A 57451-nucleotide genomic window follows, 5' to 3' on the forward strand; every position below is an offset into this window, starting at 1 on the left:
TCGTCGGCGGGCATCTCGATGCGCACGTCCAGCTCCGTGACCGCCACCTCCAGGCCGAGGTCGGCGAACCGCTGGAGGTTCTCCCGCATGTCGCCCGGCACCTGGCCGACGATCAGGTGCGACTGGAAGCCCACGCCGTCGATCGGCACGCCCTGGTCGAGCAGCGACGACACCAGGTCGTACAGGCCGTCGCTCTTCGCGCCCAGGCCGTCCGTGTTGTAGTCGTTGATGTACAGCTTGGCGTCCGGGTCGGCCGCGTCGGCGGCGCGGAACGCCTCGGCGATGTAGGACTCGCCGATCTCCTGGAGGAAGACCGAGTTCCGCAGCGTGCCGTCCTCGTTCATCGGCTCGTTCACCACGTCCCAGCGCGCCACCTGCCCGGCGTACCGCGACGCCTCGGTGGTGACGTGCTCGGTCATGACGTCGAGCAGTTCGCCCTCGTACTGGCCGTTCTCCACCCAGCCGGGCAGCTGGCTGTGCCAGACCAGGGTGTGGCCGTGCACCTCCTGGTCGTGGGCCTGGGCGAACTCCACCACCTCGTCCGCGCCCGACCAGTCGAACTGGCCCTGCACCGGTTCGACCGTGCCCCACTTCATCTCGTTCCCCGGGGTGAGGCTGCTGAACTCGGTCGCGGTGATGTCCGTGTACGTGGGGTCGTCGTTGAGCGGCGAGCCGACGCCGAGGCCGGCGAAGCGCCCGCTGGAGGCGGCGGCGTCCCGCAACGGGGGATCGACGCGGGGCGTGTCGGTGGCGGCGGCGTGGCCGTAGGCCAGGAGCGGGGCGATCAGCGCCCCGGCGGCGATGCCGACGGCGAGCGCGCGGCGGCTGCGCGTGCGCGAGGGGGGACGGACGTCGGTCATGAGGGGGTCGTGCCCTTCGGTCGAGCCCCCGCAGGCTGACGTTCTCTTTCTAGTGCCGCCGGGCCCGGGGGTCAACGCCCGTCTCGCGTCGCGGTGCGGATCGCGCGACAGTGGACGTGTCGGGACGTTTCGGAAGAGGCGCGTCCCGTGGGAGGTGACGGTCATGATCGGCACGGACCGGCCCGTCGTGGTCGGCGTGGACGGATCGCCGGAGAGCCGGGCCGCCGCGGACTGGGCCGCCCGGGAGGCGGCGGCCCTGGCGCTGCCGCTGGTGCTGGTGCACGCGTGGGTCGAGGAGCCGCTGTACGGGGCGCCGGCGCCCGAGCGCGAGGCGGCCGACCGGCTGCTCGACCAGGCCGTGGCCGAGGTCTCCGAGCGGCATCCGGCACTCTCGGTGCGCGGCGAGCTGCTGGCGGCCACCGCCACGGAGGGGCTCACGGCGGTCAGCGAGGAGGCGGAGATGTTGGTCCTCGGCTCCCGCGGGCACGGCGCACTCGTGGGCTTCCTGCTCGGCTCGGTGGGCCTGCCGGTGATCGCGCACGCCGCGCGGCCGGTGGTCCTGGTGCGCCCCGCCGACGGCCGGGCGCACCCCGTCGAGGGCTCCCTGGAGGGCTCCGTGGGGGGCGTCGTCGAGGGTGCGGAGGGCAGCGACGAGGTGGTGGTGGGGCTCAAGGACCTCGGGCCCGCGGTGGTGGGACCGCTGGACTTCGCCTTCACCGCAGCGGCGGCGCGCGGCGCCGCGGTGCGCGCCGTGCGGGCCTGGGGCACGCCCTCGCTCTTCGGCTCGGACGTGCCGGGCGATCCGGCGGCCGAGACCGAGGGCGGCCTCGCCGAACGGGAGGGCCGCGCCCTGGTCCAGGTGCTGGACCCGTGGCGGCAGCGGTATCCGGGGGTGCCGGTGATCGAGCACGTGCGGTTCGGCAACGCCTCGGAGGTGCTGCTGTCGGCCGCCGCGTTCCGCGCCGCGCTGGTCGTCGTCGGCCGCCGCCGGCACCGTCCGAGGCTCGGCCCGCGCGTCGGCCCCGTGGTGCACGCCGCACTGCACCACGCCCGCCCGCCGGTGGCGGTCGTCCCGTACGACTAGCCGGCGGCCCGGGCTCGCCCGTACGACCAGCCCGGACGACCGGCGGGCCCGGCCGCGCTGGGCGAAAGGGGCTAGCCGGTCTGGCCGTCGGGGCTGTGGTGCCCGTCGGGGCCGCCCTGCAGGGCGCGTTCCGCCTCGGGCATGCCCTCCGGGAGCGGCAGCAGGCGGTCCTCGCCCGGGGCCACGTCGACGAACTGGCCGGCCGGGGTCAGCTCGACCCGCACCGCGGTCTCCTCCCACGGCGGCACGCCGATCCACAGCTGTCCCGGCTTCATCCGCACCCGGACTCCGACCCCGCGGTGCCGGACCGAGAAGGCGAACTCGGACAGCTCGGGCAGCGGCGCGGGGTCCAGGCACAGCGAGCCGTCCCGGGTCTCCAGGCCGGTCAGGCAGCGCTGCACCAGATCGACCGTGCCGGCCATGGCCCCCAGGTGGATGCCCTCCTCCGTGGTGCCGCCCTGGATGTCGGCGACGTCGCTGGCCAGCGCCTCCTCCAGCAGCGCCCATGCGTCGCGGGACCTGGCCCGGGCCAGCACCCAGGCGTGCACCAGGCCGCTGAGCGTCGAGCCGTGGCTGGTGCGGGCCAGGTAGTAGTCGACGGTGCGGCGCCACGCGTGTTCCTCGAGGTGGTAGCCGAGGCGGTCGAAGAGGCCGAACAGCTCCGCCGGCGAGAAGAGGTAGCCCAGCATCAGGACGTCGGCCTGTTTGGACGCCTGGTAGCGGTTGACCGAATCGCCCTCGGCCTCCAGGATCCGGTCGAGCCGCCGGATGTCGCCGTACCGCTCGCGGTAGCCGTCCCAGTCGAGCTCGGCCAGCGCGCCGTAGCCCTCGAACTGGCTGATGACCGGCTGCCCGTCGGGGCCCCGGTGGAACGGGACCCGCAGCCGCCGGGAGATCTCCTCCCAGCGCGCGAGCTCGCCCGGGTCCAGGTCGATGCGCTCGAACAGCTCGTGGCGCCGGGACACCGGCAGCGTCCGGACCAGGTCCAGCGCGCGGGCCAGCACCCAGGCGGCGGTGACGTTGGTGTAGGCGTTGTCGTCCAGACCCGAGCCGTCGGAGCCCGGGTACGCCTCGTGGTACTCGTCGGGGCCCACCACGCCCCTGATCCGGTAGCGGCCCTCGCCCCCGTCGGCGGCGGCGTCGTACTCGGCCGCGTCCGACCAGAACCTGGCCACCTGCAGCAGCATCTCCCCGCCCCTGGTGTGCAGGAACTCGGTGTCGTCCGTGGTCTGCGCGTAGCGCCACACGTTGTAGGCGATCGCCGAGCCGACGTGGTGCTGGAGTCGGGAGTTGTCGGCGAGCCAGCGGCCCGAGCGCGGGTTGAGGTGCAGCGCCGGGGTCTCCTCGCGGCCGTCGCTGCCGGACTGCCACGGGAACATCGCCCCGGCCCGGCCCGCCGCGCGGGCGGCCCGGACGGCGGCGGGCAGCCGCCGGTAGCGGTAGTCGAGCAGGGCGCGGGACACCTCGGGCAGGTGCAGGTTCAGGTACGGCAGCACGAACAGCTCGTCCCAGAACACGTGCCCCCGGTACGCCTCGCCGTGCAGTCCCCTGGCGGGCACGCCGACGTCGAGTTCCGTGGTGTGCGGGGAGAGCGTCTGGAGCAGGTGGAACAGGTGCAGTCGCAGGATCCGGCCCGCCTCCCCCGGCACCTGCAGGTCGGCGAGCCGCCACAGCCGTTCCCAGGCGGCGTGGTGCGAGGCCAGCAGCCCGGCGAAGTCGGGCGCGCGGCGCACCCGTTCCAGGGCGGCCGGCAGCGGCCCGCTGATCGCCGGGTCGCGCGACGTGTGCAGCGCCACGGTCTTCTCGACGCTGACCGGGCGGTCCGGCGTGACCGGCATGACCAGCCGGTGCGCGGCCCGGAAGTCGGCCAGCCGGATCCGGGTGGCCGTCGGCGCGGGCGACTCGGGCCCCGGGCGGGTGCGGGCGGCCTGCACGATCCGGACGTCGGAGACCTTGGTCCGGCAGCGCAACCAGACCACGTCGCCGCCGGCCTCGTCACCGCCATCGTTCGCACCGCCCGGGCCCGGGGCACCGTCCGGGCCGGGGCCGCCGCGGTCGAGGTCCCCGGCGAGATCGAGGTCCTGGCCGGTGCCGAGCTCGGTGAGATGGTCGCCCGCCAGGTCGTGGTAGCGCGCCACACCCTCGTTGCGCACCGAACCGTCGAGCGCGGACTCCACCTCGACGGTCCCCGACCAGTCCTCGGCCGTGAACGTGGTGCGCATCGCGGCCAGATGCGGGTCGCCCATGTGCACCAGCCGGCACTGCTCCACGCCGAGGTGCCGGCCCTGCCCGTCGCGGTACCGCAGGGTGCGGGTCAGCGTGCCGGCGCGCAGGTCGAGCACCTGCCGGTACAGCACCAGTCCCTCCCGGTCGCGGTCGGGCGAGAACCACTCGCCCTCGGTGCCGTCGTCCGGGCGCATCCGGAAGCGCAGCGGCAGCCAGTTCGGCAGGTTGACCAGGTCCTCGTGGTCCAGCCGGCGGCCGGAGACCGAGCTGACCAGCCGGTCGTAGAGACCGGCCAGATAGCTGCCCGGGTAGTGCGCGGGGTCCGCAGTGCATTCGGGGGCGGCGCCCCGGGTGGCGAGGTAGCCGTTGCCCAGGGTGCACAGGGCCTCGCGGAGCCGTTCGGCGCGCGGATCGTAGCCCTCGTACTCCCAGGTCCAGCCCGCCGGGTCGGTGCTGCCCGCCGCCCAGGCGGCCGCGTCGGTCCAGGTGGCCGCGTCGGCGAGGGCGGCCCGGTCCCCCGCGTCGGTCTCGCCGTTCGTCAGCGCGGGGTCGGCGCCGGTCGCCGGCTGGGCCGGATGGGTGTTCGTGCTCGTCGGTCGTGTCACCGGCTCACCTCGTCCAGCAGTTGCCCCGGATCGTCGACCACCACGTCCGCGCCGCGCCGGCGGAGCTCCTCGGCGAACCCGTCGGCGCTCGGCGCCGCCTCCCCCACCCGGGCTTCCCGGCCCTCGTCCCCGTCCCCCCGCCCGCGCCCGTCCGGGCGTGGACCGGCCGTCCGGTCCACGCCGACCACCAGCCCGAAGCCGCCGCGCCGGCCCGCCTCGACGCCGGCCAGCGCGTCCTCCACCACCGCGGACGCCTCGGGCTCGACGCACAGCCGCCGCGCCGCCTCCAGGAAGAGCGCCGGCTCCGGCTTGCCCGGCAGGTGCAGGCGGGCCGTGTCGTTGCCGTCCACCACCGTCTGCAGCAGCGAACGCACCCCGGCGCGGGCCAGCAGGTCCCTGGCGTGCCGGGAGGCGGAGACGGCCGCGCAGCGCACCCGCGCGTCGTGCAGCGCGAGCAGCAGCCGCACCGTGCCGCGCCAGCATTCGACGCCGCGCTCCCTGAGCAGTTCCACGAAGAGCTCCTCCTTGCGGGCGGCGACCGCGCAGACCGTCTCGGTGCCGGGCGGATCGTCCGGGTCCCCGTAGGGCAGCCGCAGGCCGCGCGCCGCGAGGAACGCCGCCGCCCCGTCGAGCCGGGACCTGCCGTCCACGTGCCGGCGGTAGTCCGCGTTCTCGTCGAACGGCGGGCTCAGCCCGGGGATCGCGTCGAAGGCGTCCTTCCAGGCGGCGGCGTGCACGCGCGCGGAGTCGATGATCACACCGTCGGTGTCGAACACCACCGCGCGGCACTCCGACAGCTTCCGCATGCCCACACCTCCGCACGCCCGTAGGAGGGCCTGGCTTCCATGGGAACGCGCCACCGGCCGGCTGGCAAACGGGGCGCCTCCCTGCCCGATCCGGAAGGTTCGCAGGTGCCGCCGCCCGCAGGGCACCGCGCGCGGGCCCCCCCGGAGGCCGCCCGGAGGCCAGTCGGGGTCAGCCGAGGGGGACGCGGCGGCCGGCGAGGCGCTCCGCCTCGACCCTGACCCACCGGGCCAGGTCGTCGCCCGGCCACGGCTCCTCGCGGTCCCGGGCGGCCAGCCGACTGATCGTGTCCCGGTCCGTGACCTCGCGGGCCCGGCCGACCGCCATCACGCTCCAGCCCACCCGCTGCGTCTCGTCCAGCTGGTCCACCTCGAAGGCCACGTCCTCGCCGTCGGCGATCGGCGGGGCGGTGCCGGGCTCGGCCCGGAACACCACCGCGTCGTCCAGGTAGCGGTAGCTGACCGGCACGATGGTGGGTCCCTCCGGCGTGGCCACCGCGACCCGGCCCACGCGGTGCGCGGCCAACAACTCGCGGCATTCGGCCGGGCCCAGCTCGGTGGGCTGGGCGCGCCGGCGCAGCGGCGCCTCGGCGTCGGCCCCCTCCGCCGATTCCTCCACGCCGCTCAGCCGGGCGACCGTGGTCTGCAGGGCGCGCGCCACCCGGGTCAGCGAGCCGATGCTCGGGGAGGCGGCATGGGTCTCCAGATACCGCAGGTACTCGGGCGCGATGCCGGCCTGCCGGGCGACGTCCTCGCGGGTCAGGCCCAGCCGTTCGCGGCGCAGCGCCACGCGCCTCCCCACGTCGCTGCGGTGGTTCGACCCCGAGGGCGCACCGGCCACCCGCGGCACCCTCCTTCCCTGCTGCGGTCCCTCGGATCCAGCATCGCCGCGGGTCGGGGCCGCCGCCACTCCGCCGCCACTCCGCCGGGACGGTATGGATCAGCGGGGGATCAGAAGTGGTGGCCGCAGGCGCGACAGACGTCGCGGTTGTTCGGGCACCAGGCGCCGCAGCCCGGGCACTGCTTCAGCGCCACGGGCGCGGTCTGGGGTTCGAGCGAGCTGAGGGTCATCGTGCGACCGTCTTTCCCGTGTCTGAGCACGTGTCTGAGCATGTGTCCGAGCATGCGGCCGAGCGCCGTCCTGCTGAGGTGCTGTTGTCCGGTTACCGGCCCGGGTATGCCAGCTCACCTCGTCGCGGCGGCCGGTCGCGGGTGGTCGCGGGGCGCGCGGGCCGGCCCGGGGAACCTCGGGCGCGCGTACCGCGTCTCAGTTGCGTGAGCACGGGTGAGAGAACGGGCGTGAGCGCCGGGGGCGGGGCGGGGGCCGGGGTGGAGTACTGGAAGGTGTACTGGCACCACGACTTCCCCGACGAGCCGGTGGCCATCTACAGCGAGATCGGCGCCGACGGTCACGAGGTGCGGCGGGTGGAGGAGTTCCCCGGCGGCCGGGTGGGGTGGGCGGACGGCGAGCGCGGCGACGGGGGCAGCGCGCTGGCCGAGGTCGCGTTCGGCGACATCCAGGAGGTCGCGGCGCGGCCGGAGTTCACGGCGTTCCTGATCGGCCGCGAGGAGTTCCAGGCGGTCTGGTCACGGGCGACCGCGAGCATCCCCGCTCAGCGGTCGCGGACCGGGGGACGCGTCCCGGCGGCGCCGACCGCCGAAGGGCTCCATCCCTAGCGTCCCCGGCGGCGGTCCCCCAGCGACCCTCAGCGACCCTCAGCTCGGGGTGATGCGGAAGACGGGGTGCCGCGGGGCGATGCGGCGTAGCTCCGCCTCCGAGGAGTTCGGGCCGACGCCGTCGAAGAAGACCCCGACCTCGGCCTTCCAGCGCTTCAGATAGGCGCGCAGCAGCTCCGGCTTGTCCGCGTCCGGCACCTCCTCGGCGGTGAACGGCTGTACCTTCCTGCCCAGGTGCAGTTCGCCGCCGCCGGCGACCCGCATGTTGTGGGTCCACTGGACGTGGCCGCGCGGGGCGACCAGGTACTGCTGGTCGTCCACGACCAGCAGGTTGACGGGGGTGCGGCGCCACTCGCCGCTCTTCCGGCCGCGCACGGCCAGCACCCGGGAGCCCATGACGCTGAGACCCCGCCGGGTGAGGAAGGCGACGAACCGGTTGAACACCTGGCGGGTGAACCAGCCTGGCCGTCTGACGTGGCTGCGGTCCGCGGGGACCGGTTCGGGGTTGCTCACGGGTGTCTCGCTTCCGGCTGCTCCGGGAGAGCGGCGCTCTCGCCTGTGCGCACGATGATCGCAGGCGCGCGGCGGCGGCGCGCGGCGGGACGGTCGGGAGGCCGGCGGTTGGAACCCGGCGGCGGAGCTGTGGCAGGAGCGCATGGGGTTAGCTCCGCCGCCGGGGGCGGTGTCGACGGTGTCACCGGCGTCCGGTCATGGGTGCCGGGTGTCGGTCACGCCGTCGTGCATTGGGTGCCGTTGAGGCTGACGACGGGTGTGCTGTAGGTGGCGCCGCTGTTGGTCTGGAAGCCGAAGCTGACGGTGCCGTTGGCCGCGACCGTGCCGTTGTGTTGGGTGTTCCGCGCGGTCACCGACGTGCCCGACTGGCTGATCTCGGCGTTCCAGGAACCGACGATGGTGCCCGCGGGCAGCGCGAAGGTGATCTGCCAGCCGCTGAGCGCCTGTGGTGTGGTCACCCTGAGCTCGACCACGGAGCCGTTGTTCCAGCGGTTGGCGACGTAGCTGGCGGTGCAGCCGGTCGGCGGGTCGGGATCGCCCGGGTCACCGGGATCGCCCGGGTCGCCCCCGAAGGCGGTCACCATCGCGCTGTAGGCGGGCTTGGGCTGGTAGTTGTCGTCGTAGAGGCACGCCGCTCCCTCGCCGGGGAACGTGCCGGGCACCCAGGAGTCGCGGTCGCTGATGCCCCACACGGTGATGCCGGAGCAGGCGGACACCTCCAGGCACATCTGGGTGATACCGGCGTACTGCTGCGCCTGGCGCTGGAGTTCGGAGCTGTCCGCCGGCGTGCTGATCCGGATGTCCAGCTCCGTGATGATCAGTTCCAGGCCCAGGTCGGCGAACCGCTGCATGTTCGACTTGAAGCTGCTGGTGTTCTGGTCGAGGACCAGATGCGACTGGAAGCCGACGCAGTCGATCGGCACGCCCTGGCTGAGCAGCGAGCTGACCAGGTTGTAGAGGCCGTCGCTCTTCGCGTTGTCGGTCTCGATGTTGTAGTCGTTGATGCAGAGCTTGGCGTCCGGGTCGGCGGCGTCCGCGGTCCGGAAGGCGGTCCCGACGAAGCTGGTGCCGATGGTGTTCTGGAACACCGACCCGCGCATCGTGCCGTCCTCGTTGAACACCTCGTTGACGACGTCCCAGTACTCGACGTCGTTCTCGAAGTGGTTGACCACGTTGGTGATGTGGTTGTTCATGATCGAGGTCAGCGTGCTGGCGTTGAAGCCGCCGTTCGACACCCAGCTGGGCAGCTGGTTGTGCCAGACCAGGGTGTGGCCGTAGACCTGCTGGTCGTTGGCCTGGGCGAAGTCGACGAGTTGGTCGCCGCCGCCGTAGTTGAAGCTGCCCCGGCTGGGCTCGGTGCTGTCCCACTTCATCGCGTTCTCGGCGGTGACGCTGTCGAACTGTGATGACGCGATGTTCGCGTAGGTGGAGTTGCCCAGCAGACCGTTGTTGATCGCGGTGCCTACGAACTTGCCGTTGGCCGCGGCGGCTTCGCGCAGCGAGGCGGCCAGGGTGCTCGGCTCGTCCTGGGCTCGTTCCTGTGCCTGCACGCCGCCGGCCAGGGCGAGGCCGGAGACCAGCACGCCGGCCGCGATGACGGCAGCGGCTCTTCGTTTACTGGGAAACACGGAGATGTCCCTTCTTGTCATGCCCCCCGCATGGTGACGCGTCAGTTGTAAGCGGGGCGCACGAGGGCGTCAATCCTTCCGGAAGAAACCTGAAAAATTACCGGACTCCGGCATGCCGGCCCGGCGGCGGAGGAAGGGGCGCCGCCGGGCCGGTGCCCGCCTCATGTCAACCGCGGTGGGCCCGAGGGCCTCAGCCGCCGAAAGCGGTCAACATGCCGTCATAGGCGGGCTTCGGTTGGTAGCTCTCGTCCCAGACGCAGGCCGCGCCCTGACCCGGGAAGACGCCGGGGACCCAGGAGTCGCGGTCGCTGATGCCCCACACGGTGATTCCCTCGCAGGCCGGAACGTTCATGCAGGCGGTGACCACCTCGGCGTAGTCCTCGGCCTGTTGGGCCAGCTTGCCGCTGTCCGCGGGCAGGTCCATCCGGATGTCCAGCTCCGTGATGATCACTTCCAGGCCCAGGTCGGCGAACCGCTGCATGTTCTCCTGGAGGTCGCCGGGGACCTGGCCGAGGATCAGGTGCGACTGGAGCCCGACGCAGTCGATCGGGACGCCCTGGTCGAGGAGCGAGCTGACCAGATCGTAGAGGGCGTCGCTCTTCGCGTTGATCCCCTCGACGTTGTAGTCGTTGATGCACAGGTTCGCCCACGGGTCGGCGGCGTCCGCGGCCCGGAAGGCGTTGGCGATGTACTCGGTGCCGATCGTGGTCTGGAACACCGACTGGCGCATGCTGCCGTCGTCGTTGAACACCTCGTTGACGACGTCCCAGTAGGCGAGCTCGCCGGAGAAGTGGCCGGCCACCGCGTCGATGTGGTCGACCATGACCTGGTTGAGCTGTTCGGCGTTGAAACCGCCGTTCTGCACCCAGCCGGGCAGCTGGCTGTGCCAGACCAGGGTGTGCCCGTAGACCTGGTGCAGGTTGCGGTTCGCGAAGTCGACCAGCCGGTCGCCTCCGGAGAAGTTGAAGTTGCCCCGGCTCGGCTCTGTGGTGTCCCACTTCATCGCGTTCTCGGCTGTGACGCTGCTGAACTCGGACGCGGCGATGTTCGCGTACGTGGGGTTGCTCAGCAGGCCGTCGTTGATCGCCGTGCCGACGAACGTCCCGCTGGCCGCCGCGGCCTCGCGCAGCGACGCCGCCGTGGCGCCCGACGCGTCCCGTGCCGGATCCTCCTGTGCCTGTGCGCTGCCGTACACCGCGAAGCCGGCGACCAGGGCCCCGACTGCCGCGACGACGGCGGCTCTGCGCACGTGGGGAGACAATGGAGGTCCCCTTTCGTTGTCATGCCCCCGCTGGCCTGACCCGGTCCGTTCTATGCGCACCCCTTGGGGTCGTCAACCCTTCCGGAATAATGTTGAAAAACTTCCGGGAGTCGCCCGCCCTGCCACCCGGCGGGTCAGCGGCCGTCGGCTCGGGGCGATACTCCCAGAGAGGACCGAAAGAAGAGGTGCCCATGGCAGGGGAACGCAAGGTGACCATTACGGCCATCGCCAGGGAGGCGGGCGTCTCGGTGCCCACCGTGTCCCGGGTGGTCAACGGGCGCTCCGACGTCGCGCCGGAGACCCGCGCCCGGGTCGAGGAGCTGCTGCGGCACTACGGGTACCGGCGCCGCAGCAGCGCACCCGGAGAGCGGGCGGCGCTGCTCGACCTGGTCTTCAACGATCTGGACAGCCCGTGGGCGGTGGAGATCATCCGCGGCGTGGAGGAGGTCGCCCACGCCTCGGGCGTGGGCACGGTGGTCTCCGCCCTGCACGACCGGGCGGGCGCGGCCAGGCAGTGGATGACCAATCTACGGGCCCGCGCCTCGGACGGGGTGATCCTGGTCACATCCGTACTGGAGCCCGTGCTGCACAAGGAGCTGCACCGGCTCGGGGTGCCGATCGTGGTGGTCGACCCGGCCGGCGCGCCGGCGCTCGACGCCCCCACCGTGGGCGCCACGAACTGGGCGGGCGGCCTGGCCGCGACGGAGCACCTGCTGGAGCTGGGGCACCGGCGGATCGGCTTCATCGCGGGACCGCCCCGGCTGCTGTGCAGCCGGGCCCGGCTCGACGGGTACCGGGCGGCCCTGGAGTCCGCCGGGATGCCCGTGGACGAGTCGCTGACCGTGCCCGGGGACTTCTACCACGAGTCCGGGTTCACCGGCTGCGACGCCCTGATGCGGCTCCCCGACCCGCCGACGGCGGTGTTCGCGGCCAGCGACCAGATGGCCATGGGCGCGATCGAGGCGCTGCGTCGCCGCGGCCTGCGGGTGCCGCAGGAGGTGAGCGTGGTGGGCTTCGACGACCTCCCCGAGATGCGCTGGTCGGCCCCGCCGCTGACCACGGTGCGGCAACCGCTGGCCGAGATGGGCAAGGTGGCGGCGCGCACGGTGCTGCGCCAGGCGCGCGGCAAGGAGATCGACTCGCCGCGGGTGGAACTGGCCACCGAGCTGGTGGTCCGGGCCTCGACCGACGTTCCGCCGGCGCTGAGGAGTTGACCAGAAACGAACCAGAAGTTGACTCCACTCCCGTGTGACCATCTTGAGACGGTCCGCCCCGTTGACGTCACGGGCACCCACCCGTAACTTCCATCCGCACACCCGGCACGAAGCATTTCAGCATAAATCCGGAAGGTGCTTGATGGGGAGAACATATCGGGGGGGAGCCCGGCGGCCACGGACCCTGGCCGTCGGCCTGACGGCCGTGGTCGCCGCGACGTCGCTCGCGGCGTGCGGCAGCAGCGGATCCGGCGGCGAGAGCCTGGACGTCTGGGTCTACCAGGACGCGTCCACGGCGGTGCAGGTGGACTTCGTCGAGCGGTTCAACGAGGAATCCGACATCGACATCAACCTCGTGCAGGTGCCGGGCGATGACTACCAGGACCGGATGCGCACCGCCATGGGGGGATCCAACGCGCCGGATCTCTTCTTCAACTGGGGAGCCGGCAGCCTCAGCGACTTCGTCGCCGAGGACATGATCATCGACCTCACCGACGAGTTGGAGGCGGATCTGGAGTTCAAGAACTCCTTCATCCCCACCATCCTCGAGGGCGCGATGGTCGACGGTCGCTACTACGGCATCCCCATGCGCGGCGTGCAGCCCGTGCTCCTGTTCTACAACCAGACGCTCTTCGACGAGGTCGGCGCGGAGCCGCCGGAGACCTTCGACGACTTCCTGGCGCTCGTGGACCTCTTCCAGCAGGAGGGCGTCACGCCGGTCGCGCTCGGCGGCGGCGACGCCTGGACCGAGCTGATGTGGATGGAGGTGCTCCTCGACCGCTACGGCGGCTCCGAGGTGTTCCAGCGCATCCAGGACGGCGAGACCGAGGCCTGGGGCGACCCGGCCATGGAGTGGGCCGCGGAGACCGTCACGGACCTGGTGGACCGGGGCACCTTCGGCGACAACTTCCGCTCCGTCCTGTACACCGACGACGCCGTCTCGACCTACTTCGCGAGCGGCGACGCCGCCATGCACCTGATGGGCAGCTGGGAGTACCCCAACCAGCTCGCGAACCAGCCGGAGTTCGCCGAGAACGACCTGGCCTACACCACCTTCCCGCTGATCGAGGAGGGTGTCGGCCACCCCGGCGCCGTGGTGGGCAACCCGACCAACTACTGGTCCGTCAACTCCAACCTCCAGGCGGAGGGCGAGGAGGACCGGCTGGAGGCGGCGATGGAGTTCCTGCGGATGTGCGCCAGCCCGGAGTACTCGGAGGCGCTGATCGCCAACGGCGACGTGCCCGCCACCTCCGACGCCCAGGCGCTGCTGGAGAACCACTCCCTCCCCGAGTACGCCCAGTTCCAGTACGACGTGGTGAGCCAGGCGCCCACCTTCCAGCTCTCCTGGGACCAGGCCGTACCGGCCAGCCAGAAGGCCCCGATGACCGCCGCGATCCAGAAGCTGTTCGCCGGCCAGATGAGTCCCGAGGAGTTCGTCGACGAGATGCTGGCGCTCTAGCCGGCCGCACACCAGCCGGCCTGGCTCCGACCAGGCACATCGCACCCCCGCGGGGGGTCGTCCGGGCGGTCCCGGGCGGCCCCCCGCGCGCGTGCGCGCGTTTCTTGACCATCTCGATATGCGCCACACCGTTGACGCCCAGGGCACGTGCCCGTAACTTTCTTCCGCACCTGGTCCGATAATTTTCGGCGAGTTTCCGGAAGGTGTGCGCGATGCTCAATGCTCTCCGTCGGGGGTCCTCCCGACGTCCACGCATCCTCGCGGCGACGGGGGCCTGTGCCCTCGCCGCGACGACTCTGGCGGCCTGCGGCAGCTCAGGCCCGGGAGCCGGCGGGGACGCGCTGGAGGTGTGGGTCTACCAGGACGGCTCGACCGTCATCCAGGAGGAGTTCGTCGAGCGGTTCAACGAGGAATCCGACATCGACATCAACCTCACCCAGATCCCGGGCGAGAACTACCAGGACCGGATGCGGACCGCGATGGGCGGCGACAACGCGCCGGACATCTTCTTCAACTGGGGCGGTGGCAGCATCGGCGACTTCGTCGCCGAGGACATGCTGGTGGACCTCACCGACACACTGGCGAGCGAGCCGGAGTTCCAGGACGCGTTCATCCCGTCGATCCTGGACGCCGGCGCCATAGACGGCCGCCACTACGGCGTCCCGATGCGCGGCGTGCAGCCGGTGATCCTCTTCTACAACCAGACCCTCTTCGACGACGCCGGTCTGGAGGCGCCGGAGACCTACGACGACCTCCTGAACGCCATCGACACCTTCCAGCAGCAGGACCTCCAGCCGATCGCGCTCGGCGGCGCCGACCCGTGGACCGAGCTGATGTGGCTCGAGTACCTGCTGGACCGACAGGGCGGGGCGGACGTCTTCGAGACGATCCGCAACGGCGACAGCAGCGGCTGGGGCGACCCGGCGGTGTTGGACGCCGCCGAACGGGCCGCCGACCTGGCCGACATGGGCGCCTTCGGCAACAACTACCGCTCCGTCGGCTTCACCAACGACGCGATCTCCACGTTCTTCGGCAACGGCGACGCCGCCATGCACCTGATGGGCAGCTGGGAGTACTCCGCGCAGCTCACCCTGAACCCCGAGTTCGCCGAGAACGACCTGGCCTACACCGCGTTCCCGACCATCGAGGGCGGCGCCGGCGACGCCAGCGCCGTGGTCGGCAACCCGACCAACTACTGGTCGGTCCACTCCAGCCTGGAGGCCGAGGGCGAGGAGGACCGCCTCGACGCGGCGATCGAGTTCCTCAAGCTGATGGCCACCGAGGACTACGCGCAGGCGCTGATCGACAACGGCGACGTGCCCACCACCACCAACGCCCAGGAGCTGCTGGGCTCCAGCCCGAACCCCGAGTTCGCGCAGTGGCAGTACGACATGGTCGCCAACGCTTCCGACTTCACCCTCTCCTGGGACCAGGCGGTGCCGGCGCAGCAGTCCGACCCGCTGGTGGACAGCATCGAGCAGCTCTTCGCCGAGCAGCTCACGCCGCAGGAGTTCGTCGACGAGCTCCAGAACCTCTAGGACGGCGGATTCGTGAAGGGAGATCTTCTGAAGACTCCGCGCGCGGGTCGCCCAGGCATCGCCTGGGCGATCCCCGGCGTGTTGTTCTTCCTGTTCTTCGCCGCCGCCCCGATGGTGATCGTCTGCTACCTTTCGTTCACCGAGTGGAACGGCGTCTCGTCCCCCACCTGGATCGGCACCGACAACTGGTCCCGGCTGTGGAACGACGACGGCATGATGAACGCCATCTGGCTGAGCCTGGTGCTGACCGTGCTCACCTGGGTCACCCAGACGCCCCTGACGCTGCTGCTGGGCGTCTGGGCGGCCGGACGGCAGCGCAACCGGGCGATCCTGTCCGCCATCTTCTTCCTGCCGCTGCTGGCCTCCTCGGTGGCCCTGGCGCTGATGTGGCGCACGCTCTTCGACCCCAACTTCGGGCTCTCGGCGGAGTTCGCCGAATGGTTCAACCTGGAGAGCGCCGACCTGCTGGGCAGCGAGCGCGGCGCGTTCGCCGCCGTGCTGTTCGTCACCAGCTGGCAGTTCGTGCCGTTCCACATGCTCATCTACCAGGGCGGCGCCCGGCAGATCCCGAAGTCGCTGTACGACGCCGCGTCGATCGACGGCGCGAACACCGTGCGGCAGTTCTTCGTGATCACGCTCCCGCAGCTGCGCAACACCATCGTCACCTCCTCGGTGCTGATGGTCGTCGGCGCGCTGACCTACTTCGACACCGTGCTGGTCCTCACCCGGGGCGGGCCAGGCGACGCCACCTCGATCGTGCCGTTCCTGATGTACGACCAGGGCTTCGAGACGTTCGACCTGGGCTACGCCAGCGCCATCGCCGTCGCCCTGGTGGCAGCCGCCACCGTGACCTCCCTGCTGCTGGTGCGGCTGACCGGCTTCAGCAAGATGCGCAGCACCCGGGAGGGAATGTGAGCACCAATCTTCCGCACGTCGACGAATCGGTGCGCCCGGCGGCGCCCGCCGGCAACGGGGCCGGCGGCATCGACAAGGGCCCCGGGCCCGAGGCGGGGGTGCGCTCCGGCCCGCGGCGGCCGCGCGGCAGGTTCCGGCGGGCCAACTGGCCCGCCGGCATCGCGGCGACCATCTGGCTGGTCATCGTCGTCGTGCCGCTCTACTCGCTGATCTCGGCGACCCTCACCGACCGGGCCTCGTACCTGGAGAACGGGCCGCTGTCGCTGCCCGAGAGCCCGTCGTTGGACAGCTACCGGACGGTGATCGAGGGTGACTTCTTCACCTATCTGACGAACACCCTCATCGTCACGGTCTGCTGCGCGGCGCTCGCGATCACCCTCTCGGTGACCGTCGCCTACACCATCGTCCGGACCCGGAGTCGCACGTCCCAGCGGTTCTTCCAGCTCTTCCTGCTGGGCCTGGCCATCCCCTCCCAGGCGATCATCATCCCGGTCTACTGGATCATCACCGAGATCCAGATGTACGACACCCTGGCCGCGATCATCCTGCCGACGGCCGCCTTCTCGCTCCCGGTCAGCGTGCTGATCCTGGTCGGCACGATGCGCGATATCGACGAAGAACTGTACGAGTCCATGGCTCTCGACGGCGCGAGCCCGACCCGGATGCTGATCCAACTGGTGGTGCCCATGTCACGAGCGGGCATCTCCACCGTCGGCGTGTTCTCCGCCCTCGGCGCCTGGAACGGCTTCCTCTTCCCGCTGATCCTCACCCAGTCCCAAGAGACGAAGGTGCTCACCCTCGGCCTGTACGACTACGTCGGCGAGTTCCGCACGGACATCCCCTCCCTGCTGGCCGCCGTCGTGCTGTCGATCGTGCCGATCTTCACCGCGTATCTCTTCGCCCGCCGCCAGCTGATCAACGGCCTGATGGGCGTCGGCGGACGGTGACCTCCGCTGAGACAAGGAGCCTCATGCACGACCCCTGGCAGGACCCAGACCTCCCGGCCGCGACCCGCGCCGCGGAACTGCTGTCCCGGATGACCCTGGAGGAGAAACTCGCCCAGTTGGTCAGCCTCTGGCCGGGTTCCGACACCGGAGAGGAGGAGGGCGACGACGTCGCCCCGATGCAGGGCGAACTGGGCTCACTCCCGCCCGACCCCGCCGCCCTGCTGCCGTACGGTCTCGGCCACCTCACCCGGCCCTTCGGCACCGCGCCGGTGGACCCGACGGAGAAGTGCAGAACGCTCGCCGAGGACCAGGCCAGGATCGCGCAGGCCAACCGCTTCGCGATCCCGGCCCTGGCCCATGAGGAGTGCCTGACCGGCTTCGCGGCCTGGCAGGCGACCATCTTCCCCACCCCGCTGGCCTGGGGCGCGTCCTTCGACCCCGAACTGGTCGAGCGCGCCGCCGCGTTGATCGGCGCGTCGATGCGGGCCGTCGGCATCCACCAGGGCCTGGCCCCGGTGCTCGACGTGACCCGCGACCCCCGCTGGGGCCGCACCGAGGAGACCATCGGCGAGGACCCGTACCTGGTGGCGACCATCGCCACCGGCTACGTGCGCGGGCTCGAGTCCACCGGGATCGTCTCCACGCTCAAGCACTTCGCCGGCCACGCCCACTCGCGCGGCGCCCGCAACCACGCGCCGGTGTCCATCGGCCCGCGCGAGCTCGCCGACATCGCCCTGGTGCCGTTCGAGATGGCGCTCCGCGACGGCGGCGCCCGCTCCGTGATGAGCTCCTACCACGATCTGGACGGCCAGCCGGGCACCTCGGACGACTGGCTGCTGACCACCCTGCTGCGCGAGGAGTGGGGCTTCACCGGCACGGTCGTCTCCGACTACTTCGCCGTGTCCTTCCTGGAGCTGACCCACCGGGTCGCCGGCTCCCCGGCGGAGGCCGCCGCGGCCGCGCTGGCCGCCGGCGTGGACGTGGAGCTGCCCGCGCAACGCTGCTACGGCAGCCCGCTGCTGAAGGCGGTGCAGGCCGGCGAGGTGCCGGAGGCACTGGTGGACCGCGCGACGCTGCGCGTGCTGACCCAGAAGGCCGAGCTCGGCCTGCTGGACACCGGCTGGTCCGCCGAACCGCCGGCGCTGACCGACGGCGAGGGCCCCGTCGACTTGGACCCGCCGCAGCTGCGCGACGTGGCCCGGCGGATCGCCGAGGAGTCCGTAGTGCTGCTCGCCAACAAGGGCACCGAGGCCGGCGGCCTGCCGCTGCGGCCCCAGCCGGACGCTCGGATGGCCGTGGTCGGGCCGCTCGCCGACGACGAGGCCCCGATGCTGGGCTGCTACGCCTTCCCCCGGCACGTCGGGGTCAGCCACCCCGAGCTGCCGATCGGCGTGGACATCCCCACCGTGCTCGAGGCGCTGCGGGGCGAGCTGCCCGAGGCGCGGGTCGAGCACGTCACGGACCCGGCGGACGCCGCCGGGGCCCAGACCTGCGTCGTCGTGGCCGGCGACCGCTCCGGGCTCTTCGGGCGCGGCACCTCGGGCGAGGGCTGCGACGCCCGGGACCTGGAGCTGCCCGACGGCCAGGCCGAGCTGATCGACGCGGCGCTGGCCACCGGGGTGCCGGTGGTGCTGGTGCTGCTCACCGGCCGGCCGTACGCGCTGGGCCGCTGGGAGGGCCGTCTCGCCGCCGTGGTGCAGGCGTTCTTCCCCGGTGAGGAGGGCGGCGGCGCCGTCGCCGGCGTGCTCTCCGGGCGGATCAACCCCTCGGGCCGGCTCCCGGTGGGCGTGCCCCGGCACCCCGGCGGCCAGCCGTGGAGCTACCTCGCCCCGCCGCTGGGCCAGGTCGGCGACGCCAGCTCGATCGACCCGACCCCGCTGTACCCGTTCGGGCACGGCCTGTCGTACACCACGTTCGACTGGCAGCGCGCGGCGGCCGACGCCGCGACCGTGCCCACGGACGGCGGCACCACGGTCCGGCTGACCCTCACCAACACGGGCGACCGGACCGGCACCGAGGTCGTGCAGCTGTACCTGCACGACCCGGTCGCCCGGATCACCCGCCCCGTCAACCGGCTGATCGGCTACACCCGGGTCGAACTGGAACCGGGTGAGACGGCGGAGGTGCGCTTCGACTTCCACGCCGACCTGACGGCGTACTCCGTCGCCCGCGGCGAGCGCGTCGTCGAGCCGGGGGACCTGGAGCTGCGCGTGGCCGCGTCCAGCGGCGACGTCCGGCACGTGCTGCCGATGGCGCTGACCGGCTCCGAGCGGCGCGTCGGCTACGACCGCCGGATGCGCTGCGAGACGGAGGTGGTCCGCGCCGCCTAGTTCCGCCTGGTTCCGGTCCCCGTGGCGGCTCTCCCCAGCGGCCGCGGGGGCCGGCAGGGCCCGAGGAGCGTGCCCCGCTCCGCCGGGCCCGGTCTGGGAGCTCCGGGCGCTGGGGGTCACGGCCCCCGCGTCTGATCCGTGTGCCATCGTGCGGCACGCGGTCCGGGGCCCCGACGCGCCGCCGTGGCCTCGTCAACTCGCCTGGGCGCGGGGCCGGAGGCCGTGCACACGGCGACTCCGGTCGGCGCCCGACGAGGCCCGGCGGCGCGGACGGGGGCGGTCCCGCAGGGCGCGCGTGCGGGACGGGAGGGCGCGCCAGGGGGCGCGCGTGGTGGTGGGGGTTGGTCGAACGTTCGCCGGGTGGCGTGTCGCGGTTCTACGCTGGGGATCATGGGTTGGACGGTTCGTGACATTCCCGACCTCAAGGGCCGTATCGCCGTGGTGACCGGCGCCAACAGCGGTCTGGGCTATGTCACGGCGCGCGAGCTGGTCCGCTGTGGCGCGCACGTGGTGCTGGCCTGCCGCAGCCAGCGCCGCGGGCAGGAGGCGCTGGACCGGCTGCTCGACCAGGTGCCCGAGGGCCGCGCCGAGCTGCGCCTGCTCGACCTCGCCGACCTGGCGTCGGTGCGCGCGTTCGCCGCCGACTACGGCGAGCGGCGACTGGACCTGCTGATCAACAACGCCGGCCTGATGGCGGTCCCCCGGGCCCGCACCGCCGACGGCTTCGAGATGCAGTTCGGCGTCAACCACCTCGGGCACTTCGCGCTCACCGGCCTGCTCTTCGAGCGGCTGCTGGCCACCTCGGGCGCCCGCGTCGTGACCGTCTCCAGCCTGCTGCACGCGCTCGGCAACATCGACATCCGGGACCTCAACTGCGAGCGCCGGTACCGGCCGTGGCTGGCGTACGGCCGGTCCAAGACCGCCAACCTGCTCTTCACCCACGAGCTGGCGCGGCGCGTGGCGCGACGCGGCGGGCACGTGCTGGCCGCCGCCGTGCACCCGGGCTACGCCGCCACGGAGCTGCAGGCCCGCGGCCCCCGACTGGCCGGCAGCAGGCTGCAGGAACGGTTCGCGCGGGCGCTGAACCGGCTGGTGGCGGCCCCCGCCGAGGCCGGGGCGACGCCCTCGCTGTACGCGGCCACCGCGCCCCACGTGGGGCAGGACTCGTTCACCGGGCCCAGCGTGCTGGGCGCCCACCGGCTGCGCGGCGGGCCCGGCGGGGCGTGGCGGGCGCCGTGGACCCGCGACGACCGGATCTCGGACCGGCTGTGGCGGGTCTCCGAGGAGCTCACCGGGGTCCGTTACCCCTGAGCCGGCCGGGCGGGATCCGGGCGGAGATCCGGCCGGGGATCAGCCCTGGGCGGGCCGGGCGCGGACGTGGATCCGCTCGCCCTGGGCGCCGAACAGGCTGAGCACCTCCACCGGATGCGGGCCAGGGTTCGCGAAGCCGTGTGGGACCCGGGTGTCGAACTCCGCCGCCTCGCCGGCCGTCAGCACCAGATCGTGCTCGCCGAGCGCCAGCCGCAGCCGGCCGGCGAGCACGTAGAGCCAGTCGTACCCCTCGTGGGTGCGCTGCTCGAGGCGTCCCTCCCCGAACGGCTCCGGCGGAATGATCATCTTGTACGCGTGCAGCCCGCCGAGGTGGCGGGTCAACGGCACGAAGACGCGCCCGTTCCGGTTGAAGGGCCGCGGATGGATGCGCGGGTCGCCGGTGGCCGGGGCGTTCACCAGCTCGTCCAGCGGCACCCGGTAGGCGCGCGCCAGCGGCAGCAGCAGCTCCAGCGTCGGCCGGCGCTGCCCGGACTCCAGCCGGGAGAGGGTGCTCACCGAGATCCCGGTCTCCTCGCTCAGCTGGGTCAGCGTGGCGCCCCGGCCCTGGCGCAGCGCCCGCAGCCGCGGCCCCACTCCCGTCAGCACCTCGGCGAAGTCGGCGGTGTCGTGGTCATCAGCCATGACCCCAGCATATTTGCCGAAGCGGCAAGGGGCTTTGTCGTTTCCGCCGGTGCGGGCGCACGCTCGCGAACGAGAAGGAGGTGCGAACCATGAGACTCGAAGAGGAACGGGCCGCCGACCGGACCCGGAGCCGGTACGACGTGGTGGTCGTCGGGGGTGGCGCCGCGGGGCTGAGCGGGGCGCTGGCCCTGGTCCGGGCGCGGCGTTCGGTGCTGGTGGTCGACGCGGGCGAACCGCGCAACGCGCCCGCCGCCGGCATCCACGCGCTGCTGGGCAACGAGGGCAGGCCGCCCGCGGAGTTCCTGGCGGCCGGCCGCGCCGAGGTGGCCGGCTACGGCGGCGAGGTGGTGCGCGGCACGGTGGTGTCCGCCGAGCGGCGGGACGGCGGGGACCTCCGGGTGCTGCTCGACGACGGCACCGCGGTGCTCGCGGACCGGCTGCTGGTCACCGCCGGCCTGGTGGACGAGCTGCCCGAGGTGCCGGGGCTGGCCGAGCGCTGGGGGCGCGAGGTGCTGCACTGCCCGTACTGCCACGGCTGGGAGGTGCGCGACCAGCCCGTCGGCGTGCTGTCCACCGGTCCGCTGTCCGCGCACGCGGCCCTGCTGTGGCGGCAGTGGAGCCCGGACGTGACGCTCTTCCTGCACACCGGACCCGAACCGGACGACGAGCGGTACGAGGAACTCGCCGCCCGCGGCGTCGCGGTGGTGGACGGGCGGATCGCCGCGGTGGAGGTGACCGACGACCGGCTCAGCGGCGTACGGCTGGCCGACGGCCGGGTGATCCCGGTCAGCGCGCTCGCGGTCGCCTCGCGGCTGACCGCCCGCTCCGGCGTGCTGGCCGGGCTCGGGCTCGAACCCGTCGAGCAGGAGGTGGGCGGCCACGTGGTGGGCACCTCGTTCGCCGCCGATCCGACCGGCGCGACGGCCGTGCCGGGCGTGTGGGTCGCCGGCAACGTGGCGAACGTGCTCGACCAGGTCAGCAGCGCCGTCGCCGCCGGCGTGCGCGCCGGCGCGGCGATCAACGCCGACCTGGTCGCCGAGGAGACCCGCCGCGCCGTCGCCATCCGCCGCGCCGCACCCACCGGCTGACCAGCCGCGACGGGCGGGGCCCGGGTGGCACGGGTGACCCTTGTGCTCGCCGGAGCGGGGCAGCGGCACCCGTATGGGTGCACTCCTGGCGCTGGCCTCCGCGGTCCTGTACGGCGTCGTCGACTTCGCCGGCGGGCTCCTCTCCCGCCGCGTCCACTACACCGTCGTCAGCCTCGTCGGGCAGCTCGGCGGGCTGGCGTTCGCGCTGGTCGCGGCGGTCGTGGTGGCCGCGGAGGCGGTCGGGTGGGGCGACCTGGCGTGGGGCGCGCTGTCCGGCGTCGGCAGCGGGATCGGCATGCTCTTCCTGAACCGCGGCCTGAGCCGCGGCGCGATGAGCGTCGTGGTGCCGGTCAGCGCCGTGACGGGGGTCGCCCTGTCCGTCCTGTGTGGCGTGCTGGTCCTGGGCGACCGGCCCTCGCCGCTGGCCTGGATCGGCATCGGCATCACGGTGCCGGCCCTCTGGCTGGTCTCCGGCGGCGGACGCGTCCGGGGCGACGGGGCGGCGGTGGACGGCCTGCTCGCCAGCCTCGGCATCGCCGTGCAGTACCTCGGCCTCGCCCAGGCCGACCCGGCGAGCGGCCTCTGGCCGGTGGCCGCGGGCCGGCTGGCCGCCGTGCTGATCCTGCTGCCGGGCGCCCACCGCCACCGGCCGGCGTTCCGGCGGCCCGCGTCCCGGCTGGTGTACGCGGCGCTGATCGGCGCGGGCGCGGCGCTCGGGCTGGCCTGCTACCTGGAGGCGACCCGGCAGGAACTGCTCGCCATCGCCGTGGTGCTCGCCTCCCTCTACCCCGCCATACCAACCATCCTGGGCCTCACCCTCCTCCACGAACGCCTCACCCGCACCCTCACCCTCGGCCTCCTCACCTCCACCGCCGCCATCGCCTTCCTGACCCTGGGCTGATCCCCGACGGGCGGTCCGGGCCCGGCTAGGGTGGGTCGATGCGCGAAACGTCCGCGGAGCTCGACGAGCTTCAGTCCCTGCTCGACGCCTCGTTGTCCCGGTCCACGGCTCATCTCCGTTCGATCGTCGCCGAGCGGACCATCACCGCCGGGCAGCTCACCGGGATCCTGACCGGCATGTGCACGCTCGCCCTGTCCACCGTGACGGCGAAGGGCGAGCCGCGGATCAGCGGCGTGGACGGGCACTTCCTGCACGGCAGGTGGCACTTCGGCACGGCGCGCGGCGCCGCCAAGGCCCGGCACCTCGCCGCCCGGCCCGCCGCCAGCGTCGCGCATCTGCGCGGCGAGGACCTGGGCGTTTTCACGCACGGCACGGTCGAGATCCTCAACCCCGAGCGCGGCGAACCGGCCGCGGACTGGCCGGAGCTGCTCGCGTACTTCCAGGACTTCTACGGCCACGACGCCTTCGACTGGGACACCGAGGTCGTCTACTACCGGCTGCACCCGCACTGGATGACCGTCTACGCCCCGGACGTCGCGAAGCTCACCGCCACCTGAGCGCCGCGCTCGCCACAGGACCATCACCGTTCCCATATCTGCGTGAACACGTCACGCTGGCAGCATGAGTGATTCCCAGTCCGGCTTCGGCCGCCTCCCCGCGATGAGCCGGTACGCCCTCATCGCCATCGGCGTCCTCGTCCTCTTAGTCGCCGCCGTCGCCGTCCTCTCCGGCGGCGGAGACGACGGCGCGGCGGACGACGGCGCGGCCAGCCAGTTCCAGGACCAGACGAGCACCGAGGGCGAACCGATGTCCGAGGAGGAGCGCGAGGCGCTCCTGGACGAGGCCGGCATCGCGCCCGAGCCCGACGCGGCGACCGCCGACGCGTATCTCGCCGCCCTCGACGCGATCGACCCGGAGATCGACGGGGACGACCCCGAGTCGGCGATCAGCCGGGGCCGCGACACCTGCCGCACCATCCACGACCACCCCGACGACCGCGCCCAGCAGATCGAGCAGACCAACCAGCGGTTCACCCATCCCGACCACCCCGACGGCTGGGGCCGGGAGACCGCGGAACGCATCCTCGACGCCGCCCACGAACACCTCTGCCCCAGCTACTGAGCCCACGTGGACGTTTCGCGATGATCCTGTGACGAAGACGGCCGAATCGCCGCTCACGGATGCCGTCGCCCGCTCGTTACGGTGTGCGCCTCATCCGAGAACACGAGGGCATGAGGGCATGAAGGCATGAAGGAGGAGCGGATGAAGCGCTGGATGGTGGGCGTCCTGGTGGGCGGCGCGCTGCTGGCGGGCGGGGTCACCACGGCCGCCCTGGGCACCAACTCGGAGCCGGAGGGCTACTGCGGCGCGAACCCCTCGCCGCCGGCCACGTGCGCGCCGGAGGAGATGACGAGCGCCCCGCGGCAGTAGGCCGACCGGCTACGCGGTCGTGCGCCTGCGGATCCGCTCGCTCGCCTCCCGCGGCAGCGCGTCGGCGACCAGCAGCCGCGGCAGCAGGTCGGGTTCGAGCGTCATCGCGCGGAAGGCGAACGCGACGGTCACGTCGTGCTCTGGTCGGTGCACGATCTCGACGGGATCGTCCGCGCGGATCTCTCCCGGCTCGATCACGCGCAGATAGGCGCCGGGCACCGCGGCGTCGGTGAACCGCCGGATCCAGCCCTCCCGCTCCAGCCACCCCTGGAACGTCGCGCACGGGACCCGCGCGCACGACACCTCCAGGACCACCCGCGGCCCGACGCGCCACCGCTCGCCGATCAGGGCGCCGTTGACGTCGAGGCCGAGGGTGGTGAGGTTCTCCCCGAAGACGCCGTTGGCCAGCGGCCGGCCGAACTCGGCCTCCCACCCGTCGAGATCCTCGCGCGCGTACGCGTACACGGCCTGGTCGTAGCCGCCGTGGTGCTTCACGTCGTACACCCGGTCGCCGACGAGCCCGACCTCGCCGGTCCCCTTGGGCCCTGGCACGACGACGGCGACCGGCCCGTCCACGGGCCGCTTGTCGATCCCTGTCGCGCCGATCCCCTTCCACGGATTGGGCCGAGGCTTGCCAACGTTGACCGAGAGCAGCTTCATGCGCGCAACGGTACGGTCGTCCACTCCCCCGGGACGACCCCTTTACCACCGGTCGGAGCCTTCGGCGCGACGGCGCACAACCGCCGAACGACGGCGGCGGCCGGTGGTCGCTACCGGTCGCGGGCCAGGGCGTTCAGGAGGGCGGGGAGGGACTGGCCGATGGGGGTGCGGATGACCTCGTTGGCCAGGTCGTCGTACGGGGTCGGCTCGGCGTTGACGATGACCAGCCGGGCGCCGTGTTCCGCCGCGAGGCCGGCCAACGAGGCGGCGGGGTGGACCTGGAGGCTGGTGCCGACCGCGATCAGCACGTCGCAGACCTGCGCGATCCGCACCGCCTCCGCCAACACCTCCGGGTCCAGCGACTCGCCGAACATCACGGTGGCGCTCTTGAGGATGCCGCCGCACCGGGTGCACGCCGGGTCCGGGTCCCCGGCCCCGACCCGCTCCAGGGCGGCGGCCATCGTCGTACGGTCCGCGCATCCGGTGCACACCACCGTCCGGGCGGAGCCGTGCAGTTCGAGCACCTTGCGGTCGGGCAGCCCGGCCGCCTGGTGCAGCCCGTCGACGTTCTGCGTGATCACCCGCACCGGCACACCGGTGCCCGCCAGCCGGACCACCGCGTGGTGCGCGGCGTTGGGCCTGGCCGAGAACACCGGGCTCTCGCGCCGCATCCGCCAGGAGCGCCGGCGGATCTCCGGATCGTTCATGTAGAAGTCGTACGTGACCAGCTTCTCGGCCTCGGGATCGCGCCGCCACAGCCCCTGCGGGCCGCGGTAGTCCGGAATGCCGGAGTCGGTCGACATGCCCGCACCGCTGAGGATGGCGACCAGCGGACGGCGTACGGAGCTCTGCGGGGATCCCATGCCGGCGAGTCTGCCGGACCGGCGGGCGTCACGAGAGTGGGGGCGGCGCCTCCGCACAGGCACCGCCCCCTGGGGAAGGCCGGGGCTCCCTGCCGATGAGGGTGGGAGGGGACTCGGCGGGAGCCCCGGCTGGTTCGGGGGAGGTCAGGGTGCGGCCAGTGCGGCCCGGCCCGCCTCCAGACGCGCCACGGGTACCCGGAACGGCGAGCAGGACACGTAGTCCAGGCCCGCCTCGTGGAAGAAGTGCACGGACTCCGGATCGCCGCCGTGCTCGCCGCAGACGCCGAGCTTGAGGTCGGGGCGGGTGGCGCGGCCGCGTTCCGTGGCGACGCGGACCAGGGAGCCGACGCCGTCGGCGTCGATGGTCTCGAACGGGGAGACGCCGAAGATGCCCTTCTCCAGGTAGGCGGCGAAGAAGCTGGCCTCCACGTCGTCCCGGGAGAAGCCCCAGACGGTCTGGGTGAGGTCGTTGGTGCCGAAGGAGAAAAAGTCGGCGCTGGCCGCGAGTTCGTCGGCGGTGAGGGCGGCGCGCGGCAGCTCGATCATGGTGCCGAGCGGGAGGGACAGCGCGCGGTCCCGCTCCGCCTCGACCTCCGCGACGGTCCGTTCGGCGTCCGCGCGGACGATCTCCAGCTCCCGGGCCGTGCCGACCAGCGGGATCATGATCTCCGCGTGCGGGTCGCCGCCCTCGGCCAGCCGGTCGGCGGTGGCCTCGGCGATGGCCCGGACCTGCATGGTGAACAGGCCGGGCACCACGAGGCCGAGGCGGACGCCGCGCAGCCCGAGCATCGGGTTCTGCTCGTGCAGCCGCCGGACCGCGGCCAGCAGGCAGGCGTCGTGGCCGGTCTGGTCGGCCCGGTCCGCCCGGTCTGCCTGGTCGTTACGGGCTTCCGCCGTGGCGACCCGGACCGACAGTTCGGTGAGGTCGGGCAGGAACTCGTGCAGCGGCGGGTCGAGCAGCCGCACGGTGACCGGCAGGCCGTCCATCGCCGCGAGGAGCGCGCGAAAGTCGGACCGCTGGAGGGGAAGCAACGCATCCAGCGCGGCGGCCCGTTCGGCGTCCGTGTCGGCGAGGACCAGGCGCTCGACCAGCCCACGGCGCTCGCCCAGGAACATGTGCTCGGTGCGGGTGAGGCCGATGCCCTCGGCGCCGAAGCGGCGGGCGCGGGCCGCGTCGTCGGCGGTGTCGGCGTTGGCCCGCACGCCGAGCCGGCGGGCGCGATCGGCCAGCGTCATCAACCGGTGCACGGCGGACACCAGGTCGTCGGCGTCCGGCGGGAGGACGCAGCCGTTCTCGAAGTACTCCATGACGGCCGAGGGCACCACGGGCAACTCGCCCGGGTACACGTCGCCGGTGCCGCCGTCGATGGACAGCACGTCGCCCTCGTTGACCACCGTGCCGTCGGACGTGGTCAGCCGGCGGCGCACCGGGTCGACGTCCAGTTCCTCCGCGCCGCAGACGCAGGTGGTGCCCATCCCGCGGGCGACGACCGCGGCGTGCGAGGTCTTGCCGCCGCGCGAGGTGAGGATGCCGCGCGCCGCCAGCATGCCGTTCAGGTCGTCCGGGTTGGTCTCGCGACGGACCAGGATGACCGCCTCGCCCTCGGCCGCGCGGGCGGTCGCCGTCGCGGAGTCGAAGACGGCCGCGCCCACGGCCGCGCCCGGCGAGGCCGGGATGCCGGTGGCCAGGGTGGCGGGCCGGGAGCGGGTGTCGAAGCGCGGGAACATCAGCTGGGACAGCTGCCCGCCGCGCACCCGGCGCAGCGCCTCGTCGGCGTCGATCAGGCCCTGGTCGAGCAGTTGGGTGGCGATGCGGAACGCCGCCGCGGCGGTGCGCTTGCCGACCCGGGTCTGCAGCAGCCACAGCTTCCCGCGCTCGATGGTGAACTCGATGTCGCACAGGTCGCGGTAGTGGTTCTCCAGGATCTCCATGACGCGCAACAGCTCGTCGTAGGAGCGCCGGTCCAGCCGCTCCAACTCGGCCAGCGGCACGGTGTTCCGGACGCCGGCGACGACGTCCTCGCCCTGGGCGTTCGCCAGGTAGTCGCCGTAGACGCCCTGGTGCCCGGTGGCCGGATCGCGGGTGAAGGCGACGCCGGTGCCGGAGTCGGGGCCGCGGTTGCCGAAGACCATGGCGACAACGCTGACCGCGGTGCCGAGGTCGTGCGGGATGCGCTCCTGGCGGCGGTAGACGCGGGCGCGTTCGCCGTTCCAGGAGTCGAAGACCGCCCGGATGGCGAGGTCGAGCTGCTCCCGCGGGTCCTGCGGGAAACCGCGGCCCGTGTGCTCCCGCACCAGGTCCTTGAACTGCCGTACCACGCCGCGCAGATGCCGGGCGTTCAGCTCGGTGTCGGTGTCCACCCCGACCGCGCGGCGGGCGGTCTCCAGCCGCTCCTCGAACAGCTCGCCGTCGACGCCGAGCACGGTCCTGCCGAACATCTGGATGAGCCGCCGGTACGAGTCCCAGGCGAACCGCTCGTCGCCGGTCCGCGCGGCGAGGGCCGGCACCGAGTCGTCGGTCAGCCCGACGTTGAGGACGGTGTCCATCATGCCCGGCATGGAGAACTTCGCGCCGGAGCGCACCGAGACCAGCAGCGGGTCCTGTCCGTGGCCGAGCCGGCGGCCCATGCGGCGCTCCAGGGCGGCGAGGTGCGCACTCACCTCGTCGCGGAGCGCCGGCGGTTCCGCGCCGGTGCGCAGGTAGGCGCGGCACGCCTCGGTGGTGATGGTGAAGCCCGGAGGGACGGGCAGGCCGAGCCTGGTCATCTCGGCGAGGTTGGCGCCCTTGCCGCCGAGCAGGTCCGCCATGTCCCGGCGGCCGTCGGCGAGGTCGTAGACGAGGCGCGCGGTGGGCGCCGCCGGCTCGGCGGCCGCGGGGCGCGGGGCCTGCTCCGGTGGCGTGGTCGGCGCTGCGGGCGCGGTCGGCGGGTGGGGTGGTGGATGAGGGTGTGTACGTATATCCGGCACGGGACTCGACTCCTCGTGAGCGGCTGCCCTGACAGCGGGAGACTACCCAGAAAACCGCTCATCTGAGCGTCACCTCCATCATACGTGGCAGGTATCACGCCGACAACGAGCCGGGCGGGTCGTCAAGTGAGGCGTCCGGGCGCAGAGGTGGCGCGGAAGGAGCGTGGAGGAAGCGCAGGTGGCGCGGCGTGGGAGCGTCAGAGACCGAGCGCCACGAGCCGCGCGTCGGCGCGCTCCGGCGCGTACAGGTGTTCCACGACCATGGCGGCGGCGCCCGCCAGGCCCGCGCGCTCGCCGAGCCGCGAGGTGACCACCTGGAGGTAGGCGGTGGTGCGGGGCATCGCCCGCTGGTAGAGCAACTCCCGGACGCCGGTGACGAACGGAGGGCCCGCCAGGTCGCCGGCGATCACCAGCACCCCCGGATTGAGCAGCGTGACCACCGTGGCCAGCACCTCCCCCACCACCCGGCCGGCCTCCCTGGCCAGCCGCACCGCGTCCGGCTGGCCTATCGCCAGTTGGTCGCGCACCCCGGAGCCGGAGGCCGTGGGTATGCCGCAGGCGGTGAGCTGCTCGGCGAGCGCCCGGCCGCTGGCGACGGCGGCGAGGCAGCCGTAGGAACCACAGCGGCACAGGGCGTCGGTGCGGTCCATGAGCCGGATGTGACCTATGTCACCGGCGCCCCCGTCGATGCCCCGGTACATCTCGCCGTCCACCACGACCCCGGCCCCTATTCCGGTGGAGACCTTGACCAGCAGGAAGGCGGAGCAGTCGGGGAAGCCGTGCCGCTGCTCGGCGTAGGCGAGCACGTTGGCGTCGTTCTCCACCAGCACCGGCATGGCGGTCAGGTGCTCCGGCGGCGCGGACGACGCGGCGGGAGCCGGCGACGCGCCGCGCTCCGACGAGGACGGCGCGGAATCCCCGGGCGCCCGCCCACCGGACGCTTGTGCGCCCCCCGAATGCATCTGTGCGCCCCGCCGCGCCTCGGCCCGGTCCACCCGCCCCACGTGTTCGGCGAACGCCTGCCGCATTCGCTCACGCACGGGGAATCCGTCCCAGCCGGGCATCATCGGCGGATCCACCACCCGACCTGTGGCGAAGTCCACAGGTCCCGGCACCGCGAGGCCGATCCCGCACACTGTGGCGGGCGCCACACCAGCCTTCTCCAGCAGCATCGCGAACCACCGGCAGAGCCGGTCCAGCACCTCGTCGGGACCGTCGTTGACCAGCAGGGATCCCGTGTGCTCGGCCAGCACCGCGCCCGACAGGTCGAGCACCCCGGCGCGCGCGTGCCGGGTGTCCAGGTCGGCGCAGAGCACCACGGCGTGGTGCGCGTCGAACTCCAGCCGAACGGCCGGCCGGCCGCCGGTCGACGGCAGGGCCGGATCGCCCGCCACCTCCCGCACCCAGCCGGCACGAAAGAGCTGGTCAAGCCGGTGCCCGACGGTGGATCTGGAGAGCCCGGTGATCCGCTGGAGCTCCCCGCGGGTGGTGGCCCGCTCCGCTCGGATCAGCCGCAGCAGATGCCCGGCGCTCGCCTGCGTCGTCACCGCACATGCCTTCCGGTCGCCGGTCGAAGTCGGGTACGTCACCCCCCATTTAGCTTGTGAGGCAGATATTACAGCGCTACTTTTGCATGTTAAGTAGACGTAACTCTGCGATACCTTCGACAAAACAGCGGAAGAACCGGCGGTGCCGCCGTGAGGCAGCGGTGACGCCAACGTCCCTCGGAGCCCACGTGGAAAGCGCTGACCAGCCCGACCCCCTCCCCGTAGCACCTTCAGCACCCTCGTCGATTGCATACAACGGCGCCTCCCGCGTCCTCGACCAGAACTGGACCGGGGCCTCCACCGTGCCGTCGCGCGCGCTCTACCCGCACCAGTGGAGCTGGGACTCCGGGTTCATCGCCATCGGGCTGCGTCACCTCTCGCCGTTCCGGGCCCAGCGGGAGCTGGAGACGCTGCTGGCCGCCCAGTGGGACGACGGCCGGATCCCGCACATCGTCTTCAACCCCGCCGTCCCCCTGACGGCGTACTTCCCCAGTCCGGACTTCTGGCGCTCCTCGACCGCGGGGGCGGCGGCCGGGGCGCCCGGCTCCGTGGAGACCTCCGGCATCGTGCAGCCGCCCATCCACGCGCTCGCCGCCTGGCTGGTGCACCGGGCCGACCCCGCCGCCTCCCGACGCCGCGGCTTCCTGCGCCGGGTGTACCCGCGGCTGGTGGCCTGGCAGCGGTACCTGACCGAGCGCCGGGACTTCGGCGGCCGCGGCCTCGCCTCGATCGTGCATCCGTGGGAGTCCGGCATGGACAACAGTCCGTGCTGGGACGCGCCGCTCTCTCGGGTGGACCCCGCCGCCACCGGCAGCTTCCGCCGCGCCGACCTGACGCACGCCTGCCACGCCGACCGCCCCACCGACCTGGACTACGGCAGGTACGTGCGGCTCGCGGAGAACTACCGGGACCACGGATACCTGGACGACGACGGGGTGCCGCGCCCGTTCGCCGTGGAGGACCCGGGCGTCAACGCGCTGCTGATCGCCTCCGAGCACGCGCTGGCGGAGATCGCCGTGGAGCTCGGCACCGACCCCGCCGACCATCTGGTCCGCGCCGAGGCGGGCACCACGGCCCTGCTGAAGCGGCTCTGGCAGCCGGACGCCGGCATGTTCCTCTGCCACGACGTGCTGACCGGCGAGGCGATCGAGGAGCGCAGCGGCGCGGGCCTGATTCCGCTGATCGTGCCCGGGCTGCCCGAGGACGTGGTCGCCGCGCTGCTGCGCACCGCCACCGGACCGCATTTCGGGCTGGGCGGCCCGGCCCGGCTGGTGCCGAGCTACGACCTGCGGGGGCACGCGTTCGACCCGTCGCGGTACTGGCGCGGTCCCGCCTGGTTCAACGTCAACTGGCTGGTGGAGCGCGGCCTTCGCTGCCACCGGCAGCACCACACGGCCGACGCGCTCCGGGCGGCGTTCTGCGCGGCCGCGGCGGAGTCCGGCTTCGCGGAGTACGTCGATCCGTGCAGCGGCGAGGCGCGCGGCAGCCGCGACTTCGGCTGGACCGCCGCGCTCACCGTCGACCTGCTGCGCAGCCGCGAGGCGCCGTGGTCCGAGACCGTGCGGGAGCCGGCGGCGTCAGCCCTGGCCGGGCCGGCCGGCGGGGCGGCGCGGGCGCCGGGGCCGGGCGCGACACCGCCGACGGTTCAGGGGACGGCCCGGGACGCGGCACCGGGCGCGGCACAGGGCGCGGCACAGGGCACGACCACGGAGACGGGCATCGAGCGGATGTCGGTGGCCCCGGACGGGGCCCCGACCGGGGAGAGGGAGACTCGGTGATCAGTACGCAGCACTGCCTGCTGGTCCGCGACGGCACGTTCGTCGCGGTGGGACCGTCCGGGGACATCACCGGCGAGCGCGGCGCCCAGCCCGACGGGCTGTTCGTCCGGGACGCCCGCCATCTGAGCCGCTGGCAGCTGACGGTGGACGGCGGCACGCCCACCGTGCTGGTGCCGGCCTCCCCCGCCGGGCCGACCCAGCCGTCGGGCTGGGGCGGGGCCGGCGCGCAGCCGCCCGGCACGAACGGAGCCGGCGGCACCGCCACCGCCCTGGCCGTGCTGACCCCGCAGGGCAGCCGCGCCGAGGCGCCCGCGCACACCGTCTTCCGCGAGCAGTCCGTCACCGAGGGCGCCCTGGTCGAGCGGATCCGGCTCAGCAGCAACCGCGCCGAGACGTCGAGCACCCTGCTGGCGCTCACCGTGGACGCCGACTTCGCCGACCAGTTCGAGCTGCGCTCCGACCACCGCTGGTACGAGAAGCCGCACGCCGTCCGCACCCGGGCCGCGCGCCCCGACGGCGTCGAGTTCGGGTACCGGCGCCGCGAGTGGCACTCCCGCACCGTGGTCACCGCGGAGCCCGCCCCCGACGCCGTGGAGGAGACCGGCAGCGGGGCGCGGCGGCTGTGCTGGGTGCTGGAGCTACCGCCGCACGGCGCCGCCGAGGTCACGCTGCGGGTCGAGGCGCGGCCGCACGGCGCGCCGGCGCCGGCGGCGCTGGAGTCCGACCCGTTCCTGACCGCCCCGGCGCTGCCCGCCCCCGCGGCCGGAGACGCGGGCGCGGACGGCCTCGCGGCGCCGGAGGACGCGACGGCCGGCGCGGCCGGGGCCGGCGACGGGGTCAGCGGCGGGGCCGGCGGCACGGACGGATTCGGAGACGGGTTCGGAGACAAGATCGTCGCGGAATGGCCCGAGTTGGCGCGCGCCTGCGCCCAGGGCCTGAGCGAGCTGGCCGCCCTGCGGGTCGCCGCCGCGGGACCCGACGGCGAGTCGCTGCGGGTGCCGGCCGCGGGAGTGCCGTGGTTCCTCACCCTGCTGGCCAGGCACGCCCTCATCACCTCGCGCTTCACGCTCCCCAGCCGGCCCGGGCTCGCCGCCGACACGCTACTCGCCCTGGCCGCCACCCAGGCCACGGACGAGGACCGGGAGCGGATCGCCCAGCCGGGCAAGATCGTCCACGAGCTGCGGCACGGCGAGCTGGCGTACTTCGGACAGGTCCCCTACGCCCGGTACTTCGGCTCGGTGGACAGCACCCCGCTGTTCGTGGCCCTGCTCGGCGCGCACGCCGCGGTGACCGGGGACGACAAGCTGGCACAGCGGCTGGAGCGGCACGCCCGGGCCGCCGTGGCGTGGATGTTCGACCACGGCGGCCTCGCCGAACGCGGCTACCTGCGGTACCAGGCCGACCTCGGCGGCCTGGCCAACCAGTCCTGGAAGGACTCCCCCGGCGCCATCTGCTTCGCCGACGGGACCTCGGCCAAGGGCGTGATCAGCGCGGCCACGGCGCAGGGCTACGCGTACGAGGCGCTCCGCCAGGCCGCCCGCCTGGCGCGCACCAGCTGGCACGACGACGCCTACGCCGACCGGCTGACGGCCGAGGCGGACGCCCTGCGCGAGCGGTTCCTGGCCGACTTCTGGATGCCGGAACGCGGCTTCCCGGCGCTCGCGCTGGACGGCGCGGGCCGCCAGGTGGACGCGCTCGGCTCCGACGCGGGACACCTGCTGTGGACGGGCATACTCGACGAGGAGCGCGGCGCCGCGGTCGGCCGGCGGCTGCTCGAACCCGACTTCTTCTCCGGCTGGGGCATCCGCACCCTGGCCTCGGGGCAACGGGCCTACCACCCGCTGTCGTACCACCGCGGCAGCGTCTGGCCGCACGACAGCGCCATCGCCGCGCTCGGCCTCGCCAGGTACGGGCTGCACGAGGAGGCCCGGACGGTGGGCCGTGGGCTGCTCGACCTGGCGGCGCGCGCGGACTACCAGATCCCCGAGGTCATCGCGGGCTACGGCCGCGCGGAGCACGCCGACCCGGTGCCCTATCCGCACGCCTGCTCGCCCCAGGCCTGGGCCGCGGCCACCCCCTTCGCCCTGCTGACCGCCCTCACGACGGCCACCCCGGCCGACTGCCCGCAGCCGCGCTGAACGGAGGCCCTGCCGGCCGGTACCCGGCGGACCCGAGCCCGCCACGTCGTGGCGCCGCGGCCCGCCGGCCGGCGTGCGCCCCGGTTCTCTACGGACCGCCCCGCACGGCCGAGCCCCGGCCCCACCGGCCGGCACGCGAGCGGGCGGCCCACGGCGGAGGTCCGGGCCCTGCCACGCCGACGGGATGGGACACTCGCGAGGCCGCCCTCCGGTGCTGCTCGCCCGAGCCGGTGCCGCGTCGCGCGGCGGTACGGCGTGTCCGCGGTGTGGCTGGCCGCCCGCTTCCGGGACTGGAAAGAGCCGATCCGCGCCCACGCCGAGCCCAACGCGCCCGCAGGGGCACGCCCTCAGCGCCTGGCGCCACCTTTCGCCGTGCGGCCAGGCTCATCAGCACCCGCGCCGGAACGAGCCTCCGCCCGGCGCCGGGCGGACCGTGGCGGCGTCAGCCGCCGGACGTGGCCAGCTCCGCGTCCGCGGTGACCGTGGCGGCGATGTCGCAGGGGTCGTCGAGCCAGCCGTCGGGGAGCGCCACCCGGTTCCGGCCCGAGGTGCGGCCGCGCGGGCCGGCAGCGCCGAGCGGCCAGGGCTGGTCCAGGTCCAGCTCGTCGAGCAGCGTCCGCAGCTCGTCGAGCGACGCCGCGACCGCGAGCCGCCGCCGCTGCGCCGAGCCCACGGAGAAGCCCTTGGTGTACCAGGCGACGTGCTTGCGGAAGTCGATGACGCCGCGCGCCTCGTCCGCCAGCCACTCCCCCAGCAGCCGGGCGTGCCGCACCATCACGTCGGCCACCTCGCGCAGCGTCGGGTCGCCGGCCGGAGCACGCGCCGGCGTCGCTGCTCCGGTGCCACGGAACGCGTCGACCAGCTCGGCGAACAGCCACGGTCGGCCCAGGCAGCCCCGGCCCACCACCACGCCGTCGCAGCCGGTCACCCGCATCATCCGCAGCGCGTCCGCCGCCGACCAGATGTCGCCGTTGCCCAGCACCGGGATCTCCGGCACCGCGTCCTTCAGCCGCGCGATGGCGTCCCAGTCGGCCTCGCCGCCGTAGTGCTGGGCGGCGGTGCGGCCGTGCAGGGCGATCGCCGTGACGCCCTCCTCCGCCGCGATGCGCCCGGCGTCCAGGTACGTGAGGTGATCGTCGTCGATGCCCTTGCGCATCTTCATCGTCACCGGCAGCCGGCCCGCGCTGGCCACGGCCTCGCGCAGGATGGCGCGCAGCAGCGGGCGCTTGTACGGCAGGGCGGAGCCGCCGCCGCGGCGGGTCACCTTGGGCACCGGGCAGCCGAAGTTCAGGTCGATGTGGTCGGCCAGGTCCTCCTCGGCGATCATCCGCACCGCCTGGCCGACGACCTGCGGGTCCACGCCGTACAACTGGATGGAACGCGGCCGCTCGGCGGCGTCGAAGTGGATCAGCCGCATCGTCTTGTCGTTGCGCTCCACCAGCGCCCTGGTGGTGATCATCTCGCTGACGAACAGCCCTCGCCGCGCCCCGCCGTCCCCGGCCGGGGCGTGACTCCCGCCCTCCGCGCTGCGACCCACCGGGGGACGACCCCCGAACCCCCGCTCGCCCTCGGCGAACTCGCGGCAGAGTGTGCGGAAGGGCGCGTTGGTGATGCCGGCCATGGGGGCCAGCACCACCGGCGGGTCCACGGTGATCGGGCCGATCCGCAGCGGCTGGGGCGTCATCCCGCCATTCTCCCTCACCGGCCGGGGGCGGCCGTGCCCGCGCGGAGCAGGGCGGCCACCTCGTCGGCCTCCGGCAGGGACATCGCGGCGTAGAGCCGGTGCGCCGCGCCCAGATGGTCCTCCGCGGCCCCGTCTGCGCCGCGGTCCCGGGCGAGGTCGCCGAGCAGGCGCTGGGTCCGCGCCTCGCCGGGGCGGGCGCCCGTGGCGCGGTTCAGGGACAGGGCGTGCTCGGCGTGCGCCGTGGCGTCCGCGTGGTGGCCGGTGGCTCGTTCGCATTCCGCGAGCGCCGTGAGCGCCTGGGCCTGGAGCACCCGGTGCGCGTCGCCGACCAGCGCCCGCGCCTCCAGGGCGCGCTCCCGGGCGGTGCGGGTCTCCCCCACGTGCAGCGCCTGTTCGGCCAGCCCGAGCAGGGCCTCGGCCGTGCCGTTCCGGTATCCGGCCCGCTCGGCCGTGGTCAGGGCCCGGCGCAGCAGCTCCTCGGCCTCGGCGGGGCGGGTTCGGCGCCCGGCGGCGAGGACGACGAGGGCGTCCACCTCGACGCGGCTGTTCCCGGTGACCTCGGCCCTGGCCAGCACCCGGCGCGCGGTCTCCTCGGCCTCGGCGAAACAACGGCGGGCGCAGTGGATGCGCGCGACGTCGTTGAGCACCGGCAGCCGTTCCGGGGCCTCGCCGCGCGGCTCCAGCGCGGCCAGCACCACGCGCTGCTTCGCCGCCCGCACCTCGACGGGCCGGCCGGCGCGCAGCACCTGGAGCGGCCCGAGCAGACGGAACGCCAGCGCGGACACGACCCGACCCCTCCGACCCTGCGTACCTGCTCACGAAACCCGGGCGCGGCTTCTGGTACGCGCGCCCGGTATTCACCGTAGCAACGCCCACCGACCGGCCCGCGTCATCCCCGCGTCACGCCGGTGTCGGAGTCGTCAGGCAGCATGGTCGGCACGCGTCGCGGCCCGTACGGGGGACGGGCCGCGGCGCGCGGACACCACGACGGGTACGGGCTGCCGCGGCGCCGGTCGCCTCCCCTGCCGGTGGGCTGTGACGGGGCCTCCGGAAATTGCTGGGCGGCCGGCTGCGTTGCTCACGTCATGACCCAAGGACCAGCGCCCCGCCCCCTGTCCGACGAAGCCCTCTCCGGTCTGCTCGGCAACCAGCAGTTCGGCACGCTCGCCACCGTCAAGCGCAGCGGCCATCCCCATCTGACCACCATGCTGTACAGCTGGGATCCGGAGACCCGAACGGTGCGGCTGTCGACGACGGCGGACCGGGTCAAGGTCGGGCATCTGCGGCGCGAACCGCGTGCGGCGTTGCATGTGCGGGGGGATGACGTGTGGTCGTTCGCCGTCGCGGAGGGCGAGGCCGAGGTCTCCGAGAGCACGACGGTTCCCGGCGACCCGGTGGGGCGGGAACTGCTCGGGATGATCCCGCGGACCGCGAGGCCGGAGGACGAGGACGCGTTCCTGGAGCAGTTGGTCGCCGAACGCCGGGTGGTCATCCGGCTGAAGGTGGACCGCCTGTACGGCACGGCCCTCGACATCGACGGCTAGGACGGCACGCGTTCGTCGGTGCCGGGGGTGGTGCTGGTCCCCGCCACGCGTCGGGGACCGCGACCAGCCGCCGTCGTCTCCTGACGCGCGGCAGGCCCGTCGTGCCGCGCGGCCGACCCTAGCCGCCCGCGGCCACCATGGCGTGCAGCTTCTCCAGCCGCTCCCTGGTCTCCTCGTCCGCCGGCACGTAGGTGACCAGGCGGGCGCCGAGCTGCGGGGCCAGCCACAGCGGGTTGCCGTACAGGTGCAGGAGGCCGACCCGGGCGTTCCGGAAGCGCTTGATCCTGCCGCTGGTGGTGCGGCCCACCTCGTGCCGCTCCCACAGCTCGCGGAACTCGGCCGACTCGCGCTGGAGCCGCCTCAGCATGTGCTTCCAGGCCGGTTCGGCGAGGTGCTCGGCCAGTTGGGCGCGGTAGTTGGCGGCCATCACCCGGACCGTCTCCGCCCGGTCCACGAGCGCGCGGCGCCACTCGTCGTGGGTGAAGGCGAGCAGCATGCAGTTGCGGTCCTCCACGGGCACCGCGTCGAGGTCGCAGAGCAGGTGCCCGTAGGTGCGGTTGTAGGCGAGCAGGTCGTAGCGGCTGTTCTGGATGCAGGCCGGCATCGGCTCCAGCTGACGCAGCACCTCGAGCAACGCGGGCGGGACCCCGTCGCAGCCGTTCTCCGGCGCCGGGTCGGTCACTCCGGCCAGGGTGAACAGGTGGCTGCGCTCGCTGCCGTCGAGCAGCAGGGCGCGGGCGATGGCGTCCGCCACGCCGGCCGAGACCTGGATGTCACGGGCCTGCTCCAGCCACGTGTACCAGGTGACGCCGACCGAGGCGAGATGGGCGACCTCCTCGCGGCGCAGCCCCGGCGTGCGCCGGCGCCGGCCGCGGGGCAGGCCGACCCGCTCGGGCGCGATGCGCTCCCGGCGGCTGCGGAGGAAGTCGGCGAGCTCCCGACGGCGCACCCGCGCGCCGTCGAACGGCGGCGGCCCGATGTCGGTGGTCGCCGCCGTGCCGGCGTGGACCTCAGCGTGCATGAGACCCAGCATGCCACCGGCGACGCCGCCGCCCAGCCGGATGCCAGGTAGTGCTGATACCTGGATAAGGACACTCTGGTACCAGGCTGAGCGGTCGGCGGAGGCTCGGGGGCATGGCAGATCAACCCACCGTCTCCACCGTCGACGCCGTTCCGACGGCTCCCCCGACCGCTCCCCCGGCCGCGGCCACCCCCGCGGCCGCCCGGGACGCCTCGCCCGGCCCCGCCCCCGCGCCCGCCATCCGGGCCGGGGCGGTCGGGCGGCTCGGCCCGCTGGGCCCGCTCGGCCTGGTCACGATCCTGCTGTGCCAGTCGCTGCTGATGATCGACGTCTTCGTGGTGAACGTCGCGCTGCCCAGCATCGACCGGGAGCTGGCCACCGGGCCCGCCCTGCTCGAACTCGTGGTGGCCGGATACGCCCTCGCGCTCGCCGTGTTGCTGGTGCTGGGCGGCCGGCTCGGCGACACCTTCGGCCGGCGCCGGCTGCTGCTCGTCGGGGTGGCCGGCTTCGGTCTGGCGTCGCTGGCCTGCGGCCTGGCGCCGAACGCCTGGACGCTGGTCGCCGGCCGGGTGGCCCAGGGGGCCGCGGCTGCGCTGGTGCAGCCGCAGGTGCTCGGCACCATCCAGGGCGCCACGGAGGGCCAGCGGCGGGCCCGCGCGCTCGGCCTGGTCGGCGCCACCGCCGGCCTGTCCATGACCGCGGGGCAGGTCATCGGCGGCGTGCTGGTCGCCGCCGACCTCGCCGGCCTCGGCTGGCGGGCGGTGTTCATGATCAACGTGCCGGTGGTGCTGGTCGCGCTCGCGCTGGTGGCGCGCTTCGTGCCGGAGACCCGGGCGGCCCGCCCGACCCCGATCGACGTGCCGGGCACCGTGCTGCTCGGCGTCACGCTGGTCGCGCTGCTGCTCCCGCTGACCGAGGGCCAGGCCGCCGGCTGGCCGCTGTGGACCTGGCTGTCGCTCGCCGCGGTGCCGCTGGCCGGCGGCGCGTTCCTCGCGGTGGAACGCCGCGCGGAGCGCACCGGCCGCACTGTGCCGCTGGTGCCGCCGGCCCTGCTCCGGCTGCCCGGCATGCGGCGGGGCCTGCCGGCGCTGGCGGCGTGCGTCGGGGGTTTCGGCGGCTTCATGTTCGTGATGGCGCTCGCCTTCCAGCAGGGCCTGGACTTCGGCCCGGTCCGGGCCGGCACCGCGCTGGTGCCCTACGCCCTGGCGTTCTTCGCCGCCTCGCTGGCCGGGCCGCGGCTGACCACCCGGCTGGGCGCCCGGGTGCTGACCTGGGGCGGCGTGATCCAGGCGGTTGGCGTCGCGCTGCTGGTGGCCACCGTGCTGCGGGGCTGGCCGGAGCTCGGCGCGACGGAACTGGCGCCGGCGCTGCTGGTCGCCGGCTTCGGCCAGGGCATGCAGCTGCCGGTGTACTTCCGGATCGTGCTGGCCGAGGTGCCGCAGGAGCGCGCCGGGGTCGGCAGCGGCGTCATGGCCACGGTCCAGCAGTCCGCGATGGCCTTGGGCGTGGCGCTGCTCGGCGCGCTGTTCCTCACCGTGGCCCCCGGGTCGGGGATGCGGGACGCGCTGGCCGTGGCGCTGACGGCGCAGCTGGTCGCGGTGCTGGCGACGACGACGCTGAGCCTGCGGGTCTCGATGGAGGGAAAGTGAACTGACAGATATTGAATTCTGTCATTCGGTGTGGCACGCTCGACGCATGACGACCTCCACACCGCAGCCCACACCGCAGGCCGCCCCGCAGCCCGCGTCGGAGCTCGCGTCGCAGCCCGCGTCGAAGCCCACTGCTCGGCCCGCGACCCGGACGCTCGGCGCGACCGGGCCGACCACGGCCGCGCTCGGCCTCGGCTGCATGGGCATGTCCGCGCTGTACGGCGACGCCGACCGCGGCGAGTCCATCGCCACCATCCACGCCGCCCTGGACGCCGGCGTCACCCTGCTCGACACGGGCGACTTCTACGGCATGGGGCACAACGAGATGCTGATCGGCGAGGCCCTGCGCTCCGCCCCGGCCGAGGCCCGGGAGCGGGCGCTGACCAGCGTCAAGTTCGGCGCCCTGCGGACCGTCGAGGGCGGTTTCACCGGATACGACGGACGCCCCGACGCCGTGCGGAACTTCGCGGCGTACTCGCTGCAGCGCCTCGGCCTGGACCACATCGACGTCTACCGCATCGCCCGGGTCGACCCGGCCGTGCCGATCGAGGAGACGGTCGGCGCGATCGCCGACCTGGTCCAGGCCGGGCACGTGCGCCACATCGGGCTGTCCGAGGTGGGCGCGGACACCCTTCGCCGGGCCGCCGCGACCGCCCCGATAGCCGACCTCCAGATCGAGTACTCGCTGATATCCCGGGGCGTCGAGCGGGACATCCTGCCGACGCTGCGGGAGCTGAAGATCGGCATGACGGCGTACGGCGTGCTCTCCCGCGGGCTGATCAGCGGTCACTGGTCGGCCGACCGGCGGCTGGGCGCGCGCGACTTCCGCGGCATGAGCCCCCGCTTCTCCGGCGAGAACCTCCAGCACAACCTCACCCTGGTCGAGGCGCTGCGGGAGATCGCCGCGGACAAGGGCGTGTCGGTCGCGCAGATCGCCATCGCGTGGGTGCTCGCCCAGGGCGAGGACATCGTGCCGCTGGTCGGCGCCCGCAGCAGGGAGCGGCTGGCGGAGTCGCTCGGCGCGCTGGAGGTTACCCTCGACGCCGAAGACCTCGCCGCGATCGAGCGGGCCGTTCCGGCCGGTTCGGCGGCCGGCGAGCGCTATCCGGCGGCCCAGATGGGGCATCTGGACAGCGAGCGCTAGCCGTTCCGGGCGGGGCCGCGGGGACGGGCCGACGCCGTCGGGATCGAGCCGGATCGAGAAGGAGCCGATGACCGAGACGCTGACTCCCGAGCGCATCCTGGAGGCCACCGAGGAGGTGCTCCGGCGGTACGGTCCGGCCAAGGCCACCGTGGTGGACGTGGCCCGGGCCCTGGGCGTCAGCCACGGTTCGGTCTACCGGCACTTCCCCACGAAGGCGGCGCTGCGCGGCGCGGTGATCAAGCGCTGGCTGGACCGGACCGCCGCCGAGCTGGAGTCGGTGGTGGCCGACGACGGGCCGGCCGGGGAGCGGCTCGACCGCTGGCTGACCGGCCTGTTCGAGGCCAAGCGGCACAAGGCGGGCGACGATCCGGAGCTCTTCGCGACGTACCAGACGCTGATCGGCGAGCTCGGCGGGGTGGTGGACCAGCACATCACCGACCTGGAGGCGCAGCTCGCCCGGATCATCGAGGACGGCCGCGCCCAGGGCGAGTTCGCCGCTCCGGCGCCCGGGGGCGACGGTCCCGAGATGGTCGCGGACCCGGCCACCGCGGCCCGCGCGGTGTTCCAGGCCACCGCCCACTTCCACGACCCGGTGCACGCGCCCGAGTGGACCAGGCCGGGGGTGGCGGAGGCGTTCCGCGCCGTGCGCGAGCTGGTGCAGCGCGGCCTGCGGGCCTGAGCGGCCGGGCCCGGGCATCGGGGGACCGACCGCTCAGGGGTCCTGGAACGCGCCTTCAGCAGGCGATCAGCAGGCGTTCAGCAGCCGATCAGGCGGCCGGCCAGATAGCCCTCCACCTGGTCCAGGGAGACCCGCTCCTGCCGCATGCTGTCCCGCTCGCGGACGGTCACCGCGTTGTCCTCCAGGGTGTCGAAGTCGATGGTCACGCAGTACGGCGTGCCGATCTCGTCCTGGCGGCGGTAGCGGCGGCCGATGGCGCCGGCGTCGTCGAACTCGATGTTCCAGTGCTTCCGCAGCGAGGCCGCCAGATCCTTGGCCTTGGGCGAGAGCTGCGGGTTACGCGACAGCGGCAGCACCGCGACCTTCACCGGCGCCAGCCGGGGGTCGAGCCGCATCACGACGCGCTTCTCCATCTTGCCCTTGGCGTTGGGCGCCTCGTCCTCGCGGTAGGCGTCGAGCATGAACGCCAGCATGGTCCGGCCGACGCCGGCCGCCGGCTCGATGACGAACGGCGTCCAGCGCTCCCCGGCCTCCTGGTCGAAGTAGCTCAGGTCCTGCCCCGACGCCTTCGAGTGCGCGTTGAGGTCGTAGTCGGTGCGGTTGGCGATGCCCTCCAGCTCACCGAACTCGGAGCCGGCGAAGTTGAACCGGTACTCGATGTCGACCGTGCGCTTGGAATAGTGGGAGAGCTTCTCCTTGGGGTGCTCGAACCACCGCATGTTCTCCTCGGACAGGCCGAGGTCGCGGTACCAGTTCCAGCGCTGCTCCATCCAGTACCCGTGCCAGGTCTCGTCCTCGCCCGGCTTGACGAAGAACTCCATCTCCATCTGCTCGAACTCCCGGGTGCGGAAGATGAAGTTCCCCGGGGTGATCTCGTTCCGGAAGGACTTGCCCATCTGGGCGATGCCGAACGGCGGCTTGCGGCGCGAGGTCTGCTGCACCGCCGCGAAGTTGGTGAAGATGCCCTGCGCGGTCTCGGGCCGCAGGTAGGCCACCGAGCCGGAGTCCTGGGTCGGGCCGAGGTGCGTGGCCAGCAGCCCGGAGAACTGCTTGGGCTCGGTGAAACCGCCCTTGTTCCCGCAGTTGGGGCAGTTGATGTCGGCCAGGCCCTGCGCCGGGGCGTGGCCGTGCTTCTCCTCGTACGCCTCCTCCAGGTGGTCCGCGCGGAACCGCCGGTGGCAGGAGGTGCACTCGGTGAGCGGGTCGGTGAAGGTGGCGATGTGACCGGACGCCGCCCACACCTCGGTGGCCAGGATGACCGACGAGTCGATGCCCACGACGTCGTCCCGCGAGGTGACCATGGCGCGCCACCACTGGCGCTTGACGTTCTCCTTCAGCTCCACTCCCAGCGGCCCGTAGTCCCAGGCGGCGCGCTGTCCGCCGTAGATCTCGCTGCTCGGGTAGACGAAGCCACGGCGCTTGCTCAGGCTGACGATGGTGTCGATCTTGTCGGCGGCCACGGTGCTCTCTTCGGGACGAGGGACCAGATGGAATTGGTTCAGGTTACTGCCGTTCGAGGGGGCGGCAGCAAATCGGTTAGCGGCCGACTCGTCCTCGTGACGAGGCGCCGCCGGAATCGTGGCAAAACGTGGCGGGATGGCGACGCCTCGCGGTCCGGCAGGACCGATCACGCACGGACGTTTGACAATGGTTTCCATCTCACTTGAAAATGGCTGTCATGACAGCTCGACGCCGCCCTCGAATAGCCAGCTCCGCCTCCGGGCGGATTCTCGCCGCCGGTGCCACGGCGCTCGGCCTGCTGGCCGCGTCCGCCTGCGGCACCGACGAGGGCGGTGGCTCCGACGGCACCCTCGACGTGGCCGCGTCCTTCTACCCCATGGCGTTCCTGGCCGAGCGGATCGGCGGTGAGCACGTCTCGGTCACCACGCTGACCGAGCCCGGCGCCGAGCCGCACGATCTGGAGCTCAGCCCGCAGCAGACCGCGGAGCTGACCGAGGCGGACCTCGTCGTCTACCTGGCGGGTCTGCAGCCGGCCGTCGACGAGGCCGTCGAGCAGTCGGGCGTGGAGCACGTCGCCGAGGCGTCCTCCTTCACCTCACTGGAGGCGCACGACGAGCACGAGGACCACTCCGGCGAGGACCATGCCGAGGAGGAGCACGCCGAGGAGGAGCACGCGGACGACGGGCACGACCACGAGGGCCGGGACCCGCACGTCTGGCTCGACCCGGTGCGCTACGCCGAGGTCGCCGCGGGCGTCGCGGACGCCATGGCCGAGGCCGACCCCGACCACGCCGACGCCTACCAGCGCAACGCCGACCGGCTGGTGGCCGACCTGGGTGAGCTCGACGAGGAGTTCGCCGCGGGCCTGGCCGACACCCGCACGGACACGTTCATCACCAACCACGCCGCCTTCGGCTACCTCGCCGAGCGCTACGGGCTGCACGAGGAGGCCATCGCCGGCCTCGACCCGGAGTCCGAGCCGAGCGGCGAGCGGATGCGCGAGCTGCACGACGTCGCGGCGGAGGAGAACGTCAGCACCGTCTTCTTCGAGACCCTGGCCAGCGACGAGACCGCCCGCACCCTGGCGGACGACCTCGGGCTGCGCACGGCGGTGCTGGACCCCGTCGAGGGAATCACCGACGACTCCCCCGGCGCTGACTACTTCGAGGTGATGCGCGCCAACCTCGACGCACTACGCGAAGCACTCGGATAGCACTCGACCAGCACGCAACCAGCACGCGACCAGCACGCTCCAGGACTCGAAAAGGGACCAGGACAGCACTCGGATAGGACCGCGACATGAGGCAAGCGACGAAGGGCGGAGCCGAGCCCGCCATACCCGGGGGGATATCCGCCGAGCCCGTCCTCGCCATGGCCGGGGTGACCGCCCAGCTGGGCGGCCGGCCGGTGCTCCGCGGCATCGACCTGACCGTGCGCCCCGGCGAGGTGGCCGCCCTGCTCGGCGCCAACGGCTCCGGCAAGTCGACCGCGGTGCGGGCCGCGGTCCGCCAGGTCCCGCTGTCCGGCGGCGAGCTCACGCTGTTCGGCACCCCGGTCCGCCGGTTCCGCGACTGGCGCCGCGTCGGCTACGTGCCGCAGCGCTCCACCGCCGCCGGCGGGGTGCCTGCCACCGTGCGGGAGATCGTCTCGTCGGGACGGCTGGCCCGCCGCGGCCTGCGCCCGCTCACCCGCGCCGACCGCGCCGCCGTGGACCGCGCGCTCGACCTGGTGGGCCTGGCCGACCGGGCCGGCGAATCGGTGAACGCGCTCTCCGGCGGCCAGCACCAGCGAGTGCTCATCGCCCGCGCGCTGACCGGCGAGCCGGAGCTGCTGATCATGGACGAGCCGCTGGCCGGCGTCGACCTGCCGAGCCAGCGGGTGCTCGCCGAGACGCTGCGGGGCGAGATCGGCAGGCGGACCGCCGTGCTGCTGGTGCTGCACGAGCTCGGGCCGCTCCGGCCGCTGATCGACCGGGCCGTGGTGCTGGCCCACGGCCGCGTGGAGCAGAGCGTCGAGACCCCGACCCAGCTGCCGGACGCCCACCCCTGCCACCCCGAGGACGCACTGGAGCCGTCCGCCGAGCCGCGGCTCCAGACCGGCATTCTCTGAAGGCCCAGGAGGTCCCATGTTCGAGGTGCTGGACTACGCCTTCATGCAGCGCGCCCTGCTGGCCGCGCTGCTGATCGGAATCGCCGCCCCGGCCGTCGGCATCTACCTGGTGCAGCGGCGGCAGGCGCTGATGGGCGACGGCATCGGGCACGTGGCGCTGACCGGCGTCGCCCTCGGCTTCTGGCTGAGCACCAACCCGGTGTGGATGGCGGTGGCGGTCTCCGCCGTCGGCGCCGTCGCGATGGAACTGCTGCGCTCCTCGGGCCGGGCCCGCGGCGACGTCGCGCTCGCCATGCTCTTCTACGGCGGCATGGCCGGCGGCGTCATGATCATCAACCTGGCCCCCGGCGGCTCCACGGCCAACCTCACCTCCTATCTGTGGGGCTCGGTCACCACCGTCTCGCCGGAGGACATCACCGCCATCCTGGTGCTGTCGGGGTTCGTGCTCGCCGTCTGCCTGGGGCTGCGGCGGCAGCTGTTCGCGGTCTGCCAGGACGAGGAGTTCGCCCGGGTCACCGGCCTGCCGGTGCGCGCCCTGAACCTGCTGCTGGCCGTCACGGCCGCCGCCACCGTCACCGTCGCCATGCGGGTGGTCGGCCTGCTGCTGGTCAGCGCGCTGATGGTGATCCCGGTGGTGGCCGCCCAACAGCTGACCCGCGGCTTCGCGGCCACGTTGGCGCTGGCCGTGCTGGGCGGGGTGCTGGTGTCCGTGTCCGGCACGGTCACCTCCTACTACCAGGACGTGCCGCCGGGCGCCACGATCGTGCTGATCGCCCTCGGCCTGTTCCTGCTGGTCTCGCTGCTGGCCCTACCCCTGTCCCGGCGCCGCGCCGCGGCGGCGGAGCGGACCCCGGACGGGGACGTCAAGGCCGGGCGGCACCTCGCGACCGAGCCGGATACGGTCCGGTAGCCGTTACCCTGACGAGGCAGTCACGACGCAGGGAGGCAGACGTGGGAACGGCAGGACCACCGGTACGCGGCCGTTCGACCCGCCAGCGAGCGGCGGTGGCGGCGGCGCTGGCCGAGGTGGACGAGTTCCGCAGCGCCCAGGAGCTGCACGACATGCTCAGGCACCGAGGCGACTCGGTCGGCCTGACCACCGTCTACCGCACCCTGCAGTCCCTCGCCGACGCGGGCGAGGTCGACGTGCTGCGCACCAACGAGGGCGAGGCGGTGTACCGCCGCTGCAGCACCGGCGACCATCACCACCACCTGGTCTGCCGCTCCTGCGGCAAGGCCGTGGAGGTGGAGGGCCCGGCGGTGGAGAAGTGGGCCGACACCGTCGCCCGCGAGCACGGCTTCGTCGACATCGGCCACACCCTGGAGATCTTCGGCACCTGCGGCGACTGCGCGAAGAGCGACGCCGAGCACGGCTGACGCCGACTGACGCTGAGCCCCTGGGCGCTCCGCCGGGCGGCCACCCGGCGGAGCGCCCAGGGGCTTCCTGCCTCGGCCCTGGCCTCGGGTGGGCGTCAGGTCGTGTCCCGCGCCCCCAGGAGGGCGGCGAGGTCGCTGACGGCGTGGGCGTAGAGGACCCGGCCGCAGGGGGTGTTGTCGGAGGTCGAGCAGGACGGGTCGCTGATGTTCTCGCGGTGTTCCGAGACCGACCAGAGGCGGGGTAGGCCGCTGGCCGCGCCGCGCTCGTAGTAGAGGTCCTCGGGGCCGACCGCCGTGCGCAGCTCGGGTCCGGTGATCGACAGGGCGCCGTCGACGACCGCGCCGCGCCACAGGCTGCCGTTGCTGTAGAGGTGGCTCTGGTTGAAGTAGTAGGCCCCGTCGTAGCGGGCCACGCCCTGGAGCTGGTAGGTGGGCGTGAAGTAGGTGGAGGCGGGATCGGCGCTGACCGTGGAGCCCGAGCCGGTGAGGCCGGACAGCGGCCAGGCGCCCACCCGACCGGCCGAGGGCAGGTCGGAGGTGGGCGTGCAGTACTCGCCCACCACGAGCTGGTCGTCGCCGCTGCGGTCGATCGAGAGGTAGGACGCCTTGGGGGCGCCGACGTCGGCGCACGGCCCCTCGCCGTCGTTGTACTGGGTGGCCGAGTAGGTCCAGGTGGCCACCTGCGGCATGACGTAGCGGTAGCCGTAGCTGTACCAGACGTTGCTCTGCCGTCCCACCTGGCGCAGGTCGGTGACGTCGCTGGTCAGCCCGTCCGGGGTCGGGTCGTTGACGTCGGCGTTCTGGTCGGGGTTGAGGTCGAGGACGTACCGCATGTCGAAGACCCGGATGCCGTCGAGGGTGTCGGCGACGAAGAGGTAGTTGCCGTACCAGGCCATGCCGCCGGCGTGGATGCCGTCCTGCATGGGGTTCTCGCTGGCGTGCACGGCGTCGAAGGAGATGTGGTCGTAGGAGTTGTAGTACGGCCAGACCAGCAGCACGTGGCGGTACTCGCCGGTGTCCGGGTCGACGAACGAGACGCGCACGCCCTTCTCGTTGCACGAGTCGTTCTCGGAGCTGGTGCAGCCGTTCTCGCGGCCCGGGTTCTGGCTGTCGTACCAGCTCACCAGGACGGGTTCGCGGTCGGAGCCCAGCACCTCGTCCTCCTCGGCGTCGGAGACCCCGGTGACCGCCTGCGGGATCCACTCCGTGGTGACGGAGTCGTCCTCCTCGAAGCAGTACACGTCCGAGGGAGTCACCGGCGGCAGGCCGCCGTCACCCTCGCCGAACGGGTCGGGGCAGGACGAGCCGGTGCGCAGCTCGCGGTTGGCCTGGCCCAGCAGGTCGACCACCTCCTGGTCGGGCAACGAGGCCGCCAGGTCGGCGATCCGGCCGCTCAGGTCGCTGCCGGCGGTCAGGGCGTAGTCGCTGGCGGGCGCGGGCTCGCCGGCGCCCGGATAGGCCAGGGCGGCGAGCTCCTGCTCCCACTCGCTGAGCGTCTCGTGCTCGGCCCTCGGCTCCTGGGGGCCCGAGTCCCACGGCTCGACCTCGGCCCCGAGCGCGGAGACGGAGGATAACGGCTGGGTCCCCGGCTGGGCGGCGGCGGGCGGCGCCCCGAGAACGGGGGCCAGCAGGCCCGTCAACGACAGGCAGAGCAACGCGCGTATACCACTTCGAGTCAACGTACGCCCCTCGAACAGGAGTTGGGATATCCGATCGAGAGTGACATGGACACGACGCCCGCGACAGAGCGCCTGACCTGCGTGGACGTGGGCGGGCACCCGGTCGGGCCCCCGGGCAAGGACTCAGCGAGGACTCGGGCGGGCACCCGGACGAGGACCAGGGCGGGGACTCAGCCGACGCCTCAGGTGGTGACCTCGTTGGGGATCGCCCCGCCGAAGCGGCGGTCGCGTGAGGCGTACTCGACGCAGGCGGACCAGAGGTTGCGCCGGTCGAAGTCCGGCCACAGCACGTCCTGGTACACCATCTCCGCGTAGGCGCTCTGCCATATCAGGTAGTTGGACGTGCGCTGCTCGCCCGAGGGGCGCAGGAAGAGGTCCACGTCGGGCATGTCCGGGTGGTACATGTACCGCGTGAGGGTCTTCTCGTTGACCTTCGACGGCGCCAGCCGCCCCGCCGCCACGTCGGCCGCCAGCCGGGCCGCGGCGTCGGCGATCTCCGCCCGGCCGCCGTAGTTGACGCACATGTACAGCGTCATGGCGTCGTTGTCCCGGGTGACCTCCTCGGCGTACTGCAGCTGCCGGACCACGGACTTCCACAACTTGGGCTCCCGCCCCGCCCAGCGCACCCGCACGCCCAGCGCGTGCAACTGGTGCGTGCGCCGGGCGATGACGTCGCGGTTGAACTCCATGAGGAAGCGCACCTCGTCCGGCGAACGCTTCCAGTTCTCCGTGGAGAATGCGTACACCGAGAGGTTCCGCACGCCCAGCTCCAGGCAGCCCTGCACCACGTCCAGCACCACGGCCTCGCCGAGCTTGTGCCCCTCGGTGCGCGGCAGCCCCCGAGCCTTGGCCCAGCGCCCGTTGCCGTCCATCACGATCGCCACGTGCCGCGGGATCAGCTCACCCGGCAACTTGGGAGGCCGGGCGCCCGAGGGATGCGGGTCGGGGGCGCGGTACTGACGACGCTGCCGGGAGAAGGTGCCGCGGCGGGCCATGGAGCGACTCCACAGGTCGAGACGGTGGGACAGGACGACGAGCGTCCGAGGGCGTGTCGCGAAGTCCCGGGCGGCCCATGCGGCTCCCCCAGGCCCTGGAGGGCCTGGGGGTGCCCCCGTGGCGCGTGCAGCTGCAAGGCGCCGGATCGCAGCTCGTACTTTTCCGTACTCGCGCGATTCGGCACCGCAGCAGATGTGCGTGCCGGTCGTCGTTGGGGGTACCCCCAGGCCCCCAGGGCCTGGGGGAGGGTCGTGTGGACTTCGCGACGCGCCCCAGGCCGAGGGTATCCCGGTCAGGTCTTCTCGACGAACCTGAGCGAACGCAGCCCTCGTTCCAGGTGCCAGTGCAGATACGCCGACACCAGGCCGCTGCCCTCCCGAACGTGCCGGGACTCGGTCGCCTCGGCCGTCGCCCAGTCCCCGGTCAGCAGCGCGCCCAGCAGCCGCAACGCCTCGGGCGACGGCACGACGCTGCCCGGCACCCGGCAGTCGCCGCATATCGAGCCGCCCGCCGACACCGAGAAGAAGCGGTTCGGGCCCGGCAGCCCGCACCGTGCGCAGTCGTCGAAGCTCGGCGCGTAGCCGCCCACCGCGAGCGAGCGCAGCAGGAACGCGTCGAGCACCAGCCCCGGCGGGTGCTCCCCGCCGGCCAGCGCCCGCAGGCCGCCCACCAGCAGCAGGTACTGCTGCACGTTGGGCTCGCCCTCGTGGTCCGTGAACCGCTCCGCCGTCTCCAGCATCGCCGTGCCCACCGTGTAGCGGGCGTAGTCGTCCACGATGTGCCGGCCGTACGGCGTGATCGTCTCGGTCTGGGTGCACAGCGGCAGCCCCCGGCCGATCAGTTGGCCGCCGCGCGCGAAGAACTGCACGTCCACGTGGCCGAACGGCTCCAGCCGCGCGCCGATCCGCGACTTCGTGCGCCGCACGCCCCTGGCCACCGCGCGCACCCGGCCGTGACCGCGGGTGAGCAACGTGATGATCCGGTCCGCCTCCCCCAGCTTCTGGGTGCGCAGCACGATGCCGTCGTCGCGGAACAGGCTCATGCGGCCATTCTCACGCATCCGCGCCGGGGCGTGGCCGGGCGCGGATGCCCTGATCGGCCCAGCGTCCCCGGGCGCCGGCGGGCGCCCGCGCCGCGCCCCACGGATGGTGAAGGGGTGGACCACACAGCGCGACGCCGGGCGGAGCGCCGGCGCCGACCGCTGCTGGCCGCCGCCGAGCCCGTGCTCCGCATGGGCCGGATGGACGTCTCCTGGCTGCTCCCGGCGCTGCTGCTGGTCGCCATTCCGCTCGTCGACTGGGCCACGAGCGGCGATTTCCGGATCATCACCTGGATCGTGCTGGTGCCGGCCATCGCGGCCGCCGTCTGCGGCGTCTGGGCCACCACCCTCCTCGCCGCCGCCTCAGCCGTCACCTACCCGCTGGTCGACCTCACCTGGGCCAGCGACCAGCGGGAGGGACCCGACGACTTCCTGCTGGTGCTCGTCGGCGGCGGCCTCTCCGTGCTGGCGGCGTGGCTGCGGCGCCGGGCCCTGACGCACCTGCTGAGCGTGGAGAACGCCGCCGAGGCCACCCGGCTCGCGGTGCTGCGCCCCATCCCACAGGGCGCCGGCGGCCTGGAGTCGGCCAGCGCCTACCTGTCAGCGGACGTCGCGGCCCGGGTGGGCGGCGACTTCTTCGACGTGCAGCCCTCCCCGCACGGTCCGCGGGTGCTGCTGGGCGACGTGCAGGGCAAGGGCACCACGGCGGTGGACGCGGCGGCGGCGCTGCTCAGCACGTTCCGCGAAGCGGGCTACCACGAGGCGGACCTGACGACGCTCGCGGAACGCCTGGAACTGCGCATGAACCGCCACAACCGGCTGGCCGCCCGGCTCGGCCAGGGCGACGAGCGCTTCGCCACGGCCGTGCTCGTCGGCTTCCCGCCGGGCCGGGAGGGGCGTTTCCTGGACCTGGTCAACTTCGGCCACGCGAGCCCGCTCGTCCTCGGTCCGCGCGGTCTGCGTTCCCTCCCGGAGGGCGTGGGCCGGCCGCTCGGCCTGTCCCGTCTGGCCGACGGCGGGGTGCCCCCGGTGCTGCGGGTCCCCTTCGAACCGTCCGAGACGCTGCTCCTCTTCACCGACGGCGTCACCGAGGCCCGGGACCGCCACGGGACGTTCCTCCCCGTCGCCGACCGCCTGACGACGGCCGCCAGCACGGCGCCGGCCGATCTCGTCGACCTGGTCCGACAGGCGGTCCTGGCCCACACCGGCGGCCGCCTCACCGACGACACGGCGATCCTCGCCGTCCGCCGCATGCCCCCCACCCAGGCGGCCCACTACGACGCCGGCGTGACGGTGTGATCGGGCAGGAGGCGGGCCCGGCGGGAGACGGCGTGGAGGGCGGCGTAGGCGCTGTCGCGTGTCACGTGGTTCCCGCCCGACAGGTGGGCAAGCAGTCGGGGGAAAACTCGGGCTCGTCGGCATTCTCCTCGATCGCTCGCAGCAACTGCGCGAGTGCGAGTCGTTTGGTGATGAGCTCGCCCCTGTAGGCCCCGTCCAACTCGTCGTCGTGGAGGTCATCCAACGCGTCGAGCACCTCGGCCGCCCGCTCGCTGGGAACGCGGCCGATGAGACCGACGAGGAAGGTGAAGTGGCCGCATCCCAGCGCCCGGAGGACATGGTCGACGTTCAGCGGCCGTCGAGCGCCAACGTCTCCACGGTGCGTCCCCCCACGGACTCCGTCGAACGAGTACGTGCGCGTAGCGTCCCAGAAAGCGGGACGTGCCGCGCACGAAGTCGCGCGGGGGGCCGTTGGGCGTGATGCGGCGGTGTGGTGGCGGGGTGGGTGGGGTGGTTAGGCTCCGGCGCATGGTGTCTGGCATAGGCGCACGATGTCGTGTCGCGCTCCTCTGCGCGGCCCTGGTGGCCGTGGCGTCGGGGTGCTCCGGATCGGACGACGGTGCCGACGCGTTCGTCACGGACGCGCTCGAACAGGTGCGGTTCACGGACGAGCCGCCGGCCGCCGTGACCGTGGTGGACGCGGAACGGGCGAACGAGCTGCTCGCCGAGGACGAGCGGCGGTTCGCCGTCGTGGACCAGCTCGGCACTCCGCTGCTGCGGGACTTCGCGGTGCCGGACCACCGGTACGGCATGGAGCCGGAGAACGCCGAGCTCGCCGTCACCGTCGGCCGGGACAGCTACCACGGTTTCTGGGCCGGCGAGTTCGACGCGGCGGCGGTCGCCTCCGACCTGGCGGACGACGGGTACACCGAACGCGAGGCCGACGGCGGGCCGGTGTGGGAGGCGCCCGACGTCGAGCTGACGCTGCGGGTGACCGACGAGCGGATCTCCTGGGGACAGGGCGGCGACTTCGACCCGTCCGTGTTCACGGCGGGGCGGCCGCTGACCGAGGAGCCGCGGTACCCGGCGCTGAGCGAGTGCCTGGGCGACGTGTACCGGGCGGACTTCGCCGAGGGGTTCCCCGGCGACCCCATGACCTCCTACGCCATCGGCCAGGTGGCCGAGTCGCCCGAGGAGACGTCCGAGGTGCTGTGCGTCACCAACGACAGCGAGGCCACGGCCGAGCAGGCCGCCCAACGGCTGCGGCAGGAGATCGAGGGCGGCGGCGACCGGTTCCGTGGCAGCGAGGTCACGCTGCTGGAGGGCGACGTGCCGGGCGTCCGGGTCACCGTGCCACAGCACGGGGACCAGCTACCCGGCCGGCTGCTGTCGCAGGACATCGACCTGGTGACGGCGCTGCTCCGGGTGTGACCGGGCTCAGCCCTGGACGCCCGGGGTCACCAGCCCCGTCTCGTAGGCCGCGATGACGAGTTGCGCCCGGTCCCGGGCCGCGAGCTTGCCCATGATGCGGCTGACGTGGGTCTTGGCGGTCAACGGGGAGAGCCCGAGGGTGTCGGCGATCTCGGCGTTGTTGAGGCCGCGCGCGACCAGGCCGAGGACCTGCCGTTCCCGGTCGGAGAGCGGGGCGAGGCCCGGCGGCACGGCGTCGGACGCCGGCGCGACGGGGGCGCGCAGCGCGCGGGCGATGAGGCGGGCGGTGGGTCCCGGCGACAGCAGCGCGTCCCCGGCGGCCACGGTGCGGATGGCGTCGAGCAGTTCCGCCGGCTGGGTGTCCTTGACCAGGAAGCCCGACGCCCCGGCGCGCAGCGCCTCCACGACGTGCTCGTCGGTGTCATAGGTCGTCAGCACCAGCACCTTCACGCCCGCCAGGTCCTCGTCGGCGGCGATCCGGCGGGTCGCCTCGATGCCGTCGAGATCGGGCATCCGGATGTCCATGACCACCAGGTCGGCGCGGGTGGCCCGGGTCAGCTCGACGGCCTCCCGGCCGCTGCCCGCCTGGCCGACCACGGCCATGCCGGGCGCGGACTCCACGAGCATGGCGAAGGCGGAACGGACCAGCGTCTGGTCGTCGGCGAGGAGCACGCGGATGTCGCGGTCCTGGGTGGTCACGGTCGCTCCTCGGCGGGGTGTCCTGCGGACGGCTCGGCGGTGACCGGCGACCGTTCGGCCGCCGGCGCGACGGCGTGTCCTGCGGACGACTCGGCGGCGACCGGCGACGGTTCGGCCGCCGGCGCGACGGGGCGTCCCGCGGACGGCTGGGCGGCGTGTCCTGCGGACGGCTCGGCCGGCCGCTCGGCGGTGGGCACGGCGGGCCGCTCGGTGGGCGCCGGCGGCGACGGTTCGGTGACCGGCGCCGTGGCGGTGCGTTCGGCGGGCTGCTCCCCGAGTCGCTCCGGGCGCGGCTCCGAGTCGAGCTCCGTGGTTGGCTCCGAGTCGGGCTCCGTGGTTGGCACTACCGGGAGTTGGGCGGTGACGGTGAAGCCGGGGGCGTTCTGGCGGGGTGCGGCGATGAGGGAGCCGCCCATGCTGCGGGCCCGCTCCCGCATGCCGCTGATGCCGTAGCCGCCACCCGCCGGCTCGGCGCCTCCCGCAGGACCGTCCTCGGCGCCGGTCGGCCCGCCGGACTGCGCCTGCGCCGGCAGGCGCACCGCGCCGTCGTCCGTGACGTCGATGCACAGCACCGGGCCGCTGCGCCGGATGGTCACCTGGATCCTGACGTCGGCGCCGGCGTGCCGGACCGCGTTGGTCAGCGCCTCCTGGACGATGCGGTACGCGGCGGCGCTGGCCACCGGCGGCACCGGGTGGGGCACGTCGAGCGCCAGCCCGACCCGCGCGCCGGCCGCCTCGGCCGTGCGGACCAGATCGGGGATGCCCGACAGGTCGGGCAGCGGGTCGTGGCCCTCGCGCGCGTCGGCCGGCTCGTCGCCGCGCAGCACCTGGAGCGTCGTGCGGAGCTCCGCGCGGGCGTCGCGGCAGGTCGCGGAGATGCCGTCCAGCGCCTCGGCCACCGCCGCCCGGTCCAGCCGCTCGGGATCGGCGATGAGGATGTGCGAGGCGACCGACGCCCGCACCCCGATCAGGGTGATGCTGTGCGCCAGCAGGTCGTGCAGGTCCCGGGCGATGCGCAGCCGCTCCTCGGCGACCCGGCGGGCCGCCTCCTGTTCGCGGGTGCGTTCGGCGCGCTCGGCCCGCTCCTTGATGGCGGCGACGTACTGGCCGTGCAGGCGCACGGCCTCGCCGAGCACGATGACGGTCAGCAGCCAGCCGGCGCCGCCCAGCACGTCCGCGAAGCCCTGCGCGCCCGAGGGCACCGCCACCGCGGTGATGAGGACGGCGAGGAAGCCGACCAGGCCCAGGGTGCGCCGGAGCGGCCCCTGGGCGGCGACCGTGTAGAGCGCGAGGGCGGACGCGCTGACCGGCGCGGCGTGCGAGTAGTTGAGCTGGTGGAACGGCGCGATGCAGGCGAGATGGGCGAGCAGCACCATGAGGGGGGCGCGGCGGCGCAGCACCAGGGGCAGCACCGAAAGGCCCATCAGCAGCCAGCCGAGCGGGTCCAACGACTGGCCGTCCGGCTCGATCATCAGGCCCATGAACGCGCACGCGACCGCGACCAGCAGGGTGAGTCCGGCGTCCTGCCTGAGGACCCGGCGGTCGGCCGGGTCCTCAGGGCGAAAGAGTGTTCTCAGCACGGCCACAGGTTCATCATGCGGCACCCGCCCCGGCGGGTGTGCGCGCGGGGGCGCCGTCGTCCAGGTCGCCGTCCCCGTCGCCGTCGGGACCCGCGCCCGCACCCCCGTGCCGGGCGCGGGTCCTCGACAGCGCCCCCGGCCACCAGACGCGGCGGTCGAGCAGCCAACTGGCGGACGTGACGATGTAGGTGCGGACCAGGAAGGTGTCGAGCAGCACCCCGACGGCCACCACGAAGCCGATCTCGATCAGCATCACCATCGGCATCGTCATCAGCACCCCGAAGGTGGCCGCCAGCACGATGCCGGCCGAGGCGATCACCCCGCCCGTGGTGCGCAGGGCGGTGAGCGCGGCCTGCCGGGTGGCCAGGCCGCCCAGGTTCTCCTCGCGCATCCGGTGCATCAGGAAGATGCCGTAGTCGACGCCCAGGGCGACGCCGAACACGAAGGTGATCAGCGCGAGCGACGGGTCGGCGCCCTCGAAACCGAAGACCGGGCCGAACACCAGGCCGCCGATGCCCATGGCGGCGCCCCAGGAGGCGACCACCGCGGCCAGCAGGATGGCCGGCGCCACGACGCTGCGGAGCAGCAGCATCAGGATCAGCAGCACCATCGCCAGCACCAGTGGGATGACCAGCAGCCGGTCCCGGTCGTTGGTGTCGGCCAGGTCCATCTGCTGCGCCGTCGGCCCGCCGACCACCGCTTCCGCTCCGGACACCTCGTGCAGCCCGTCGCGCAGCGCCTCGATGGTGGCCTTCTCCCCGTCCGATTCGGGCGGGTCGACCGCGTAGACGCTGATCTCCGTCCAGCCGTCGCCGCCGCGCCCGATCCGCGCGTCGGCGACGCCCTCGGTGGCCACGGCCTCCGCCAGCACCGTCTCGGCGTGGTCGCTGCGCGCCATCACGGTGATCGGCTGGGCGCTCTGCTCCGGGTACGCCTCGGCCAGCTGCTCCATCGCCGTGACCGACTCGGGGGTGTCGACGAAGGAGTCCTCGGTGTTCAGCGGCCCCGGCAGGTTGAAGACGCCGAGGGCCAGCGCCCCCATCAGCGCCATGCCGCCGGCCAGGATCGCCACCGGACGGCGGCTGACCGAACCGCCCATGCGGTCGAAGTAGCCGCGCCGCTGCTTCGGCTCGGCGCCGTACTCGGGAACGAACGGCCAGAACACCCGGCGCCCGCAGACCACCAGCAGGGCCGGCAGCAGCGTCAGCATCACGACCAGGGAGCAGACGATGCCGGCGATGCCGACCGGGCCGAGGCCCGCCGTGCTGTTGAGGTCGGCGGCCATCAGGCAGAGCAGGCCCGCGGACACGGTGCCGGCGGAGGCCAGCAGCGCGGGCCCGCAGCCGCGGATGGCGCGCAGCATGGCGTCGTACGGCAGCGGGTGGCGGCGCAGCTCCTCACGGTAGCGGGAGACCAGCAGCAGCGCGTAGTCGGTGCCGGCGCCGAAGATCAGCACGGTCATGACCGCGCTGTTCATGCCGTTCACGGTGATGTCGAAGGCCTGGACGAGGCCGTAGACGAGGGCCATGGCGGCGCCGGTGGAGACGCCGACGCCGAGCAGCGGCAGCAGCCACAGCATCGGGCTTCGGTAGGTGACGATCAGCAGCACGGCGACGATGGCGGCGGTGACCATCATCAGCGTGCCGTCGATCGAGTCGAACACCTGGTCGTTGTCGTACGCCAGCCCGTCGGGGC

48 protein-coding genes (2 of these 48 only partly in view) are annotated in these 57451 nt (G+C 73.4%); 26 read left to right on the forward strand and 22 right to left on the reverse strand.

Annotation, left to right across the window (positions count from 1 at the left end; all coding sequences use genetic code 11):
• Window positions 1-860: the 5' portion of an endo-1,4-beta-xylanase gene (locus ABGB06_RS11485; protein WP_347588026.1), read on the reverse strand. 226 nt of this gene lie to the left of the window's left edge; 860 of the gene's 1086 nt are visible here — the first part of the coding sequence; it begins with the start codon at window positions 858-860; its stop codon lies off the left edge, out of view.
• A 163-nt stretch (window positions 861-1023) separates the two neighbouring features.
• Between ABGB06_RS11485 and ABGB06_RS11490 the strand changes: the two genes are divergently transcribed.
• The gene (locus ABGB06_RS11490) at window positions 1024-1944 is read left to right on the forward strand and encodes a universal stress protein (RefSeq protein ID WP_347588028.1); all 921 of its coding nucleotides are present in this window, start codon (window positions 1024-1026) and stop codon (window positions 1942-1944) included.
• A gap of 71 nt (window positions 1945-2015) precedes the next feature.
• Here ABGB06_RS11490 and ABGB06_RS11495 read toward each other — a convergent pair whose 3' ends face one another.
• The 3 genes from ABGB06_RS11495 to ABGB06_RS11505 all read right to left on the reverse strand — a co-directional run bounded on the left by ABGB06_RS11495 (window position 2016) and on the right by ABGB06_RS11505 (window position 6419).
• Complete coding sequence (locus tag ABGB06_RS11495; RefSeq protein WP_347588030.1) at window positions 2016-4775, reverse strand: glycosyl hydrolase family 65 protein; 2760 nt, start codon at window positions 4773-4775, stop codon at window positions 2016-2018.
• On the reverse strand, window positions 4772-5581 hold the full coding sequence (locus ABGB06_RS11500; RefSeq protein ID WP_347588032.1) for an HAD-IA family hydrolase: 810 nt from the start codon (window positions 5579-5581) through the stop codon (window positions 4772-4774). Before ABGB06_RS11500 ends, ABGB06_RS11495 begins: the two co-directional genes overlap by 4 nt.
• 169 nt (window positions 5582-5750) lie before the next feature.
• Window positions 5751-6419, reverse strand: coding sequence for a pyridoxamine 5'-phosphate oxidase family protein (locus ABGB06_RS11505; protein WP_347588034.1), 669 nt, complete (start codon window positions 6417-6419; stop codon window positions 5751-5753).
• A 458-nt stretch (window positions 6420-6877) separates the two neighbouring features.
• Here ABGB06_RS11505 and ABGB06_RS11510 point away from each other — a divergent pair, with 458 nt between their 5' ends.
• The gene (locus ABGB06_RS11510) at window positions 6878-7255 is read left to right on the forward strand and encodes a hypothetical protein (protein ID WP_347588035.1); all 378 of its coding nucleotides are present in this window, start codon (window positions 6878-6880) and stop codon (window positions 7253-7255) included.
• Between the two features lie 39 nt (window positions 7256-7294).
• On the opposite strand, the gene ABGB06_RS11515 is transcribed toward ABGB06_RS11510, so the two are convergent.
• From ABGB06_RS11515 to ABGB06_RS11525, 3 genes are all read right to left on the reverse strand, one after another.
• Window positions 7295-7768, reverse strand: a complete 474-nt coding sequence (locus ABGB06_RS11515; RefSeq protein WP_347588037.1) for a nitroreductase family deazaflavin-dependent oxidoreductase — start codon at window positions 7766-7768, stop codon at window positions 7295-7297.
• Between the two features lie 215 nt (window positions 7769-7983).
• Entirely contained in the window at window positions 7984-9396 is a 1413-nt protein-coding gene (locus ABGB06_RS11520; protein ID WP_347588039.1) for an endo-1,4-beta-xylanase, read from the reverse strand.
• Window positions 9397-9586: 190 nt separating this feature from the next.
• On the reverse strand, window positions 9587-10645 hold the full coding sequence (locus ABGB06_RS11525) for an endo-1,4-beta-xylanase (protein WP_347588040.1): 1059 nt from the start codon (window positions 10643-10645) through the stop codon (window positions 9587-9589).
• A gap of 203 nt (window positions 10646-10848) precedes the next feature.
• Here ABGB06_RS11525 and ABGB06_RS11530 point away from each other — a divergent pair, with 203 nt between their 5' ends.
• From ABGB06_RS11530 to ABGB06_RS11560, 7 genes are all read left to right on the forward strand, one after another.
• Complete coding sequence (locus tag ABGB06_RS11530) at window positions 10849-11871, forward strand: LacI family DNA-binding transcriptional regulator (protein ID WP_347588042.1); 1023 nt, start codon at window positions 10849-10851, stop codon at window positions 11869-11871.
• Between the two features lie 142 nt (window positions 11872-12013).
• Window positions 12014-13330: an extracellular solute-binding protein gene (locus ABGB06_RS11535; protein ID WP_347588044.1), complete on the forward strand. Its 1317-nt coding sequence runs from the start codon at window positions 12014-12016 to the stop codon at window positions 13328-13330.
• 212 nt (window positions 13331-13542) lie between these two features.
• Entirely contained in the window at window positions 13543-14868 is a 1326-nt protein-coding gene (locus tag ABGB06_RS11540) for an extracellular solute-binding protein (protein ID WP_347588046.1), read from the forward strand.
• Window positions 14869-14880: 12 nt separating this feature from the next.
• Window positions 14881-15783 (forward strand): sugar ABC transporter permease, encoded by a 903-nt coding sequence (locus ABGB06_RS11545; RefSeq protein ID WP_347588048.1) that lies wholly within the window; start codon window positions 14881-14883, stop codon window positions 15781-15783.
• Window positions 15784-15881: 98 nt separating this feature from the next.
• On the forward strand, window positions 15882-16730 hold the full coding sequence (locus ABGB06_RS11550; RefSeq protein WP_347588396.1) for a carbohydrate ABC transporter permease: 849 nt from the start codon (window positions 15882-15884) through the stop codon (window positions 16728-16730).
• Window positions 16731-16753: 23 nt separating this feature from the next.
• Window positions 16754-19060, forward strand: coding sequence for a glycoside hydrolase family 3 N-terminal domain-containing protein (locus tag ABGB06_RS11555; protein ID WP_347588050.1), 2307 nt, complete (start codon window positions 16754-16756; stop codon window positions 19058-19060).
• Between the two features lie 390 nt (window positions 19061-19450).
• Window positions 19451-20371 (forward strand): oxidoreductase, encoded by a 921-nt coding sequence (locus tag ABGB06_RS11560; protein ID WP_347588052.1) that lies wholly within the window; start codon window positions 19451-19453, stop codon window positions 20369-20371.
• Between the two features lie 39 nt (window positions 20372-20410).
• Here ABGB06_RS11560 and ABGB06_RS11565 read toward each other — a convergent pair whose 3' ends face one another.
• Window positions 20411-21013 carry an XRE family transcriptional regulator gene (locus tag ABGB06_RS11565; protein WP_347588054.1) on the reverse strand — a complete coding sequence of 201 codons (603 nt, stop codon included), beginning with the start codon at window positions 21011-21013 and terminating at the stop codon, window positions 20411-20413.
• Window positions 21014-21102: 89 nt separating this feature from the next.
• On the opposite strand from ABGB06_RS11565, the gene ABGB06_RS11570 reads away from it, so the two are divergent.
• The 5 genes from ABGB06_RS11570 to ABGB06_RS11590 all read left to right on the forward strand — a co-directional run bounded on the left by ABGB06_RS11570 (window position 21103) and on the right by ABGB06_RS11590 (window position 24433).
• Complete coding sequence (locus ABGB06_RS11570) at window positions 21103-22101, forward strand: NAD(P)/FAD-dependent oxidoreductase (RefSeq protein WP_347588055.1); 999 nt, start codon at window positions 21103-21105, stop codon at window positions 22099-22101.
• Window positions 22102-22174: 73 nt separating this feature from the next.
• The gene (locus tag ABGB06_RS11575; protein ID WP_347588057.1) at window positions 22175-23002 is read left to right on the forward strand and encodes an EamA family transporter; all 828 of its coding nucleotides are present in this window, start codon (window positions 22175-22177) and stop codon (window positions 23000-23002) included.
• A 38-nt stretch (window positions 23003-23040) separates the two neighbouring features.
• Window positions 23041-23559 carry a pyridoxamine 5'-phosphate oxidase family protein gene (locus tag ABGB06_RS11580; RefSeq protein ID WP_347588059.1) on the forward strand — a complete coding sequence of 173 codons (519 nt, stop codon included), beginning with the start codon at window positions 23041-23043 and terminating at the stop codon, window positions 23557-23559.
• A gap of 64 nt (window positions 23560-23623) precedes the next feature.
• Window positions 23624-24124 carry a DUF732 domain-containing protein gene (locus ABGB06_RS11585; RefSeq protein WP_347588061.1) on the forward strand — a complete coding sequence of 167 codons (501 nt, stop codon included), beginning with the start codon at window positions 23624-23626 and terminating at the stop codon, window positions 24122-24124.
• Window positions 24125-24265: 141 nt separating this feature from the next.
• Window positions 24266-24433 carry a hypothetical protein gene (locus ABGB06_RS11590; protein ID WP_347588063.1) on the forward strand — a complete coding sequence of 56 codons (168 nt, stop codon included), beginning with the start codon at window positions 24266-24268 and terminating at the stop codon, window positions 24431-24433.
• A 9-nt stretch (window positions 24434-24442) separates the two neighbouring features.
• Here the strand turns inward: ABGB06_RS11590 and ABGB06_RS11595 are convergent, their stop codons facing one another.
• From ABGB06_RS11595 to ABGB06_RS11610, 4 genes are all read right to left on the reverse strand, one after another.
• A complete protein-coding gene (locus tag ABGB06_RS11595; protein ID WP_347588065.1) occupies window positions 24443-25093 on the reverse strand; it encodes an MOSC domain-containing protein in 651 nt (216 codons plus the stop codon).
• Window positions 25094-25203: 110 nt separating this feature from the next.
• Entirely contained in the window at window positions 25204-25956 is a 753-nt protein-coding gene (locus ABGB06_RS11600; protein ID WP_347588067.1) for a Sir2 family NAD-dependent protein deacetylase, read from the reverse strand.
• 144 nt (window positions 25957-26100) lie between these two features.
• Entirely contained in the window at window positions 26101-28923 is a 2823-nt protein-coding gene (ppdK, locus tag ABGB06_RS11605) for a pyruvate, phosphate dikinase (protein ID WP_347588068.1), read from the reverse strand.
• Between the two features lie 197 nt (window positions 28924-29120).
• Complete coding sequence (locus tag ABGB06_RS11610; RefSeq protein ID WP_347588070.1) at window positions 29121-30470, reverse strand: ROK family transcriptional regulator; 1350 nt, start codon at window positions 30468-30470, stop codon at window positions 29121-29123.
• A gap of 245 nt (window positions 30471-30715) precedes the next feature.
• On the opposite strand from ABGB06_RS11610, the gene ABGB06_RS11615 reads away from it, so the two are divergent.
• On the forward strand, window positions 30716-32248 hold the full coding sequence (locus ABGB06_RS11615) for a hypothetical protein (RefSeq protein ID WP_347588398.1): 1533 nt from the start codon (window positions 30716-30718) through the stop codon (window positions 32246-32248).
• On the forward strand, window positions 32248-34386 hold the full coding sequence (locus ABGB06_RS11620) for a glycogen debranching N-terminal domain-containing protein (RefSeq protein WP_347588400.1): 2139 nt from the start codon (window positions 32248-32250) through the stop codon (window positions 34384-34386). Before ABGB06_RS11615 ends, ABGB06_RS11620 begins: the two co-directional genes overlap by 1 nt.
• Window positions 34387-34828: 442 nt before the next feature.
• Here the strand turns inward: ABGB06_RS11620 and dusB are convergent, their stop codons facing one another.
• Both dusB and ABGB06_RS11630 read right to left on the reverse strand, forming a co-directional pair.
• Window positions 34829-36070 (reverse strand): tRNA dihydrouridine synthase DusB, encoded by a 1242-nt coding sequence (gene dusB / locus ABGB06_RS11625; RefSeq protein WP_347588072.1) that lies wholly within the window; start codon window positions 36068-36070, stop codon window positions 34829-34831.
• A 14-nt stretch (window positions 36071-36084) separates the two neighbouring features.
• Window positions 36085-36855, reverse strand: coding sequence for a hypothetical protein (locus ABGB06_RS11630; protein WP_347588074.1), 771 nt, complete (start codon window positions 36853-36855; stop codon window positions 36085-36087).
• A gap of 300 nt (window positions 36856-37155) precedes the next feature.
• Between ABGB06_RS11630 and ABGB06_RS11635 the strand changes: the two genes are divergently transcribed.
• Window positions 37156-37614 (forward strand): PPOX class F420-dependent oxidoreductase, encoded by a 459-nt coding sequence (locus ABGB06_RS11635; RefSeq protein ID WP_347588076.1) that lies wholly within the window; start codon window positions 37156-37158, stop codon window positions 37612-37614.
• Window positions 37615-37732: 118 nt separating this feature from the next.
• On the opposite strand, the gene ABGB06_RS11640 is transcribed toward ABGB06_RS11635, so the two are convergent.
• Complete coding sequence (locus ABGB06_RS11640; RefSeq protein ID WP_347588078.1) at window positions 37733-38635, reverse strand: helix-turn-helix transcriptional regulator; 903 nt, start codon at window positions 38633-38635, stop codon at window positions 37733-37735.
• Between the two features lie 113 nt (window positions 38636-38748).
• Here ABGB06_RS11640 and ABGB06_RS11645 point away from each other — a divergent pair, with 113 nt between their 5' ends.
• The 3 genes from ABGB06_RS11645 to ABGB06_RS11655 all read left to right on the forward strand — a co-directional run bounded on the left by ABGB06_RS11645 (window position 38749) and on the right by ABGB06_RS11655 (window position 42107).
• Window positions 38749-40284 carry an MFS transporter gene (locus ABGB06_RS11645; protein WP_347588080.1) on the forward strand — a complete coding sequence of 512 codons (1536 nt, stop codon included), beginning with the start codon at window positions 38749-38751 and terminating at the stop codon, window positions 40282-40284.
• A gap of 46 nt (window positions 40285-40330) precedes the next feature.
• Complete coding sequence (locus ABGB06_RS11650) at window positions 40331-41428, forward strand: aldo/keto reductase (RefSeq protein ID WP_347588082.1); 1098 nt, start codon at window positions 40331-40333, stop codon at window positions 41426-41428.
• A 67-nt stretch (window positions 41429-41495) separates the two neighbouring features.
• Window positions 41496-42107: a TetR family transcriptional regulator gene (locus ABGB06_RS11655; protein WP_347588083.1), complete on the forward strand. Its 612-nt coding sequence runs from the start codon at window positions 41496-41498 to the stop codon at window positions 42105-42107.
• 77 nt (window positions 42108-42184) lie between these two features.
• Here the strand turns inward: ABGB06_RS11655 and ABGB06_RS11660 are convergent, their stop codons facing one another.
• Window positions 42185-43567, reverse strand: coding sequence for a glycine--tRNA ligase (locus ABGB06_RS11660; protein WP_347588085.1), 1383 nt, complete (start codon window positions 43565-43567; stop codon window positions 42185-42187).
• Window positions 43568-43776: 209 nt separating this feature from the next.
• Between ABGB06_RS11660 and ABGB06_RS11665 the strand changes: the two genes are divergently transcribed.
• The 4 genes from ABGB06_RS11665 (at window position 43777) to ABGB06_RS11680 (ending at window position 47054) form a co-directional block, all read left to right on the forward strand.
• Window positions 43777-44781, forward strand: coding sequence for a metal ABC transporter substrate-binding protein (locus ABGB06_RS11665; protein ID WP_347588087.1), 1005 nt, complete (start codon window positions 43777-43779; stop codon window positions 44779-44781).
• 86 nt (window positions 44782-44867) lie between these two features.
• Window positions 44868-45677: an ATP-binding cassette domain-containing protein gene (locus ABGB06_RS11670; protein ID WP_347588089.1), complete on the forward strand. Its 810-nt coding sequence runs from the start codon at window positions 44868-44870 to the stop codon at window positions 45675-45677.
• A gap of 16 nt (window positions 45678-45693) precedes the next feature.
• On the forward strand, window positions 45694-46587 hold the full coding sequence (locus ABGB06_RS11675; protein ID WP_347588091.1) for a metal ABC transporter permease: 894 nt from the start codon (window positions 45694-45696) through the stop codon (window positions 46585-46587).
• A 41-nt stretch (window positions 46588-46628) separates the two neighbouring features.
• Window positions 46629-47054 (forward strand): Fur family transcriptional regulator, encoded by a 426-nt coding sequence (locus ABGB06_RS11680; RefSeq protein WP_347588092.1) that lies wholly within the window; start codon window positions 46629-46631, stop codon window positions 47052-47054.
• Window positions 47055-47149: 95 nt separating this feature from the next.
• Here the strand turns inward: ABGB06_RS11680 and ABGB06_RS11685 are convergent, their stop codons facing one another.
• The 3 genes from ABGB06_RS11685 to recO form a co-directional block, all read right to left on the reverse strand.
• Window positions 47150-48733, reverse strand: a complete 1584-nt coding sequence (locus ABGB06_RS11685) for a hypothetical protein (protein ID WP_347588094.1) — start codon at window positions 48731-48733, stop codon at window positions 47150-47152.
• A gap of 182 nt (window positions 48734-48915) precedes the next feature.
• Window positions 48916-49728 carry an isoprenyl transferase gene (locus ABGB06_RS11690; RefSeq protein WP_347588096.1) on the reverse strand — a complete coding sequence of 271 codons (813 nt, stop codon included), beginning with the start codon at window positions 49726-49728 and terminating at the stop codon, window positions 48916-48918.
• A 293-nt stretch (window positions 49729-50021) separates the two neighbouring features.
• Complete coding sequence (gene recO, locus ABGB06_RS11695) at window positions 50022-50771, reverse strand: DNA repair protein RecO (RefSeq protein WP_347588098.1); 750 nt, start codon at window positions 50769-50771, stop codon at window positions 50022-50024.
• 114 nt (window positions 50772-50885) lie between these two features.
• Here recO and ABGB06_RS11700 point away from each other — a divergent pair, with 114 nt between their 5' ends.
• Together ABGB06_RS11700 and ABGB06_RS11705 are read left to right on the forward strand one after the other, a co-directional pair.
• A complete protein-coding gene (locus tag ABGB06_RS11700; RefSeq protein WP_347588100.1) occupies window positions 50886-52067 on the forward strand; it encodes a PP2C family protein-serine/threonine phosphatase in 1182 nt (393 codons plus the stop codon).
• Between the two features lie 507 nt (window positions 52068-52574).
• Window positions 52575-53477, forward strand: a complete 903-nt coding sequence (locus ABGB06_RS11705; protein WP_347588102.1) for a hypothetical protein — start codon at window positions 52575-52577, stop codon at window positions 53475-53477.
• 6 nt (window positions 53478-53483) lie between these two features.
• On the opposite strand, the gene ABGB06_RS11710 is transcribed toward ABGB06_RS11705, so the two are convergent.
• The 3 genes in view from ABGB06_RS11710 to ABGB06_RS11720 are tightly spaced (at most 13 nt apart) and all read right to left on the reverse strand, a layout consistent with a single transcriptional unit that may run on beyond the window.
• Window positions 53484-54176, reverse strand: coding sequence for a response regulator transcription factor (locus ABGB06_RS11710; protein ID WP_347588104.1), 693 nt, complete (start codon window positions 54174-54176; stop codon window positions 53484-53486).
• Window positions 54173-55756, reverse strand: coding sequence for a histidine kinase (locus ABGB06_RS11715; protein ID WP_347588105.1), 1584 nt, complete (start codon window positions 55754-55756; stop codon window positions 54173-54175). The genes ABGB06_RS11710 and ABGB06_RS11715 overlap by 4 nt, the downstream gene beginning before the upstream one ends.
• A gap of 13 nt (window positions 55757-55769) precedes the next feature.
• Window positions 55770-57451, reverse strand: partial view of an MMPL family transporter gene (locus ABGB06_RS11720; RefSeq protein ID WP_347588106.1) — the 3' portion only. 523 nt of this gene lie beyond the right edge of the window; the window shows 1682 of its 2205 coding nt (coding positions 524-2205); its start codon lies beyond the right edge, outside the window; the stop codon is at window positions 55770-55772.

The sequence above is a fragment of the Streptomyces sp. B6B3 genome, assembly GCF_039871525.1.
GTDB lineage: Bacteria > Actinomycetota > Actinomycetes > Streptomycetales > Streptomycetaceae > Streptomyces.

What these genes read in the sequence shown, in the direction of transcription:
- ABGB06_RS11655 (WP_347588083.1), top strand. Translation starts at nt 41,496, where the DNA reads ATGACCGAGACGCTGACTCCCGAGCGCATCCTGGAGGCCACCGAGGAG.
- dusB (WP_347588072.1), bottom strand. Translation starts at nt 36,070, where the DNA reads ATGACGCCCCAGCCGCTGCGGATCGGCCCGATCACCGTGGACCCGCCG.
- ABGB06_RS11490 (WP_347588028.1), top strand. Translation starts at nt 1,024, where the DNA reads ATGATCGGCACGGACCGGCCCGTCGTGGTCGGCGTGGACGGATCGCCG.
- ABGB06_RS11560 (WP_347588052.1), top strand. Translation starts at nt 19,451, where the DNA reads ATGGGTTGGACGGTTCGTGACATTCCCGACCTCAAGGGCCGTATCGCC.
- ABGB06_RS11665 (WP_347588087.1), top strand. Translation starts at nt 43,777, where the DNA reads ATGGCTGTCATGACAGCTCGACGCCGCCCTCGAATAGCCAGCTCCGCC.
- ABGB06_RS11675 (WP_347588091.1), top strand. Translation starts at nt 45,694, where the DNA reads ATGTTCGAGGTGCTGGACTACGCCTTCATGCAGCGCGCCCTGCTGGCC.
- ABGB06_RS11575 (WP_347588057.1), top strand. Translation starts at nt 22,175, where the DNA reads ATGGGTGCACTCCTGGCGCTGGCCTCCGCGGTCCTGTACGGCGTCGTC.
- ABGB06_RS11540 (WP_347588046.1), top strand. Translation starts at nt 13,543, where the DNA reads ATGCTCAATGCTCTCCGTCGGGGGTCCTCCCGACGTCCACGCATCCTC.
- ABGB06_RS11640 (WP_347588078.1), bottom strand. Translation starts at nt 38,635, where the DNA reads ATGCACGCTGAGGTCCACGCCGGCACGGCGGCGACCACCGACATCGGG.
- ABGB06_RS11535 (WP_347588044.1), top strand. Translation starts at nt 12,014, where the DNA reads ATGGGGAGAACATATCGGGGGGGAGCCCGGCGGCCACGGACCCTGGCC.
- ABGB06_RS11500 (WP_347588032.1), bottom strand. Translation starts at nt 5,581, where the DNA reads ATGCGGAAGCTGTCGGAGTGCCGCGCGGTGGTGTTCGACACCGACGGT.
- ABGB06_RS11635 (WP_347588076.1), top strand. Translation starts at nt 37,156, where the DNA reads ATGACCCAAGGACCAGCGCCCCGCCCCCTGTCCGACGAAGCCCTCTCC.
- ABGB06_RS11570 (WP_347588055.1), top strand. Translation starts at nt 21,103, where the DNA reads ATGAGACTCGAAGAGGAACGGGCCGCCGACCGGACCCGGAGCCGGTAC.
- ABGB06_RS11555 (WP_347588050.1), top strand. Translation starts at nt 16,754, where the DNA reads ATGCACGACCCCTGGCAGGACCCAGACCTCCCGGCCGCGACCCGCGCC.
- ABGB06_RS11645 (WP_347588080.1), top strand. Translation starts at nt 38,749, where the DNA reads ATGGCAGATCAACCCACCGTCTCCACCGTCGACGCCGTTCCGACGGCT.
- ABGB06_RS11595 (WP_347588065.1), bottom strand. Translation starts at nt 25,093, where the DNA reads ATGAAGCTGCTCTCGGTCAACGTTGGCAAGCCTCGGCCCAATCCGTGG.
- ABGB06_RS11690 (WP_347588096.1), bottom strand. Translation starts at nt 49,728, where the DNA reads ATGGCCCGCCGCGGCACCTTCTCCCGGCAGCGTCGTCAGTACCGCGCC.
- ABGB06_RS11600 (WP_347588067.1), bottom strand. Translation starts at nt 25,956, where the DNA reads ATGGGATCCCCGCAGAGCTCCGTACGCCGTCCGCTGGTCGCCATCCTC.
- ABGB06_RS11530 (WP_347588042.1), top strand. Translation starts at nt 10,849, where the DNA reads ATGGCAGGGGAACGCAAGGTGACCATTACGGCCATCGCCAGGGAGGCG.
- ABGB06_RS11565 (WP_347588054.1), bottom strand. Translation starts at nt 21,013, where the DNA reads ATGGCTGATGACCACGACACCGCCGACTTCGCCGAGGTGCTGACGGGA.
- ABGB06_RS11580 (WP_347588059.1), top strand. Translation starts at nt 23,041, where the DNA reads ATGCGCGAAACGTCCGCGGAGCTCGACGAGCTTCAGTCCCTGCTCGAC.
- ABGB06_RS11590 (WP_347588063.1), top strand. Translation starts at nt 24,266, where the DNA reads ATGAAGCGCTGGATGGTGGGCGTCCTGGTGGGCGGCGCGCTGCTGGCG.
- ABGB06_RS11670 (WP_347588089.1), top strand. Translation starts at nt 44,868, where the DNA reads ATGAGGCAAGCGACGAAGGGCGGAGCCGAGCCCGCCATACCCGGGGGG.
- recO (WP_347588098.1), bottom strand. Translation starts at nt 50,771, where the DNA reads ATGAGCCTGTTCCGCGACGACGGCATCGTGCTGCGCACCCAGAAGCTG.
- ABGB06_RS11650 (WP_347588082.1), top strand. Translation starts at nt 40,331, where the DNA reads ATGACGACCTCCACACCGCAGCCCACACCGCAGGCCGCCCCGCAGCCC.
- ABGB06_RS11585 (WP_347588061.1), top strand. Translation starts at nt 23,624, where the DNA reads ATGAGTGATTCCCAGTCCGGCTTCGGCCGCCTCCCCGCGATGAGCCGG.
- ABGB06_RS11705 (WP_347588102.1), top strand. Translation starts at nt 52,575, where the DNA reads ATGGTGTCTGGCATAGGCGCACGATGTCGTGTCGCGCTCCTCTGCGCG.